Origin of the sequence: Pedobacter terrae, assembly GCF_036946585.1 — a bacterium.
In the GTDB taxonomy this organism is placed as follows: Bacteria; Bacteroidota; Bacteroidia; order Sphingobacteriales; family Sphingobacteriaceae; genus Pedobacter; species Pedobacter terrae_C.
This window is the reverse complement of the sequence record NZ_JAQIIV010000003.1, coordinates 1-57,671: the sequence shown is the minus strand read 5'-3', so window position 1 is coordinate 57,671 and position 57,671 is coordinate 1. Positions and strand designations below refer to the sequence as shown.

Genomic DNA, 57,671 nt, shown 5'->3' with positions numbered 1-57,671 from the left:
ATTTGATGATATCAAACTTAATGTCGAAAAATTTGTTCAGGATTCTGTTTATTTTGAAATTGAAGTAGTGGAGCGTCCACGTTTAAGCTCCATCGATTTAAAAGGTGTACGTAAATCTGAAAAAACGGCCATTCAGGAAAAATTAAATGATAAAACGGGTAAAATCGTAAACGATAACCTTTACAATACCACTTCAGCAATCGTTAAAAAGTATTTATTGGATAAAGGCTTTTTCTTTACCAAAATTGATTACAAAACGCGCAAAGATCCAAATGCAGAAAATAGTGTAGTTCTGGAAGCCTATATTGATAAAGGGCACCGTGTTAAAGTACAACACATCGATTTTACGGGAAACAAGGATTTCAAATCAGCAAAACTTAGAAAATTTCTTAAAAACCCTAAACAGTTTGCCTGGTGGCGTTTTTGGGGCTCTGGAAAATTCTCAAAAGAGAAGTATGAAGAGAACAAAATAAAAATGGTTTCTAAAATGCATGAGAAGGGTTATCGTGATGCAGAATTGTTGAAAGATACCATTTACCAATATAACGATAAGAAAGTTAACATCAGAATGGACCTTTACGAAGGCAAAAAATATTATTTTGGTAATATTACCTGGGCAGGTAATGCCATTTATCCGGATAGTATTTTGAACAAAGTATTAACCATTGAAAAAGGCGATGTTTTTAGTGAAGAAAGATTAAATAAAAAATTAAATGGTGGTGGCGAAAACGGCGGGGACATTAACAGTATGTATACTGATAACGGATACCTAACGTTTAATATCGATCCGGTACAGACCCGAATCTATGGAGACACGGTTGATGTAGAATTACGTATGTATGAAGGACCGCAGTATACCAACAACCGCATCACTTTAAAAGGTAATACGATAACAAATGATAAGGTTGTTTTACGTGAAATCCGCACTAAACCCGGACAGAAGTTTAATAAAAGTGATTTAATCCGTACCATTCGCGAAATTGGTCAATTAGGTAACTTCGATGAGTCTAAAACTGTGCCTACACCTCGCCCTAATCCGGCTGATGGTACGGTTGATATTGAATATGCGGTTGAAGAAAAACCTTCAGATCAGATCGAATTATCTGGTGGTTTTGGTGGTGGTCGGATCATCGGTACATTAGGTTTAACTTTTAATAACTTCTCGTTACGTAACTTATTTAATTTAAAAGCATATAAACCCTTACCAAAAGGCGATGGACAGAAATTAAGCTTACGCGGGCAAACCAACGGTAAGTATTACCAATCATATAGCTTCTCGTTCTCTCAACCTTGGTTTGGTGGCGAGAAACCGGTAAGCTTTGGGGTGAGTGCATTTACTTCATTACAATCGAATGGTTTAAGTAATGGAGATGCTTCCTTTCAAAAAATCCGTTTAAATGGGGTAACCGTGAGTTTGGGAAGAAGGTTAAACTGGCCGGATAATTACTTCCAGTTGTCGCATGCGGTAAGTTTGCAGCAGTATATTTTGAATAACTATTCAGGATATTTGTTTAATACAGGTACTTCTTATAACTTGAGTTTATCACAAGAGATCAGCCGCGATTCAAGGGATTCGCCAATCTTCCCTAAATCAGGATCTTTTTTACGTTTCACGGTTCAGGCTACACCACCATTTTCATTGTTAAATAAAACAAACTATGCTACGGCATCTGACAGAGAGAAATATCGTTTTACAGAATACCATAAATGGAAATTTGATTCGCAATGGTATCAAAGGGTTGTTGGTAATCTTGTAGTTAAGGCCCAGGCACAATTTGGTTTCTTAGGTCAGTATAATAAAGCTGTTGGCCAATCTGCATTCGAACGTTTTAAACTGGGTGGTGATGGTATGCAGGGATTCGATTTCTTGCAGGGCTCTGAACTAATTGCCATGCGTGGTTATGCAAACAATGCCGTTATACCGAATGGTTCTGATCCAAGAATTGCGCAACAATCTGGTAGCCCTATTTATACGAAATATGTATTAGAAGCCCGCTATCCGGTAATTGCTAGTCAGCAGGCAACAGCCTTCGTATTAGCCTTTGCTGAAGCAGGTAATACCTGGAATAGATTTGGTGATTTTAATCCTTTCAACGTAAGAAGATCAGTTGGTGTTGGTGCTAGAATTTTCTTACCTATATTTGGTTTATTGGGTATCGATTACGGACACGCATTTGACAGGATTCCTGGCGTTCAAGATGGCGGTAAACAAAACTTTACTTTCAGTATCGCACAACAATTAGGGGGATTTTAATTGATAATGAACAAAAAATTAACTAATTATGCAATAAATCATTGCAATAAGAGTTTAAAGAAAGCTTAGGTTATTAATTATATCGTTAACACACACGAATGAAACCATCAGATTTTGCCTACTTGGAAATAAGCAAGATAAAATCATGATCGCTTCATCGCCTTTAAAACAATTATAAAAGGATGAAAAAGTATCTTTTTATCGCATTCCTGCTTTGCACTTCTTTTGGTGCTTTCGCGCAAAAGTTTGCTTACGTAGACAGCGAGTACATATTGAAACATTTGCCTGAATATAAATCGGCACTTAATCAGCTAAATGTGGCTTCGAAACAATGGCAGCAGCAGGTGGATCAGAATTTTTCTGAAATTGACAGGATGTATAAGGCTTACCAGGCCGATCAGGTTTTACTAACTGATGATATGCGTAAACGTCGTGAAAACGAGATTATAGAAAAAGAAAAACAAGCTAAAGAATTTCAGCGATCTAAGTTTGGACCTGATGGAGATCTTTTTCAAAGCAGGGTGAAACTAATCAAACCTATCCAGGATAAAGTAGCCGAAGCCATTAAACAGATTGCAAAATCTAAATATTTAGACTTTATTTTCGACAAGAGCAGTGAAGCTACAATGATGATCTATGCCAGTAGCAGTTACGATGTGAGCAATGATGTAATTGTAAAATTAGGTTATAAACCAGGGACAGTAAATAATTAGTATATTCGCCCCTGATTTTTGAAGGAAAACAAACAGAAAAAAATAAAAAAGTAAAATAAAACGATGAGAAAGTTAATTAACGTATTCTTTGTAGCAGCGGGGTTATTGTTTACAGCGAATATGGCGAGTGCGCAACAAAAATTAGGTCACATTAATTCTGAAGAGGTTTTTGCAAATTTACCTGAAGCTAAAACAGCTCAAACTACCTTAGAAACTCTAGGTAAACAAAAGCAAGCCGATATTGATGCTATGATCAAAGAATATCAGACTAAAATGTCAGCTGCAGAGGCTAAACAAAAAACGTTGAGTGAAGCGAACAAAGAAACAGTGGGTAAAGAATTACAAGCTGCTGGTCAGGAATTACAGGACTTAGAAAAACGCATTACTGATGCACGTACTAAAGCATCACAAGATATAGGTACCAAACAAGGTGAATTGTTCCAGCCTATCCAGGCTAAAGTTGCATCTGCAATTTCTGCTATCGCTAAAGAAAAAGGCTTGGCTTACGTTTTCGATATCGCAAACGGTCAAGGTGGCAACAATTTAGTATTCTGGGATGGTGGTGATGATATTACCGCTGCAGTTAAAACTAAATTAGGCATTTCGGCTACTGCTGCAAAACCAGCTGCACCTAAAAAATAGTCTAGAGTCCGAAGTCGGGAGTCTTTAGTCTAAAAGACAAAGCGGAATTAAGTTTAACTTAGTTCCGCTTTTTGTTTACTATAGGTTTAACGATGTAGAGTTTGAAGGTTGAAATGTTGGAATGTTTTCGCATCCTGAAATATAACATTTCAACCTTCAAACATTTGAGCTATCTTTATAAGATCCAATTTTCCACGAACTTTATAACGTTTTAACATTTAATTTTCAATAATGCGGGCATCGCCAATAGGTATTTTCGATTCAGGTTACGGAGGTTTAACGGTATTCCGCTCCATTGCCGATCAGTTACCCAATTATAATTATGTTTATTTAGGTGATAATGCCCGTTCACCTTATGGTGATCATGCTTTCGATACCATTTACAAATATACTTTAGAATGTGTAGAATGGCTCTTCGCCAAAGGTTGCCGTTTGGTGATTTTGGCCTGCAATACGGCTTCAGCCAAGGCACTTAGAACCATTCAACAACGCGATTTACCTGCTAAGTATCCAGATAGGCGTGTACTTGGTGTAATCAGGCCTACAGCCGAAGTAATAGATCAGTATACAACTACCAAACAAGTAGGGGTGATGGGTACAAGGGGAACAGTCAATTCTAAATCCTACTTCCTGGAAATCAATAAATTCTTTCCTGATATACAAGTGTACCAGCAAAGTTGCCCAATGTGGGTACCATTAATTGAAAATAATGAGCATGTAGAGCCAGGAGCAGATTTTTTTATACAGGAATATTGCAATCAGTTACTCAACCAGTCAGCTGATATAGACTGCGTATTGCTTGCCTGTACGCATTACCCTTTGTTAATGCCTAAATTAAAAACCATATTTCCCGACTACATCAACATCCTGGCTCAAGGTGATATTGTGGCCAACAGTTTGGTCGATTATCTAAGAAGGCATCCTGAAATTGAACAAAAGCTAGGCAAACAAAGTGAACGATCTTTTTATACCAGCGGTGATCCGGCTGCGTTCGATGAGCATGCTTCTATCTTTTTCGGCGAAGCGCTGAAATCAGGCAAGATGTAAGGTAGTTTATTGTCATTTGTTTTTTGGTCATTAGTCGTTTGTTTGTATGAACAAATGACCGACCTATTTTACGATTGCCCGATCAACTTTTTTAAACATTTAATAATTTTCAGCTCTGAACCGCCAACCGTCGACTTAAAACTGCCAACTAACTACTGCGGTAACTGCTCTACTCTCACCAATACTGTTGGCGATGACAAAGCATCTAAAAATGCAACAACAGCATCTTTCTCGGCTTTGCTCAGCTTTAAACCTTTTAACAATTTATCGTTTTTAGGCAAAAGCGGATCGTTTACCTGTTCTGGTTTCACCCTTTGCACGGGCATGCCTATATTGTACATGTTCATCACACCGTCCATATTCGGAAATAGGCCATTGTGAAACCAAGGCGCGGTTTTCATTACATTTCTTAAACCAGGCGTTTTAAATTTGCCCACATCTTCTGGTTTTTTAGTTACATTATACAGGCCTAAATCCTCGTATTTACGGCCATAATAAGTTAAACCATCATTATGAAATTCGTTATCTGTAAAAAACGGACCATTATGGCAGTTGATGCAGCGGGCTTTGGTTCGGAAGAGGTGTAAGCCCACCAGTTGCTGATCGTTTAACGCCTTTTTATCTTTCCCTAAAAAACGGTCGAAAGGCGTTCGGCGGCTTATAATACTGCGTTGAAAAGTAGCTAAACTTTCAAAAATCCTTTTATTGGTGATTTCTTTTGACCCAAATGCAGCAGTAAAGTAGGGTTGATAGCCTTTGATTTTACGCAGTTTTTTAGGTAAGGTTTCCATATCCTGGTGCATCTCGTTATGTGCTGCAACCGGACTACCAGCTTGTTCTTCGAGACTGTTGGCCCGGCCATCCCAGAACAGTCGTTTGTAGAACCAAACATTTTCTAAGGATGGGGCATTGCGGACATTGGCCAAATGATCATGGCCGATTGAAACCTGGCGACCATCTGTCCAGTGTAGATCTGGCGCATGGCAGCTCGAACAAGAAATCTGGTTAGAGCCCGATAAACGTGGATCGAAAAATAAAATCTTACCCAGTTCCACCACCTTTTTAACCGAATCATTTTTTAAATCAACAGGAGAAGGTGGGAGTTCACCCAGTTCTTGGAACACAGCGCCCGCATCTACCGTAGGTTTTGGCCACTGGCTGGTAGGCTTTGAATAAACTTTGCGTAAACTATCAATACTCAATTCATCGTCATCGTTAAAATTGGCCGATTGAAAAGAAAACAAGATCAGCCCGCTAAGGAATAAGGCAAGGATGACGAAAATTTTATTCATGGTTAAAAATACAGGTTTAGGCTAATGTTAGACGAAAAGCGGTCTTTGCCGGGAGTTGTAACAGTCGACCTGTTTAAGCTTTTTTGGTCGAGCTTTTGTATATAAATGGCATTTATTTTAATATTAGACAGCATCATTTTAAATAGTGGAAGTCCATACTCAACTGTTATTCCGCCTCCTGCAGCAGATGAAGTATTAAACAAATAGTCGTGATAAATCACGTATCTGGTGAAATAAGCTTCATTGCCAGGTTCTACCGTAAGTTTATCACTGAGTGAAAACTGATAGTTTGCAAAAAAGCCAATGCCGAGATAACGGCTGTTTTCTTTGATCCATCTTTTACTTGAGCCAGCCATCAGTAGAACACGGTTAAAGTAAACATCATTTGCCCTGATTCCATCAATTCTTTCTTCCTCAAGATAATCTGCTTTTACAAAGTGGTTAAATATACGTTTAGTGGATTGAGTAGTTAAAAACACTTTTGCCCCGAGGTTGCTGGACAAATACTTATAGTTGTTGGCACCAAAATCGATATTATAATCAGCACCATCAACTGATTGATATTTCACCCGCGCACCAATAGCTCCATTGATAAGCCTTTTATTCCAAAGTAAGTTTATTTTGGAAGTTTTGAGGTTGTATTTTGAATAATCCATAAAGCCAGAACCATTAGCAAAAAAATAGCGCTGATTTTCTTCCATATAATTTCCGAATAAATAAAAGCTACCAAAGTTGCCGGCATCTATATCAAAATATAGATCTAAACCATTGCGTTGTTGGTTGTCATTATATCTTCTATCGTTTAAGATTGGTTTAGTTTCTCCATAGCCATTTACCAGGTGATTATAATACATTGGAAAGCTTGAGCTTTCATAGTACCGGGGATTTTTATAACCAACAGTGATCTTTTCCTGACCGTAACCGTGCCGATAACCAAGCCCAAATTTAAGAAAGGTTGACAATTTATAACCTAATGATGCGTTTAAATTAAACTGGTACTCACCTACAGAACCCCTAGGATCGTTTGTTGAGAAATGATCGCCTACCTTATAATCAGTTCCAATACTCAGATTTAATTTTTCATCAAGGAAATTCTTATTGGCCATAGCCTGAAAACTGTAAACACTTCTTTCATAATGAACATAAGCCGGAGAACCAAAATAATATGGCGAAGAAGTATTGTTTCTGGTTTGATGTGAAAAACGCGTACTATCCTCAAAGGTTTTAGCATAAGAGAAACTCCCAAATAATTTAATCGTGCCAAGTTTAACCGTACCTTCGGTTGATAACTTACCAGCATTAATTTTTGTCGCTCCTTGTGAAAGAATATAGGTCCCTTTATCAAAACTGTAGGCTAGACTGATTTTGCTAAACCTTTCTGGCATCATCGAGCTGAGGTAATAACTGCTCAATTTAGCGAACTTAAAAGTTTCCTGTCTTCCCGAATCTGCATAAAATTGGTTGGTAGCCAATGACTGCTGAAACTCTTTGTCAGTAACTATTTCTTGAGCCAGGGCAGACGATGGGAGTGTCAGCAAAAACAAATATTTCAGAATTTTTCTATTCATGGAAGGTGTAAAAAGCCGGTCGGATGAATCCAACCAGCGATTAATTTTTTATTTAAATCCTCTCGGATTGGCAATGTTGAAGTAATCGAAATCTTCAGTACTGTTATTAGTATCTTTTAGGATGATCCTTCCGTTCACCGTTTTTTCAGTTTTTCTGATTACAGATTGTGAAGTATAAGAACCAAGTGGCACGAAAGTGAATCCGGCATCAAGTGTGGCACCAAATTTTTTCGGTATGCGATCAGTTGCTTCATTTGGCTGTACTTCTACTGCATCTACAATCCATTTTGTTGGTATTTGATAGTATTTGCCCGCTGATGATGATGGCGTAGCTTTTGTAGGATAGTTGTACTGTGGCCAGTCTTTCGGTTTTTGTGTACCATTCACTTTTACTAATACGTATCCGTATCTTCCCGGATTATCCAATATCATATCTGTGCCAAAGTAAGATATCACTTCAAGATTTGGGACATTGGCATTATCAATGTCAGAAGCTAAGGGTTTACTTAAAAATGGCGCATAATAAGCTTCAAAATCGGCTGTGCTTAAATCGACAGTCAAACCTGGGTTTATTACTGTAATTGCTTTTCCATCCACTCCTGTAAACGGACTTTTATGGTTAACTGCGGTTTGGGCAACTACAATACTTTTGCCCGGTGCAACAGGATACTGCTTTCCGTTCCCTGGGATCATAAAAAATGCACGTGCGTATACAAAGTCATTATTGGCATCAATATCAGTTGGCATATTTTGTGATTTACTCCAATCTAATTGTCCGCGGTTCGACAAATGGTATAATCCAGATGTGCTCTTAGTGATTAATCCTGTGGTTTCGGCGAAGTATAAACTATCAGCATAAAGTGTTTTATCGCTATTGTTGTAAAACTCGATAAATTGATCTCTGTAAAGCGCCCCATTAACACGATCTGATCCTGCAAAATAAATCTGTTTGATCACCCAGTCGCCAATACTGCCTGCAATTAAGTTTAAATTGATGGTTTCAGAGAAACCAACAGTAATCTGTTTATTTTTTACCGAAGCATTGAATGTAACTGCTTTTTCCGTAACCGTTCCTGTGATAGTCGAATACTCGGCCGCGCTAAAGTTAGAAGTAGCATCGATGTCGTAAAATCCCGGTGCTAACTTAGAAATCAGAATAACACCTTTATCATTGGCAGTAAATTCCTGCACAGTTTTTGTCTCAATATTGGTAATTTTAAGTTTAGCAATATCAAGCGGTAGTGTATAACCACTGGTTGCCAGGTAATAATTAATTTTAATATTTAAATCAACAGGTTCAATTTCGGTTGAGTTGTTTTTTTTACATGCTGTAAAGGCACATAGGATTAGGAACAGGTAAAGGTGCTTTTTCATGACTTTAAAAATTAGAGTTTTAAGGATATTTCTGCGCCAAATGAGGGAGCTGAATTGGGATAATTATATACGCCGGATGAACTGATGTAATAAGGCTGATAATTGAAAACATTAAATACGTTGAAAGAAAATTTCAGCCTTTTCTTGATGTCCTTTGATAGGGATAAATGAAAATTAGGGATAATTTTAGGCACATTATCCTTATTAATTTCCGACAATGGCTTAAATAACTGTCCGTAATCTGGGTTTGAAGCGTCAAAATTGGTAATGGTTACATACCTGCCATTATTAGTGATGTAGGCAAATGGGATACCGGAATTTTGAGATTCGATTGATTTTTGAGCAATCGAGAAATCTGCAATAAAACTGATCACAAGACTGATCTTTGGAATATGTGTTGCAGAACTGATTCGGCCATTACTTAAATAAGAAATTCTTTTAAGTGGTTCATAAAATCCAATTTTTGCATAGTCATCGCGTGTGATATTTTGATCGGGTGTGTTACCCAATCTTGCGCTGTTGGTTTGGTAATTGGTTCTGAAAATCCCTCCACTGACGTTAAAAGAAGTGGCGATAGCTCTAATTTGTGGTGTATTTAAGATCAGTTCAAGGCCAAGGTTGTCAGAGCTTAGGTCATTGTCGAATCTATGGTACGTAAAGTAATAATTTTTAGTTCCATTTTCTGTAATTAATGGTTTCTGCCCTGGTTGTGGAACTACATTGTATGTAGGTAGTGTTACAATTTGCGGGGTTGCAATGGTGCCAATTCCATTTCTCGACAGTTTACTAAACAAGCTGAGTGAAATATTGAAATCTTTAATTTTAACCTGTGAGCTTAATTCAATGGTTTGGCTGTATGCTGATTTCAGATTTTCTGAATGATGATCATAGCGGTTTACGTATACCAGGTATGTGCTTTCTAATGCGCTGCTGTTATTATAAGAGTTAACCAGGGGGATTTCATAATATGTTGGCCCCGGAAAACGTTGCGCCAATGCCGGAGATTTAAATGAAAGTCCATAAGCTAAACCAAGCTTGACCGACTTATTGAAGGCGTAATTTAAATTAACCCTCGGCGAAAATGAAGGCAAGGCGTTTTGAATATCGTATCTCAAGCCCGCTCTTACATTCAATTCTCGTTTAAAAACTGGGATTTTAAACATATCTTCAGCGTACAAGCCAATATTGTTTTGTGGTACCGCCAGGTTAAAATCATAATATCGTTCAGAACGAGATGGTGTTAAGGAGGTTGTGGTAATTGCTGTGCCGAATCTTGGCCTGTAGGGATCGAGTACCTGTCCCATACCCTTATTGGCTCCATAATCGTAAGCCAAACCGAAATTTAAAAAATGAGTAACGCCCCCTGTTTTGAAATCGGCATTTAAATCCAGTTTTACAGAAGCATTAACAGGCCTGCCATCAATCAGGGTTTGGGCAGTATAAATTCCTCGTACGTAAGCACCTTCGAATATGCCTGTTGAAGTTGCATCGGAGATAATGACATAAGGTTCGTTTTTAAATTCTTCCTTGTATGTTACCTGATGTCCTTCTGAATAGCGTAAGTTAAGTGAAATGTTTTTCAGAAAATTATCATTTAGTCGATAGGAACTTCTGTTGCTTACGCTAAAAGTCCAGCTGTCAAACCTCATCATGGATTTTTTAATATCATCCGGGTCGCTTTTTACGCCATCCAGATTTTTACCATAATCAAGGCTCAAGGTATTTTTTAACCTGGCTTCCTTGCCAAAAGTGTTCGAATACATTAAATTGGTATTGATTCTTTTATAGGCTTTAAGCTTATCACGGTTATCAGCAAAAGAATTTACATAGTTTAGTCCAACATTTACTGCGCCTGCTTTTTGGGAAATTTTAAATCCCTGAGAATAACCGTAAGAAGTAGCGTCATTCCGGAGTTGCATACGAAGATAGCCTGGTGCTTTTCCTGCCTGCCTTTCTACAATAACAGCCCCGTCACTTAAATCTCCATATTTGGCAGGTGCCACACCCGAAATTACCTCGATACTTTCAATATTATCAACAGGAATCTGCCTTAAGTCGGTTCCTCCAAAAGCGTAATCACCTGAATAAGCAGTTCCTGTTGAACCATTTAGCCCATAACGTTCTGATGATAACAGTGAATTGCCAGCACCAAGCATACCTGGGTTATAACTCTGCATATTCATATTGTTGCTAATAGCATTTCCATCAACAATTATGGCTACACCAAAAGCATTGCTCATTTCAAATTCGCCCCTTTGGTTGGTGGTGGGTTCGAACGTAGACCGAAGGTTTATGGTTTGCACGCGCTGAAGAGATGGCGCTACAATTTTTCTATTCGGTATCTGGTTCAGTAAATCGCTTAGACTTAAAGCCGGGGTTTGTTCAATAATATCTCTGGAGATGATTAAAGAAGAGTTTGACTGCCCATCATAATTGCGTTTTGCGTTAATGTCAATGGTTTCTAAACCTAAATTCAATTCTTTTAAAACAATATTGCCCAAATTAACATCACCACCTGAAATTTTGATTTCTCTTTTTAAGCGCTGATAACTGATAAAAGAAAATTCCAATGTTAAGCTCGTATTGGATAAATTATTTAGGCTAAATTTAAAGGACCCATCCTCGGCAGAAGTTCCATATTGATTGGTTTGGACGATTTTGATATTTGCAGAGGAGATAGGCCTGTTGTTTATATCGACCACTTTTCCGGTTACCAAGTTTCCGATTTGCGCTTGCACAGCAAGACAGATAAAGCAGAGTAATAAGGATATGTATAGTTTTTTCAATTTAGACTAAATCTTAATAATACTGCAAAAGTGTGAAATATACACTTGCTATGCAAATTATTTAGAAAGATTCTAATTAATAATACGAGTTGTGCTAAATAATGAAACCCCAATGCATCTGTCAGTCTAAACTCATCAAAATAAAAGAAAGCATTTTTATTTAGGTTGTAATGAGTTAAAAAGATAACTTTGCGGCTTCAAATCCACACAATGAGTGATCAGATAAAACACGAATGCGGAATCGCTTTCATTCGCCTGTTAAAACCACTTTCTTACTACCAGCAAAAGTACGGTACAGCACTTTACGGCCTTAACAAATTATACCTTTTAATGGAAAAACAGCATAACCGCGGCCAGGATGGCGCAGGTATTGCAACCATTAAGCTGGATATGAAACCTGGCAGCAGGTACATTAGCCGATACCGGAGCATGGCTTCTAATGCAGTGGCCGATATCTTCGAATATGTGCAGAATAAATTTGTTGATATCCAGGAGAATACCCCTGAATTAATGCAGGATACAGAATGGCTCAAAAACAATGTCAGCTTTATTGGCGAAGTTTTATTGGGCCATTTGCGTTATGGTACCCATGGTAAAAACAGCATCGAAAATTGCCATCCGTTTTTAAGGCAGAATAACTGGATGACCCGTAACCTGGTCATTGCCGGTAATTTTAACATGACCAATGTTGATGAGTTATTGGAGCAATTGTACGAATTAGGACAACATCCCAAAGAAAAAGCGGATACGGTAACGGTATTAGAAAAAATTGGTCACTTTTTGGATGACGAAAACCAGGAGCTTTTTGATCAGTACAAAAAAGAAGGACACGATAACGTAGCCATAACCCATAAAATATCTGATAATTTGGATATTGCCAATATCCTTCGCCGCTCGGCCAAAACCTGGGATGGTGGTTATTCGATCTGTGGTATGGTAGGTAATGGCGATTCGTTTATTATGCGCGATCCAGCAGGCATCCGTCCGGCATATTATTATTATGATGATGAGATTGTGGTGGCGGCTTCAGAAAGACCAGCTTTACAAACCGCGTTTAATATCCCTTTCAAAGATGTGAAAGAGATCGATCCAGGTCATGCTTTAATTATCAAGAAAAACGGCGAGGTAAGCATGGAGCAGTTCCGCGAGCCAACTGAAAGGTTATCTTGCTCATTCGAGCGCATCTATTTCTCGAAAGGAAGCGACGTGGAAATCTACCGCGAACGTAAACAGCTGGGCCGTTTATTGAGTGATAAAATTCTTCAGGCCGTTAATTACGATTTAAAAAATACCGTATTCTCTTTCATTCCGAATACAGCAGAAGTGGCGTTTTTCGGAATGGTTGATGGTGTTCAGCAATATGTGCGCAGGCATCAGAAAGAAACGCTTTTGCATAAAAAGGAACAACTAAACGACGAGCAGCTGGACGAATTACTATCTATGGCGCCAAGGGTGGAGAAACTTGCCGTTAAAGATGTAAAACTACGTACCTTTATTACGCAGGATGCAGACCGTAGTGAAATGGTAGCACACGTTTATGATACTACTTATGGTATTATCAATAATCACCAGGATACTTTGGTCGCATTAGATGACTCGATTGTACGCGGTACTACCTTAAAGCAGAGCATCATTAAAATTGTAGACCGATTACATCCTAAGAAGATTATTATTGTTTCTTCTGCTCCTCAAATCCGTTATCCTGATTGTTACGGTATAGATATGAGCCGCATGGGGCAGTTTGTGGCTTTTGATGCAGCTATTCAATTGTTAACCGAGCGCGGCATGTGGCAGGTAATTGAGGATGTTTATACCAAATGTAAAGCTTCATTGTTGTTGCCTAAGGAGGAAATTGTAAACCATGTAAAAGATATCTATAAGCCTTTTACACCAGAAGAAATTTCCGCTAAAATTGCCCAGATTATTACACCAAAAGGTACGGTAGCTGAAGTTGAAGTAATTTACCAAAGTTTAGAGAACTTGCACGAAGCTTGTCCGAAAAATAAAGGTGATTGGTATTTCTCTGGAAATTATCCAACGCCAGGTGGTAATAAGGTAGTTAACAAAGCTTTTGTGAACTGGAAAGAAGGAAATAACCAGAGGGCTTATTAAAGGCTGTGTTCCTGAAAAGGATTTAAATAACGAATAGCTCATATCGATGATATGGGCTATTTTTGTTTTTTACCACTGAGTGCACCGATTTTGTGCAGAGAAGGGGGAGCGTTGAGCGATGCTATCAATAACAGAATCCAATTCGGGCGTCATTTCGACTGAAGCCAGCGGGCTTTTCGCGTGCTGCGAAATGGAGAAATCTGCCTCTTTAGAATTCTTGCTTCCGTTAAACTCTAGTCGAAATGGATATTCCATGAGATTTTTATAGCTAAGGCACAAAGCATATTTAGAACAATTGTGAGGTTGGATTCCGTTTATCTTACTGCATTTTCCTGCCGAGACCTAACATTCGCGTAAAGCCCGAAGGCAAATTTTTCATTTGCTGAGGACTTGCAGCATTGGCAGTACGAATGCTTAATAGGATTACTGGCATTGCTTTTCAGAAAAGAATATGATTAAACTAAGGCAGGATAGTATGCGGTATTGGGTTTTATGCGTAAAACTTCAGGTAAGTTTTAATAATGAGCCAGAAGGCAAAAAAGATAATCACTACGCCGGCAATTTTATTCAGCTTTTTAAGTGCATCTTCTTTTATTTTATAACGGAGCTTGCTGGAGTAAAAACTTTTAGCGCCATCAATACTAAGCTGGGTGGCCATTGCAATAAAAAAGCAGACCAGTTTTTCGTTAAGCATATTATTCAGCTTAACAGAGATAATCCCACTCACAATAATCCAGAACATGAGGGTAGAAGGGGTGAGGATGCACATTAAAAAGCCTTTGAGCACATAACTTCTTTTGCTCACTTTTTGAAGCGTGGTGCTATCATAATGCACAGTAATTTTAGAAACGAGGTAATAGATACCTACCGCAAGCAGAAATAGGCCGCCAATACTGCCCACGTATTTATCAAATTCTGCTTTATAACTAACAAACTGGCTTCCAAAAAGAACCAGGCCAATCAGAATAATATCACTTATTATTACGCCAACGGCTAAAGAGAAACCAGCTTTAAAACCTCTTTCTATGCTGGTTTTAATCATTGCAAAAAATACCGGCCCTGTTAAAAACGATGAAATAATCCCTGCTCCTATACCTAGTAATATGGCTTCAAACATGCATTGTATTGTTTATGATATGCGAATATGCAATTTTATACCTAAACATGTAACATTTATTTTTGTTGCATAGGTTGCATAAAAAATACTGGTTATTAGTTTTTTTTATTTAAGTTTAGCCCCACTAAAACTAGATTTATAATATGAATTCAGAACAAACGCAAACCAAGTGGGCGCAGTTTATTCCACTGGTCACTGTATTCTTCTTTTGGGGCTTTGTGGCCGCCAGTAATGACATTCTCATTCCAGTATTTAAAAAGGCATTTGATTTATCGCAGGCCGAAAGTCAATTGGTTTCACTGGCATTTTACATTGCATATACGGTTGGAGCATTAATTTATAACCTTATTTCAGTTATTATAGGTAAAGATATTGTAAATAAACTCGGTTATAAAAATTCATTAGCACTCGGTCTAGTTATTTCTGCAGCTGGAACATTACTTTTTTATCCGGCAGCCAATTTACATTCGTTCCCTTTAATGCTTTCAGGTTTGTTTATTGTAGCTTTGGGTTTCTCATTGCAACAAACTGTTGCCAATCCGCTGGCCATTGCATTAGGACCGATTAAAACAGGTTCTCAGCGTTTGACACTTGCAGGTGGTATCAACAACTTTGGCACAACCATCGGACCGCTTATTGTGAGTTTTGCCATTTTTGGTTCGGCAGCAAATGCAAACACCAACATCAGTGTAGAAAGCGTTAAAATTCCTTATTTAATTTTAGGGGTAGCTTTTATAGCGGTTGCAATTTTCTTAAAAATGTCATCACTGCCTGATCGACCTGCTTTGGTAGAAGCTTCGGCAGATGATACTAAATCGATTAAGGGATCGGCATTAAACTACCCGCAATTGGTTTTAGGTATGATTGCCATTTTCGTTTATGTAGGTGTTGAGGTTTCGACAGCGAGTAACTTACCGGCCTACATGGAAAAGGATTTAGGTTTTGAAATCAAAGATATTGCACCCTATATTTCATTATACTGGGCAAGTATGATGATCGGTCGTTGGACGGGAGCTGTTGAAGCTTTTACTGATAAGGTGAGTACACAAAAGGTATTGCGCTTTATTGCACCCTATTTAGCCTTTGGTATTTTCCTGGTGGTAAATGCAATTGCAAAACATGATCTTGCTCCTTTTTACATTTATGCAGCTATTATTTTAGTGCTAATTTTAGCAGATATGGCCAGTAAAGGTAACCCAGCGAGAATGTTATTGATTTTCTCCGCTATTGGTATTACCGCGTTGTTAATCGGTATGTTTACTACCGGCATGACAAGTGTATATGCTATTACCAGTGTTGGTTTGTTCTGCAGTACTTTATGGCCATGTATTTTTACTTTAGCTGTTAGCGGTTTAGGCAAACACACCAGTCAGGGCAGTAGCTTTTTAATTATGATGATTATGGGTGGAGGTATTATCAGCTGGTTGCAAGGTTTGGTATCTGAATTCACCGGCATCCAATACAGTTATATAGTAGGCATTATCTGTTTTGCTTATCTGGCATTTTATGCTTGGAGGGTAGCTTCTATATTGAGGTCACAGGGAATTAACTTCGACCAGAAAATTTCTGGCGGACATTAATTTTTATTCCAGTATTTTAGCAGCCACAAAGAATTCAATCTTTGTGGCTTTTTTATTTTAGCACATGACAGATAAACCAAGTTTCGATTCGATATTTATGAACCTGGCTACCGATTTAGCTGCTCGTTCACATTGTGTACGTGCGCATGTCGGTGCCGTTTTAACAAAAGACACCCGCATTATTTCGATCGGTTACAATGGCCCGCCTGCGGGTACACATAATTGCGATGAAGAATGGCCGGAGCATGGTTGTGCCCGGGATAGCAAGGGGAGTTGCTCTTTAGCACTGCATGCAGAAGAAAATGCCATTTTATATGCTTCAAAAAATGGATCAAAAATAGAAGGATGTACGCTATATACCACGCTGTCACCTTGTATTGCCTGTGCCCGCCTGATTTTATCATCAGGGATCAAACTGGTATATTATTCTAAATCTTATGCAGCGTACAAAGGTTTACCAAGTGATGAAGGGGTTGATTTTTTAAGAAAGTTTGGGGTAGAGGTAATTTTGATGGAATCTTAGCGGTTCATTGGTAGTCTTTATTTGATAGCACTTGTAAATCTTAAACTATTTGATCTTGACAACTTGACCAGTTTTGTTTATATTTTGGTAATAAAAGATTTAGTTATGAAACAATGTCTGTTGGAGAATTTAAAGCTCACTTTTCTGAAGTACTTGAAGATGTTAAGTTGGGTATTGGCATTGCTGTAACTTATGGTAGAAAGAAAGAAGTTATCGGTTATTTCGTTCCCGATTTGGAAGAAAGTAGTAAAGAGCGTAAAATAGGTATGCTTGATGGAAAAGCTGAAATAATATTTAAAGATGATTTCAAGATCACTGAAGAAGAATTCTCAGGTTTATGATCAACCTTTTAGATACTCATGTACTAGTTTGGTCACTAATGTATTCATCTAAGCTTTCAAATACCTGTATAGAAATTTAAAAGGATAAGAAAAATACAATTTTAGTGAGTGCCATAAGTTTTTGGAAATATCTTTAAAACATTCAATAAATAAGCTAGATATTTTCAGAATTATACCAGAGGCTTTGCCTAAACTCGCAATCGAGGCTGGTTATGAACTTTACCCCTTTTGTCTGATGATATGGTCAATTATCATCATTTAAAAGCAAACTGGCATAGAGATCCTTTTGATAAGATGTTAATATGGCAAGCTATTAAAAAAGATATAACTTTAATCAGTAAAGAAGAAGATATTAATAAATACCGATCAGCAGGATTAAAGGTTGTTGGTAATTATTGTTCATTTACTACCAGGTTATTAGTAATTGCAGACCACAAATTGAAAACCTACTTCGACTTCCGACTTCCGCCTTTTTTCCACTAAAAAATCTCCAATCTTCCGTCTCAAATCTCATATCTAATTGGTACCTTTGCGGATGCAAGAAAAAATCATTATCGTCGATTTTGGTTCGCAATTTACACAACTCATCGCCCGTAGGGTTCGCGAACTAAATATTTACTGTGAAATATATCCATACAACAATCTGCCGGAGGTTACGCCTGATGTAAAAGGTGTTATCTTTTCTGGCAGTCCGTATTCTGTTCGCCAGGAAGATGCTCCTCAAATTGATTTATCAAAATACCATTTAAAATATCCTTTGCTGGCCGTTTGTTATGGCGCGCAATACATTGCCCAACATTCAGGCGGTAGCGTTCAGCCTTCCTCAACGCGTGAGTACGGACGTGCTAACTTAAATTTTGTAAATCAGGAAAACAAATTGTTTAAAGGAATCAACATTGGTTCGCAGGTTTGGATGAGCCACGGCGATACCATTACCGATATTCCTGAAAATTTTGAGCTGATAGCGAGTACCGACAGCGTGAGGGTTGCCGCCTATCACATCAAAGATTCAGATACTTATGCCATCCAGTTTCACCCTGAAGTAACGCACAGTATTGATGGAAAAGTTCTCTTAGAAAATTTCCTGGTTGATATCTGCGGATGTAGCCAGGACTGGACTTCGGCTGCTTTTGTTGAAACAACTATAGCCGATATTAAAGCTACTGTGGGTAATGATAAAGTGGTTCTGGCGCTTTCAGGCGGCGTGGATAGCAGCGTTGCTGCGGTACTTTTACATAAAGCTATTGGTACCAATCTACACTGCATATTCGTGGATAACGGTTTATTGCGCAAGAATGAATATGAAAGTGTTTTGGAGCAGTATAAAGATTTTGGCTTAAATATTAAGGGCGTTGATGCGAAAGATAAATTTTTAGGTCAGTTAGCAGGCGTAGAAGATCCTGAAACGAAGCGTAAGATTATTGGTCGTGTATTTATCGAAGTTTTTGATGAAGAATCTCACCTTATTCAGGATGTGAAATGGCTGGCTCAAGGTACTATTTACCCGGATATCATCGAATCAGTATCAGTAAAAGGCCCGTCAGCTACCATTAAGTCGCACCATAATGTTGGTGGTTTGCCCGATTTTATGAAACTTAAAGTGGTGGAGCCGCTTAAAACTTTGTTCAAGGATGAAGTAAGAAGAGTAGGTACGACATTAGGTTTAGAATCCTTTATTTTAGGCCGTCACCCTTTTCCAGGTCCAGGCTTAGGCATCCGTATTATCGGAGAGGTTACTCCTGAAAAAGTGGCTATTTTACAGGATGCTGATAAAATTTATATCGATAATTTAAAAGAAGCAGGTTTATACGATAAAGTATGGCAGGCTGGAGCCATCTTTTTACCGGTAAGATCAGTAGGGGTGATGGGAGACGAGCGTACTTACGAAAACGTAATTGCCTTGAGAGCGGTAGAATCACTTGACGGCATGACTGCAGATTGGTGCCACCTGCCTTATCCGGTATTGGCTAAAATCTCAAACGAAATTATCAATAGAGTTAAGGGAATCAATAGGGTGGTATACGATATCAGTTCTAAACCACCTGCAACTATTGAGTGGGAATAGTTCAGTTGCGAGTTTTCAGTTTGAAATTTTCAGTTCAAACGTTATAAAAAATGTGATGCTAGCAAGGTGGAATAAACTTTGCTAGCATATTTTGTTAAAAAGGATAGGTATGAATTTGAAGAAAGTTTATGGGTTGCTGGTTTTGTTTACGTTAGTTTTAGGTGCTTGTTCGCCTAAAGTCAGGACACCTAAACCTGAAGCAAGTAAACCAATTGAAAAAGAAAAACCTGCAGATAAAAAACCTATCAAAAAGTTTTCGCAGGCAAGTGTTTCTTTGCTGGTTCCATTTAAGCTTGATCAACTGAATTTGAAAACAGCCACAAAGGCCGAGATCGAAAAATATGCGATGCCTATCGATTTTTACCAGGGCTTTAAACTGGGATTAGATTCTGCCGCGCTGCAGGGTTTAAACTTTAAACTAAATGTTTTCGACACAGAAGATGATAATGCTCATATATCACTTTTATACAAGAATGAACGTTTTAAACAAAGCAACATAATTATTGGTCCAGTTTTTCCAGAAGGATTAAAGTTTATTTCCAGTTATTCGAAAGAGAATAATGCAGTTATTGTATCTCCATTAGCGGCATCAGAGCCTGCTGAATTCAATAATCCTAATCTGGTGTCCGTTGTAAATAACATTGGACTGCACGGAAAAAAGATAGCCATTTATATGGCTAAAAATTACAATCCCGCTAATACAATAGTGGTATTCATCAATCCTAAAAAAACAGAAGACGAAGCTTTTGCCGCACCAATAAGAAATTATCTTCGAACCAACAGCAAATTTGTTGTAAAGGAATACGCATCGGCCTACGCTTTTGAAACAAAGATGATCAAAGGTAAACAATATGCGGTGGTGCTGACTTCTTCTGATCGCGCTTTTGTACTACCAACCATAGAAAAACTGTATAAATTAAAACACCTTAAAACGGGTGGATATAATATTTCGCTTTTTGGTCACCCCAACTGGGTAAAGCAGAATTATCCAGCTGATAAGTTGCAGGACCTGAATACCATTATCAGTTCTTCTTATAAAATAGACTATAAAAACAGCAATGTGATTACATTTATCAAAAAGTATCGCTATAAATATGGTTTTGAACCAGGGGAGTTTGCATTTAAAGGTTTTGATGTCGGCTATTATTTTGGCAGATTACTTGCCAGCTATGGTGAAAATTATAGGGATTATATTGTAAAGGATAAATACAAAGGGCTGCACAATAGCTTTTCATTTATCCTGGATGAAAAATCAGGCTATATTAACACCAGTTTAATGTTGTTGAAGTATAAAAACTTCGCACTAAGCCCGGTTGAGTAATCAATAATTTTTTTTCCATTTAATTATCGCATGAGAGCAGATCACCAGTTACGAGCCTTTGAACAGATTTTAAGTAATTACGATGGAAATTTACCGTTGCATCGTTTTCTGCCTGTTTATTTTAAACAGCATAAGCAGATGGGTTCGTCTGACAGGCGATGGGCGACAAGGTATATTTACAGTTTTTTTAGACTTGGTAAGGCTTTAGCATCATTATCAAATGAAGAAAGGTTGAGTGTTGCAGACTTTCTGTGTCACGATACTTTAAGCCTATTGGTAGAAAAAAATCTGCCAGACTTAAAAGATAGTGTTACTAAACCGCTCGAAGAAAAATTAGTGCTGATTAAAGCCAGATATCCAGATTTTGATCTGAAACAGATTTATTCTTTCCATGCAGCACTTTCGGATGATATTAATGAAGAGGCTTTCTTTACCTCCTTTTTTAAGCAACCTGACCTGTTTATTAGAGTGAAAGCTGAAGATTCGGCAGCAATTATCTCCAAACTGGAAGCGGAGAACTTAGCAGTTAAGGCAATTACAGACACTGCCCTGGCCTTGTCCAATGGAACCAAGCTAGAAGCTATTTTAAGGGAAGGGAGTTATCAGGTTCAGGATTTATCATCACAACATACAGGTTTGTATTTTAAGCCAAATAAATGGGACAAATGGTGGGATTGTTGTGCTGCTTCGGGAGGAAAGACCTTATTATTGCACAGTTTTGAACCGGTAATTGACCTTTTAGTCTCAGATTTACGGGAGAGCGTGCTATTGAATCTGGATGAACGTTTTCGCTTGGCAGGCATTAAAAAATACTACAAAAAAGAACTTGATCTTTTGCAGAACAATGATCAGGTTTTACACCATTACCAATTTGATGGGATTATTTTAGATGCGCCTTGTACCGGTTCCGGAACATGGGGAAGAACCCCTGAGATGCTCACTTTTTTCGAAGAACGTAAAATTGATCAGTTTGCCGCGATACAAAAGGGGATTGCTCAAAATGTAGTGAAATATCTTAAACCAGGAAAACCTTTGATTTACATTACCTGTTCAGCGTTTGCAGCAGAAAACGAGGCTGTGGTGCAGCATTTGATAGATACATTGCCATTGAAACTGGAAAAAATGGAATTGATAAAAGGCTACGAAAATAATGCCGATACCATGTTTGTAGCGAGGCTGATAAAACGATAAGATTAATCAGGATAAAGGATTTAAGAACAGTAAATATCTTCTCGGACGTCATCCTGTACCTATCAGACCCCACGCAGGCGGGAATCCTAATGCTTTAAGATTTCCAATCAAGTTAGAAATGACGAATCTATCTAAAAATAGAAATCGATTCAATACATACTAAGTATGCTCAAACCAGGATGCGAAATTCCTTTTAACGTACTTTATCCCTTCAATTAAAACGGCGATGGCGCCAATAATTAAGGTATATTCTTCAAAGCTGTTCATTGTGTAAGCTTTATATTTAGATGAATATACAAAATTATTGTTACAGGTTAGATTTAAGGAATGTCATTTTGATGAGTACTTTTCTGCGTTCGTCTTCTTACTGAACTTCCGCCCGGCCGGTTGGATGGTGTTCAGTATCCTTTTTGCCTATTGGACCCTGAAATAAATTTGGGGTGACGAATCTTTGAAACGATCTCTATAATCCCGTATTATTCCTGAACAATTTAATGGCAATAGCCAGTAATATCACCCCAAAGGCTTTACGTAAAATATTAAGGCCCGATTTACCAAAAAGTTTCTCCAGTCTGTTGGTGTTTTTCAATACAAAATAGACAAACAACATATTAAGGATAATGCCTACTAAAATATTCTGGGTATGGTATTCTGTTTTTAGCGAAAGTAACGTGGTCATTGTTCCGGCACCTGCAATTAAAGGGAAGGCCAATGGCACTATGGAAACTGTTTCGGGCGCTTCTTCCTTAAAAATGGTTAAGCCCAATACCATTTCCATGGCAATGAAAAAAATTACAAAAGAGCCAGCAATAGCAAAAGATTCTACATCCAAACCGATTACTTTTAAGAGCGATTCGCCAAGAAACAAAAAGAGGATCATTAAACCTGCCGCTACCAGCGAAGCCTTTTCTGATTCGATGTGACCAGCTTTTCTACGGAGCTCGATTACCACCGGGATGGCACCTAAAATATCGATAATGGCAAACAATACCATTGTTGTCGACAGGATCTGGCTTAAGTTGAACGTCATAAAATCAGATTTCATAGCGGCGCAATTTTAAGCAAAGGTAGCTGAATTTGTGTCAATTCCTCAATTGTAAAAATATTTATTAGAAATAGAACTGTGTTCTCAAAGTGAGCACATTATCCTTCCTGTCAGCGGTATAATCTCTAATCTGTGTCGATTCGTTTTTAATGATATCATAATAAATTACCGCTTTAAAGTGTGGGTTAAAATGATGCAAAAAGCCGAAACCAAATGTATCAAAACGAATATCGGCAGGTGAAAGCCCTTTATCAGCCGAAATATCCAAGCCTTTAACTTTTGCGTTAGGATCATACCAGTCGTATTTTAAAATGAGCTGGTTATCTGTACTGTTTAATGTTTGAACGAACGTAAAATAAGCACCAGTAAAAGTTCTGGTATAATAAGGCAGGGCTACCGATTTATTGTCGATAGGATAGGAGCCCGGTGTTGTTGAGGTAGTTGAAGTGCCGGTTTGTAAACCCGAAATTACTTCTGCTCTAAGTTCTGATTTCCAGCTTTTGGTTTTTGTGGCTAACTGAACATCTGCACCATAATATCTTCTTGGCGCCACTTTGCTAACCGTTGAAGTAGCTGAATCCCTAACCATTTTCCACTGATCATTGATTCTGTTCATTTTATAGCTAATTGGCAAACGATGGTTTAACCCACCTTGCAGTGTACTGATGCCACCCGCAATGGTGAATTGATTAAATGCATAAGTTTTATGGCTCAACCTGAAGATGAAATCTTTGCTATTGTCAAACTCACCCGGCCCAGCCAGGCCCTGCCCGTTATAAATGCCGAAATCAAACACCAAGTTTTTAAGGGCAGCATCTTTCCAACGCGGATTTAAGGTAAAAGTAACACCCAGATCACGCTCTGTTTTCATTAAAATCTGCGACATCCGTCCACGCTCTGGCGCTTCCCTAACAGAAGAAGACAGCTGTAATTCGTTTCCGAACGGACGACCTGAAAGGCCAAGTGTTACCGCTAATATTTTCCATTTGTTTTCGTAATAACGTCCCCAGAAATCGCGGATGGCCACACCTTGTTCAGTACCATCAAACTGGAGCACAAAATAGGTAGATGGACTGCCATCTTCAGTTAACATCATATAATCAGCCCGTAAGCGGCCCCGCCTCAATCTGAATCTATTATTGGTAAATTCGCCAAAATTCCCACCCTGGTATTCTGCCTGCGTTCCATTTGATTGCGCAACCTGAAATTGTGGCTGCAAATATCCACTAAATGATAACGAACCATATTTTTTTGAAATGATGAGTAAATGATTAACCGTGGTAGAATCCATTACATCATTAATCGTTCTTTGTGCATGCGCTAATGTGGAAATAAGAAATAAAGCAGTAGTTAAAGAGAAATAAATACTGTTAAGTTTGGCCGGATTGCGGTACATTTTGTTAATTTTTTGCAAAGGTAACTTTATTAACAATTATTTAACATAAAAAAGCCCCGACTTTTGATCGGGGCTTTATAAAATAATGTAGTTTTTGATTACAATTCTGGTTTCGGAGGATCAATAGGATCGACTGTTTTTCCTGTGTTACCTAAAACTGAATGTTTGCGGCTATAACCAAAGTAAATTACAAAGCCAATGGCCAACCAGCCAAATAACCTTAACCAGTTAGTCCAGTGCAGGCCTAAAATCATTAAAGTACAGGCAATGATACCTAAAATAGGTAATAAAGGCACAAATGGAGTTTTAAATTCTCTGTGCAAACCCGGGTCTGTTTTTCTTAGTACAATTACGGCTGCGCATACCAATATGAAGGCAAATAATGTACCAATAGAGGTCATATCTCCCACAACATCGCCTGGTACAAATGCAGCAAATAAAGCACAGATTACGAAGATAATCATGTTTGCCTTATAAGGGGTTTTATACTTAGGATGTAAATCGCTGAAAATTCTAGGCAATAAACCATCTTTACTCATTGAGTAGAATACACGGCTTTGTCCCAATAACATCACTAAAATTACCGAAGAAAAACCAGCTAAAATAGCTACTGTTACCAATTTTGCTAACCAGCCGTAACCTGGCATGTAATCGATAATAGCTGCTACAACAGATGCCTCACCACCTTTGGTTCTAAAGAATTCCACCGGAGCCATGCCGGTTAAAACGTGTGCAAAAAGGATATATAAAACAGTACATACTGCAAGAGAACCTAAAATTCCGATTGGCATCGCTGTTTTAGGATTTTTAGTTTCCTGGGCTGCTGTACTTACTGCATCAAAACCAATAAAGGCAAAGAAAACGGTGCCCGCAGCACCAACAATGCCCCAGAAACCGCCAAAATTATGAGTTAAACCTTCTTTATCAACATATTTTGTTGCTTCAGGAATGTATGGTGTATGGTTAACCGGATTGATGAATGACCAACCAAAAGCAATAATCAACAATACGATTGCCACCTTTGTAATTACAATAAGTCCATTAACAAATGCTGATTCTTGCGTACCTCTTATCAACAAGAGACTCAATAAGAAAATAATAAGTAATGCCGGAACGTTCATGATTCCATTTACACCGCCTTCACTTTGAAATGGTGAGTGGCACCATTCATAGGGTATGGGGCTGGTGTGTATAACTTCCGTGAGTAATTTGTTAAGATACTCGCTCCAGGCGATACCAACTGTAGCGGCACCCACTGCATATTCTAAAACAAGGTCCCAGCCGATGATCCAGGCCATAAACTCACCCATTGTAGCATAGGTATAAGTATAGGCACTACCGGAGATTGGAATAGAAGATGATAATTCAGCATAGCAAAGCCCCGCAAGTGCGCAACCGATGGCAGCTAAGATAAACCCGAAAGTTACTGATGGACCAGCACTTTGGGCTGCTGCATTTGCCGTACGGACAAAAAGGCCTGCGCCAATAATTGCCCCGATACCTAACGCAACTAGGGAACCCGCTGATAGGGTGCGTTTTAAGCTCTTTTCAGATTCAGATGAATCTGCTAAAAGTTGAGTAATTGATTTCTTAAGAAATAAACTCATAAAAGTTAGTTGTTGTTTTGATTTATTGGTGAATATAAGTTTTTCAGCCCCAAACGTAATTAAAAATTACGTAAATGTAAAAGGGATTCTGTTAAAATCCCTTTTATGGATATTTATATCTATGATTTTACAACTAATGGCCTAATGTGTCAGTTATGTTGGTTAAAGTATCGGTAATTGTGTTCCCTTTGGCATCTGTTTTTTGCTCAATCCGGATTTCTTTATGTACTTCTTTATGATGTTCGCCCGCAATTGCCTTTTGTGCGATGTAAGGAGCAATAACTAATGAAACAATAGACATTAATTTGATTAAAATATTCATCGAAGGCCCGGAAGTGTCTTTAAAAGGATCGCCAACTGTATCTCCCGTTACAGAAGCTTTATGTGGCTCTGATTTTTTGTAATGCATTTCACCATTAATCATTACACCCTGCTCAAAAGATTTTTTGGCATTGTCCCATGCGCCACCGGCATTACTTTGGAAAATGCCCATTAATACGCCGGTTACAGTAACACCGGCCAATAAACCACCTAAAACCTCCGGCCCGAAAGTAAAGCCCACAATTACCGGTGTAACTAAGGCGATAGCACCCGGCATCATCATCTCGCGGATGGAGGCTTTGGTAGAAATGGCTACACATTTTTCATATTCAGGTTTTGCTTTGTATTCCATAATGCCCGGTATTTCACGGAACTGGCGGCGCACTTCCTGCACCATATCCATTGCCGCTTTACCAACCGCCTGGATACATAAAGCAGAGAAGATAAAAGGAATCATTCCGCCAACAAACAAACCCGCTAGAACAGGTGCTTTATAGATATCTATGGCAGTAATACCTGCAATGCCAACAAAGGCAGCAAATAAGGCTAGCGAGGTAAGCGCAGCCGATGCAATGGCAAATCCTTTACCTGTTGCTGCGGTGGTATTACCCACGGCATCTAAGTTATCGGTACGCTCACGTACCTCTGGCGGCAATTGGCTCATTTCTGCTATGCCACCGGCATTATCCGCAATCGGCCCGAAAGCATCAATAGCCAATTGCATAGCTGTAGTGGCCATCATTCCGGCTGCAGCAATTGCAACCCCATATAAGCCTGCAAAATGATAGGAAGCCATAATTCCTCCAGCCAACACCAGAATAGGAATTACGGTGGATTTCATCCCAACAGATAAACCTGCAATAATATTGGTGGCATGTCCGGTAGACGACTGTTGGATAATCGAATTTACGGGCCCTTTGCCCATCGCCGTAAAATACTCGGTAACAATACTCATGATGGTACCTACTACCAAACCAACTATAATTGCATAAAAAACATTGATGCTTGAGAATTCGTATCCACGTAGGTTAAGGGTTTCAGGCAACATCCATTTAACAATAAAGAATGAAGCGACAGCGGTGATCAAAATCGACGACCAGTTACCAAGGTTCAAGGCATTTTGTACATTCGATTTTTCATCCTTAATGGTCACGAACCAGGTTCCGATAATCGAAAATATAATGCCTAATCCGCAGATGACCATAGGTAGCAGGATAGGAGACATTCCGCCAAAATTATCGGTTACAATAATTTCCTGGCCTAAAACCATGGTTGCTAAAATGGTGGCTACATATGAGCCAAATAAATCTGCACCCATACCTGCAACATCACCTACATTATCTCCTACGTTATCGGCAATGGTAGCGGGGTTGCGCACATCATCCTCAGGGATACCAGCCTCCACCTTGCCTACTAAATCGGCACCAACATCGGCAGCTTTGGTATAGATACCACCCCCAACACGTGCAAACAGGGCAATGGATTCGGCACCTAGAGAAAATCCTGTTAAAACCTCTATCGCTGTTTTCATTTCGGTACTGTTAACTGAAACCACATTAAAATGCTTCAGGAATACGATAAACAAGCCGCCTAAACCTAACACGGCCAGTCCGGCAACCCCCAAACCCATTACTGTGCCGCCAGTGAATGAGACTTTTAAGGCTTGTTTTAAACTTGTCCTCGCCGCTTGTGTGGTTCTTACATTAGCTTTAGTGGCCGATTTCATACCGATATAGCCTGCAGTAGCGGAAAATACTGCCCCAATAACAAAAGAAATGGAGATGATCCAGCTTGAGTGCATCGGGATACCATTAATTTCGGTAATCGTCCCCGAATAGGCCAGAAGTGCGGCTGTAAAAACAGCAAAAATACTCAATACCCTCCATTCCGCTTTTAAGAAAGCCATGGCACCATCGGCGATATGGCCTGCAAGTTCCTGCATATTCTTGTCGCCTGCATCCTGCTTGTTTACCCAGGTGCTTTTAATCATCATAACTATAATGCCGACAAGGCCTAGTGCCGGAATACAGTAAATTAAATTGTTTTGTAAAAAGTTCATAGTTAATAATTGGTTTTATATTTGGTTAGTGGTTATTTAATTGATTAAATGTTCAAAATCATTCAATGTTTATCAACTGCAAGCACTCGCGTCAGACGTCGAACTTAGCTAATCCATTAGTATACTTTGGACTTCGGACTCCATACTTAGGACTTATAAACAGCAAGTTAATAAAATATTCTGCTTGTGATTAAAATTTTCAATGCCATTACAATAAAATTTTCCTCAATTAAAATAATACACACGAAGCGCACCGATTCTCTTTTTTTTAAATAAATTAGCCACAAACTAAACCAAGCTGAAAAATGAAGACGGAAAAAGAAGGTGTATCCTCTAAAAGAAAATTAAGCCTTTTTGATGCCACGATGTTGGTAATGGGCTCGATGATCGGGAGCGGTATCTTTATTGTAAGTGCCGATATTATGAGGAATCTAGGCTCTGGTTATTGGTTAATTGTGGTTTGGATCATTACTGGAATTATGACAGTGGCAGCTGCAATTTCATATGGTGAACTTTCTTCTATGTTTCCTAAAGCAGGAGGGCAATACACTTACCTGAAAGAAATTTTTGGTAAAATGATGGGTTTCTTGTATGGTTGGGGCCTTTTTACCGTCATCCAGACGGGTACTATCGCTGCTGTTGCGGTGGCTTTTGGTAAATTTACGGCCTATCTCATCCCTGCTTTAAACGATGCTGCTCCAATTTTTCAAAGTGGTGGTTATAAAATTACCTGGATCCAGATCTTGGCTATTGGTATTATTCTACTGTTAACTTATATCAACACAAAAGGCGTTGAGGGCGGCAAGATACTTCAGAATATCTTTACGGGTTCGAAAATCGTTGCTTTAATCGGCCTGATTATCTTAGGTTTTCTTCTGGTAAAAAGCAGCTTCTGGACAGGAAATATGAGCTTTAGCTGGGATGCTTTTAATAACCTTAAAACAGATCCGACTGGCAATTTCCTAAAACCAGAGTGGGAATCTATTTCCGGAATGAGCATAATGGGCGGAATTGCAGCAGCCATGGTGGGTTCGGTATTTTCAAGTGTAGCCTGGGAAAACGTAACATTCGTTTCCGGAGAAATCGAAAACCCTAAAAAAAATGTGGTGCGTTCTATGGTTTTAGGTACATCGGCCGTAATGGTTCTTTATTTATTAGTGAATTTTGTTTACCTCAATACTTTAAACAGAGATAGTATTGCTTTTGCGCTTAATGATCGGGTTGCCGTTGCCGCTTCAGAGCAGATTTTTGGCAGCGGTATAGGTACAGTGATTATAGCACTATTAGTGATGATTTCTACTTTCGGTTGTGTAAACGGAATCGTATTGGCAGGGGCAAGGGTATTTCAAACTATGGCACAAGATGGTATGTTTTTTAAAGCAGCCCTTAAGAATAATAAAAACGGCGTTCCTGAAAGGTCGCTATGGATGCAGGGTATTTGGGCAGCCGTTTTATGTTTAAGTGGGCAGTATGGTAATCTTTTGGATATGATTTCTTTTGTTATCGTACTGTTTTATATGATCACTGTTTTCGGTGTCATTTACTTAAGGGTAAAACAACCTGCAATGGAAAGACCTTACAAAACCTGGTTATACCCAATTACACCAATTATTTACTTATTGATTGGTGCAGCATTTTGCATATTGCTTTTAATTTACAAACAACAATATACCTGGCCAGGACTTATCATTGTTTTGCTGGGGGTGCCTGTTTATTTTCTGATCAATAAAAAAGAGCAAGCGGGGTAGTGATGGCTTCCTGCTGATCTGGTAGCTATCTGATTTGTTTTACAAGTAGAAATCGTATTTTTAATTACCATGTAGCTATACGTGATCCTATAGAAGAATCGTTTCGACTGGAGCGTGCTGATTTTTCATCGGTAGCGAAATGCCCGCCTGTGCGGACAGGCCTGCCCGTACAGGCGGGGAGAAATCTATAGAGACAGGTTTAGCTTCGCTGAGCCTTCGGGTTCTCGGCTGCGTTGTACTCCGCTCGAAAGGACGACTCGGGAGGGCTGTTAATGACATTGATTTTTATAACATAAATTATCCCTCAGGATGACGAAGCTAAGTGATATTTGTTGCGAAAAACTTATAGATTTTTATATTAAATGATATTGATTGGTAACCAGCTTTTAGGTCTCAAATCTCAAATCTAGCATCTCATATCTTTCTTATATTGTAAAAATCAGGCTTCCTTATGAATCAGCCCCGAAAGTCCCGTTATCCGCTTTAATCTCCTGATAGAGAAATCGGGATCGTGTTAGCTGCTACCGGGTTTAATTCACTTAAACCTTTGCAGCACACCCGGCAAATCTAAACCCGAAACAAGGGCTACAGGTCTGTCGTCTAAGGCTCGCGTGTGACCGCCCGAACGAACGGGCAGGTATGAGTATGTGGCGGGACTAATTTGGCCATAGCATGCTGACTTGTTTTTCTAAAATTAGAATTGTTTTGAAAACTTAGTTAGTGAGAAAAAGTTTTCCCTAAACCCTAAACCCTAAACCCTAAACCCTAAACCCTAAACCCTAAACCCTAAACCCTAAACCCTAAACCCTAAACCCTAAACTGTATCATTTCATATACTCATATCCACAAAAATGTATGTTTGAGCAGGGTGTTAGCAAAAAAATCAACAATCCTATTAACCTAGATAGTTAGTTCAAATCCATTTTAAAGCGATCTTAACGTTTACTTTCTCTTATCAGTTTTTCGCTTAGTAGTAGTAAATGAGCTTACTGGCTTGCAATTGGCCTGATATTTGGTTTGATAACGTTGCGGCATAGACTGCGCTAATCAAATTTTTAACCTTTAAATTTTAATACTATGGCTTTCAAAGCTAGCTTAAATTTTTCAGGCAAAAGGTACCAGGTACTTCAGCATGCCTATATATTACAATTTAATATAGATTCCCTCCTATGCGGCACTTCTAAATGCCCAAAGGAAAGGAATGTATAACTTTAATCAATTAGGCGTAAGGATTACGAGAATTTTGTAACCACGTCTTCAATATTTACCTTACTTCTTCAACATAAATTAGTTAAATGAAAATGACGCGCTTATCTGTTCGCTTTTATGTATTTCTTGTTTTTACAGCTGTTATAGTTTGGTGTTTTTCGAGCTGTAGCGGAGGTGATCAAAAGCCAGATCAACAAAAAGGCTATCAGTTGGCAAAGAAAGCTAACACTACCGATAATTTTCTTTCTTACACAGCTGCTTTAACCAAATTGCCTTTAAGCAAATTTGACAATCTGGGTATCGTTCCAACTAACAAAGCATTTGCTGATAAATTACCCATCAGCATGTACAAAGGTGAAGCGGTTGGGCATGATAGCATCATCGTCCATCCCTATAAAATCGGTGAAGTGGCTCACATCAAAGCAGCAATCAGATTACTGGTAGCGCAGTCGATTACAGATTCGTTAACTATAGGAGATTTTACCAGGTACTTTGGGGATATAAAAAAAGAAAAACCATTGATCGGCAATACCGAAACGCCGCTACCGGTCGAAATTACTGTTGATGCCAATACAGCCCTAAAATTAACGTTTAATAGTAATAAAAAGTTAGCGCTTGCCCATGTAACCATGGTTGAGGTTTTAAAATATAGATAACAGCAATGAATACGCTCGTAAAAATTAAGGAATATGATGCGCATGGTGGACCATCAGACGTTAAAATGGGAGATGATGGCCATGCACAAACCTCCACAACTACGGGTAGGTTTGTGATCAAAAGTATAGAAAAACATGTGAGTTATGGAAAATATGCCGAATGGTCAGGGATTGCATGGGGTACCGAAGTTAAAATAAATGGAGACGTTGTGATGGTGAAACATATGGGTACCTGGCAAAAATTAACTGATGTAAACGCAGCATGGGGTAAATATAAAAACGATCAGAAAGGCGTCAAAAATTACATTCTTAAATACCAGCGTGATCTTTACCCCAAATCACCTATCCCGACAAAATGGTTTTTTAATGATTTTGGGCATGTTTCGGTCAAATATTTTAAAGACCTGAACAATGACCGTAAAATGAATGGTAAAGAATATATTATGGGCGATTTTATCCATACTACGCCGCCTGATGAAGCGGCAACCGCTGCGGGTTTGCCCTTTCTATTGTCAGAATCACATGGTTGCATCCATGTTCGTCCTAAGGACATTGATACGATGATCGGGAATGGTTATTTAAAAAAAGCCACAAGCGCTACTAGAACATTAACAGAACATTATGGAAAATAAACTTATTGTAGAAATTAGTATAGAAGATGCAGCAATTGCCCATTTTGCTTCTTTTAATCTGCTACAGGCTTTTAACCAGCATCATTATTTTGAACTTCATTTTAACCACGATCAATTGGGTGCCCCTGGCTTGATCAGTCTGGATGATAGCCGCGATTTTGTTGGCAAAACGTTAACTGCTTCGTTTGGTTATTCGCCAGAAAACCTCCAACATTTTGCTGGACTGGTTACCAAAGTTGAACTGTCGCAAAGTCATGGTTACCATGGCGTACTTATCGTAAGTGGCTATAGCCCTACCATATTAATAGACCGCGGACCGGACTTAGGTTCGTATTTGGATAAAGACCTCGATACCATCGTTAAGCTGGCCACAAATGATACACCCGCTAACGACCTAACCATTGTAAGCAATGCATCAAGAAAAGCAGCTATTGATTACCTGATACAATACCGAGAAAGCGATTTTGAATTCTTGAACCGTTTATCGGGCGAGTATCATGAGTGGTTTTACTATGATGGAAAGCAGCTTAACTTTGGGAAACCCGATAAGCAAAAAGAAGTATCCCTGTTTTACGGTCGGGATGTATTTAATCTTCAATATGCGATGGAAGTTTCGCCCATTAAATATAAACGCTTTGCTTATAACCCTAAACAGGATGAAATGCTACACAGCGAAAGTACAGGCAAAGCAGACGGAAATCCAGATCTGGCACATGCCATCAAGGCATCTAATACCATGTACAGCAAAACTTTCAATCAGCCATCATTAATCAGGGTTGATAACAGCAACGATATCAAAAGCCATGTAGAAAATGAAGAGAAAGCACATATTAGCGAATTGCTAAAAATCAATGCCAGTGGAGATAATGCTCAACTCAGTATCGGTAGCATTGCCGAAATCACCATGAGTATCAGAAAAGAGCTTGCTTTTACCACTGAAAGTCTGGGCAAATTTTTGATTACACATGTGAACCACCAGATAGATGGAACTGGTAAATACAGCAATACTTTCGAAGGTGTGGTGGCTACTACCGAGCGTATCATGGTTAAGAATTACCAAAAGCCACAATCGGATATGCAACTGGCTGATGTGATCGATAATGATGATCCACAAGGGCAGGGCAGGGTAAAAGTTAAATTTAAATGGGAATGCCAAACAAACGATCCTACTGAGTGGTTGAGGGTAGTAAGTCCCAATGCCGGTAGTGGTGATACGGGTAAAAACAGGGGTTTTCATGTTATCCCCGAAAAAGGCGACCAGGTAGTTATTGCTTTCGAAGAAGGAAATGTAGCCAGGCCAGTAGTAATGGGGAGTGTTTACCATGGTAAAAGTGGGGATAGCAGCGGCTTTAAAAACAGTAATACCAAGGGACTTACATCAAGAAAAGGAAGTAGTTTAAGTTTTGATGACCTTAATCACGCATTAAACCTAGGTACTAATGCGGCAAATTTTGTAAAAATTGAAAACGGTCCGGGATCAATTACGGCGCAATCTGCTGAAACAATCTTAATCAAAACCGGACAAAGTAGCATTACTTTAAAGAAAGACGGTACCATTGATATTATTGGCAAAGTGATTAATATTCAAGGTACTCAAGTCATTAATGCAAATGCGGGTGAAAAACCGGGCGATGCGGTAAATATTGGTAAAAATGCCACCACAGCTGTCACTATTGATACGAAAAAAATAGATTCGAAAGCAAGCAATGGTATTACGGTAAATTCACAAACTACTATTTCACAAACTTCAACGGGCGTACAAACCATTACAGGTAGCCAAGTAGATATAAATTAATGATGAGCAGATTTAAATTTTTTGATGACGAAATAAAAAAAGAGGAAACCTCACATAATAAATTGATATACAGGGGTGAACCGAATAATTTAAATTATGTAATAATACAACAGCAAAAAACAGTTGCAAATGACCAAACGATTTCGGATACTGAAACAAAAATGCTCTGGCAGCTTGAAAATATTCTGGTAGATAATGAAGGATATCAACTTTATTTGAATCAAATAGAGCATGATGTGTTAAAAACAAATAGTCAATTGCAGCATTTAGCGGCTTTTGCCAAATTATTTAATTCTCCAACCTCAAGATTGCATCTTAGATTTAACAAAACTGGTAAATTAGTTTCTGTATTAAACCAAGCTGAAATACTTAGCATCTGGCAAAATATGAAAGAAAATGAATTATCATCGCTTGTTAATGCCAACAGTAATGAAAGTAAACTGATTATAAAAGCCGGGGATAATGATTTTGCTAATAGTGTTTCGCTTATTGGCGATGGAATATTATATCAATTACTATTTCCCGCATTTTATGATGTAGGAAATGAAAGCCGGGTAGATAAAGTGCAAAGAGATTTTAGATCAAATATATTTAATGAGAAAAGAATCACTCTTTCTGGAGAAAGAATAGTTGAGGAAGCTGGGGTAGATCAAATAATGATTAAAGAAACTTTTATAAATGAAAAAAAGGGAAATTATACTCAGGAAATTCTAGAAATATATAATTCACAATATAAGCCAATATTAATTGCTGATTTGGATTATGAGTATAGGGTAAACATAAACTATAAAGTGTTTAAAAATTCTGGTGTATTAAAAAATGTTGAATGCGAGGTAGAAGAGCGGTTAAACAATAACTTTTATTTTAGATCGCATTATTCCTTTAAATTAAAAAAAGAAAATTATGACTAAGATATATGTACCTGATCAATCTTATCTGGTTTGCTCTGACGGAATGTCTAAACAACAATTAAAAGTAGGAAGTCAGTCCACTATCAAAATTGTAGGAGGTCGTTTAGCAGGAACAATAGATGATCGAATGGGAGGAAATTTTAATTGTGCGAAGATGGTTATTGCCGGTGCGATAATAGGAGCAATTATTGCGGGGATTATTGCTGCTGCAACAGTGGCAACTGGCGGTGTAGCAGGAGCGCTTATTATAGGTGCTATCGCAGCAGGAGGAGCCGCTGGTGGCGCTGCCTTAGGACTAGGAGCGGGTTTTATGCCATGCATTTGTGCATTATTGACATCAGGAAGTGATTGGGCTCCTGTTCATCCAAAGGTTTTGATTGAAAAGAAAAAAGCACTTATAGAAAGTTCTAAAGTGAGCTGTTTTTTTGGTGGTCAAGTAATGATATTCTATTCGGAAAAAGCTGCCGATGAGGCCATAGATTTAAAGAGAAAAAAAACTTTGGCAGACGTAGGGCTTGTAATGGCTTCTGCTTTTGTTGCTGGAGGAGCTTTTCAAGGAATAGCCGGTGCATTTAGTACAGGATCAACCATTTTGGCCACTTTTGGGAAGGTTGCATTAGGAGAATATGTTGCATTAACATTATTAGGGGGAGCAGGTGCATACGGTGCAGATTTTGTTCTAAGCAAAACAAAAGATCAAGCATATGAATATGCAGGTGTTAAAGATCAAGTTGACGGTTATGAAACTGATATTACTGTTATCAATGAGCAAATTAATAAGCATGAGTCGTACACAAGTGAAACTGTACTGGATCAGGGAACAAAGGGTGTAGATGCTACCGGTAAGGGGCACGAAGTGAGTAAACAAAACATATCGGAATCTAATACTTATGTGTCCCAAGATTATGCAAGGTTAAATGATATAGAAGAATATGGGCAAACTAGGACTTACTCAAGTGTAGATCCTAATGCTATTCAGGGAAATAACCCACAACATGAAACCAGTTATAACCAAAATTCACAATTTGCAGATGGATCCGGAAGTTATTCTGAAGGTCAGATACAACATGTTACAACGAATAATCAATGGTCGCGAGTTTCAAGAAACGATGCGATGAAAGGTATAGGACAAGGTGCATCAAATACATTTAAAGATTATAAAGGTTTTTTACTCGGGCTTATACCAGATTTGTATAAATATATCACCAATCCATTTGTTAAAGATGAAATACAAGATTATATTAAAGCAATGATTAATGATGAGGCCAAAGCAAAAGCGGTAATAAATGTAATCGAAACTGACGTATGAGTTGGTATAAAATTTATAGATTCCCATTGCTTGCAGTTACCACTTGGTTAGTTTTTATCCTATTGCTTTTGATGAATTTTAAACAGTCAACTGTAATTTCCGTTGCAAGGAAAGATATTCATATTCAAAAGAGAAAAAGCGGGACTTATGGCAAATTTAGTTTTACGTTAAATGTATCAAACCATCAGAATAATTACTCCAGATCATTTAAAAATTATTGTATTTCAAATCTGTTCCTCGACTTTAAAAATATTGAAAAAGTTGATTCAGTATATCTATCAATATCAGCTAACCAACTGGCGGATAAAAGTCGAAACAAAAAACTTTATTATGTTGCTAAACATAAACTAAACTTTTTAGAAGAAATGATTCAAATTGTTTCTTATTCGGTTAATAACCAAATCTTGTATTTAGTTGTTCCGCTTATATTAACCTTTATTTTATGTGCAGATGAGTATAAGAAGGGCTATCGCTATATCAACAACTTGCATAAAAAATTATCAAATATAGCTTTTACATTAATCGGTATCTTTATTTTGCTAATCGCTATTTATTAATCGCTATGGAAAAAAAACAACCACTAAGAGGAAAGAAGCTGGTTATATTCAGTGTATTGTTCGCATTATTCATGGTATTTCTAGGATATAAAATGTTATTCGATACTAGTGATCAGGCGAATATTGCGTCCATCGATAGAAAAATAGAAAAGGATAAGGCACTCAGTCAATTTGATAAAGGACTTGAATTTTACGATCAAAAAAAATATGTGGAGGCGAGTAGATATTTCCAGGAATCGCTAAATAATGGTTTTCTTGTAGCTCATGCTTTATTGGGCGAATGTAAATTACATCTTAACGATTTAAAATCCGCAGAATATCATTTGATACAAGCTCTAGCTGTAAAAAATGGTGAAAGCGAACTGACGGGCTATTATTCTGGCGTAGAATTTAATTTAGGCGTTGTCTATCATCTGAAGAAAGATAATAAAAATGCAATAGCACATTTGCAAGTGGCCAAACAATTAGGAAATAGGGATGCTGCCATTTACTTGTCCAAAATGCGATTAAATTAATTAACATTTCTTAAACAATTAAAACATAAATCCCTGTAAAGCTGTTGTACCGCTAACCGCTAACCGCTAACCGCTAACCGCTAACCGCTAACCGCTAACCGCTAACCGCTAACCGCTAACCGCTAACCGCTAACCGCTAACCGCTAACCGCTAACCGCAAATTGTAGGCTCAATCTCACATCTGCTGTCTAATATCTCAAATCCAATCCCGCGTCTCAAACAAAAAACGTATTTTTGTCAACAATGGGAACACTAGTAGATTCAGGGATAAAGGGTTATAAAAATTACGGAACATACCTGCGCGACAAGTATAAAGGGCAGCGCGTATTTAAGGTAATTGTAGATGGTGGTTTTACCTGTCCCAATCGAGATGGGAGCAAAGGGTTTGGCGGCTGCACCTATTGTAACGTCGATTCCTTTACACCAGAGCCATCGCGTCAAAATCCCAATATCAAAGATCAGCTTGTCGAAGGGATGTTCAGGGCTAAAACTTCTTATAAAGCCGATAAATACATTGTTTATTTTCAGCCCAATACCAATACCTATGCGCCTGTACATTATTTAAAGATGATGTATGATGAGGCCTTATCCGTTAATACCGAAGATATTGTAGGTTTTGCGGTGGGCACCCGTCCTGATTGTATTGATGCCGAAAAAGTGGCACTGTTGGAAAGTTATACTGATCGTTTTGATGTAGATTTAGAAATGGGTATGGAATCTATCTATGATGAAACGCTTGACCAGATTAACAGGGGCTGCAGTCATGGCGAATTTGTGGCTGCGGTAGAACTTCTAAAAGACAGTAAACTCGATTTATGTGTACATACCATTTTTGGTTTCCCTTGGGAGACAAGAGAGCAGATGTACGGATATATTCAGGAAATTAACCGTTTTCCCACAGATTAAGTTTGTAAAGTTTCACCATCTTCATGTTGTAGAAGGATCTATCATGGGTGCTAAATACAAAAGGGAGCCCTTTAAATTGTTTTCGCTGGAAGAATATACTGATTTACTTTGTGAGTTAATCCCTTTATTGCGCCCGGATATCGTTATTCAGCGACTTTTTGGTATTTCAGATTGGGATTTATTAATAGCACCTAACTGGGGGCTAAATAAATCAGCAATTCAAACCTATATGGATAAAGAAATTGAAAAAAGAGGGATCGTTCAGGGATCTGCCTATATTTTGTAAAAACTTATTTTTTGTGTATTTTTCATTAAAAACCCGTGAGATTTCATGGGTTTTTCTGTTTTTAGGTGATTTTAAAGCATTTTATAGCTAAATTTTAGTTAAAATAATATTAATCTGGGTTAATATGTGATTTAATTTTTATTAAAAACGTATATCAAAAACGTGGCTATTTTTCGTTATTTTTATTTTCACGCTTAATTTTTGCTTTGTTTTGCAAAAATTTATATTTTTTATTAAAAAAATTCAATTAAATGGTGAAAAAATTACAATATGTACTATTTTTATAAAAATAAATCAAGCATATTTTAATTATTTAAATAGTACAAACAAATTAAGCTAAAAATTATGAGTAAATTCTCCTTTAAACAGTATGCGCCTTTTGCGATCTTGATGATCGTCGCAATTTTCGCTCTATTTATTCCACTTCTTCCTAATTTTGATGAAGGAAAATATAGTGGACCAGACATTGCATTTATATTAATCGCAGCCGCACTTGTATTTTTAATGACTCCGGGCCTTGCATTCTTTTATGGTGGAATGGTTCACCGTAAAAATGTACTGTCTACCATGATTAAAAGTGTGGTGGCAGCGGGTGTAATTACCGTTTTATGGACCGTAGTGGGTTTTAGTTTAGCCTTCGGCGATACCATTGGCGGTTTTATCGGAAATCCATCAACGTTTTTGTTCTTTAAAGGTGTAAATTCTGGAGCTCCGCATCTTCAGGGAGGAGCAGACTTAACCATTCCCCTTTCTTTATTTGCTGTATTTCAGTTAATGTTTGCCATCATTACACCAGGTTTGGTAGTTGGTGCTGTAGCAGAGCGTATCCGCTTTACCTCTTATATTTTATTTATTGTTTTATTCGCCATCTTTGTTTATTCGCCATTAGCACACTGGACATGGCATCCACAAGGTTTCTTGTTAAAAATGGGTGTATTGGATTTTGCAGGTGGTACGGTAGTGCACATCTCTGCCGGTATGGCTGCTTTAGCAGGCGCATTGGTGCTTAAACGCAGAAAATCTCACTTAGAACATAAAGAAGTGCCGCCAGCTAACATTCCTTACGTATTAATTGGTACCGGTTTACTATGGTTTGGTTGGTTCGGTTTTAATGCCGGTTCTGCACTAAGCGCAGGTAGTTTAGCTGTTTCTGCATTTTTAACCACAAATACCGCTGCAGGTGCTGCAGGTTTATCATGGATGTTCTTCGACGTTGCAAGAGGCAAAAAACCATCTGTATTGGGCTTCTGTATCGGGGCTGTTGTCGGTTTGGTAGCCATTACGCCGGGTGCTGGCTTTGTAAGTATTTCATCAAGTGTATTTATTGGTGCCATTGCCGCAGTGATCTCCAATTTAGTGGTTTCATGGAAACAAAAAACCAGTTTGGATGATACATTAGATGTTTTTCCTTGTCACGGCGTTGGCGGTATTGTAGGTATGTTGTTAACTGGTGTTTTTGCAACCAAAACTGTTAATGCTGCCGGTGCCGATGGCTTGTTTTACGGTAATCCCGATTTTTTCGTAACTCAATTAAAAGGCGCAGTCATAGTGATCGCATTCAGTTTCGTCGTATCGTTTGTAATCTTTAAACTGGTGAATCTGATTAATCCGATCAGGGTTTCTGAAGAAGAAGAAGAACTTGGTTTAGATGCTTCTCAGCATGATGAGAAATACTCTCAAGGTACTCTACTGGTAGAAGAACGCGCCATTTATATCGAAAGAAACAGTCCAATAACAGAACCAATCTCTTAAAGATTTTATATATCTAAACTCAAATCAAGCTCAAACATGAAGAAATTTTTAACCGCTATTTTCGCAATGGCCAGCACTACGTGTGCCCTGGCTCAAGAGACCGAATCATCTCCACTTGAAATTTCAGGATCGGTAGATACCTATTTTAAGTATGATTTTGCGAAAAATCCTTTAAATGCCAAAACCTCTTTTGTGACCGATCACAACTCCGTTTCACTTGGAATGATCGATATTGCGCTAAAGAAAAAAACAGGCAAGGCCTCATTTGTGGGGGAGCTTTCTTTTGGCCCCAGAGGACAATCTCAATCTATACCTGATGCTGCGGCCGGCGGTTCATCATTTAATATCCAAAACTTGTATGTCAACTACGATTTTACTGATGAATTTAGTATGACGGCTGGTTATATGGGTACATTTATTGGATATGAGGTGATTTCACCGGTAGGAAACTTCAACTACTCAACCTCTTACTTATTTACAAATGGTCCATTCCAGAATGCTGGTATTAAAGCTACTTATAAATTCAGCGATAAAGTGAGCTTAATGGCTGGCGTATTTAATGATTGGAACGTTTATAGTGCAACACGTGGTGTATCTGCAGTGGGCGGTCAGTTAATGGTTGCGCCGGTAGAAGGCTGGACGGCTTATATCAATGCCTTATCTGGTGCTGGTTTTGGTGGTTATGGAACAATTGTAGATTTAACCACTGCTTATCAGATTACAGAAAAATTTAAATTGGCTTTAAATGCAGCCAATTATGACATTAAAGATAACGCTGTACCAGGAAGCTACGCTGGGGCAGCATTATATCCTCAATATGCAGTATCAGATGCTGTAACTTTAGGTTTAAGGGGAGAATATTTTAAGCTAAAAGAAGCAGGGGTGGTTCCTGAAACAGCATTTACTGCTGTTACGCTTACTGCAAATATAAAATCCGGCGGTTTAACTTTTATCCCTGAGGTTAGGTTAGACCATAATAAAGACAAGCCTTTCTTTAATAAAAGCGGAGGCGCTGCACCAAATGGTGGTCAGTTTTCGCTTGCAGCAGTTTATGCTTTTTAAAAAAATAAATTTGAAAAATAGGAAGCCGTCCTGGTGCAAAATCAGGACGGCTTTTTTTATCTTTAAAATTTAGTTTTATCTATTCGTTTATTTTATGAAATATATCATTCTGGGTATTTTTACCATATTTACAGTTAATTTATCGGCACAGCAAAAACAGTTTTCTAAAGATGATAATGGTAAATTTATCTATTATCAGGTGGTAGATTCTCAATCAGTTAGTAAAGATAGCTTACTCCAGCGTGCCAGGTCATTTGTTACTGGCGTTTATAAAAAGTCTATGAAATTAGAAGGTAGCACTGATTCTTCTATCTTAGCCATGGGAACTTTGGAGATCGATAAGACCATTTTGGTTGCTAGTCACCCTAGCGGGGAGGTCAGTTACAATTTTGTTTTTGAAGTACGCCAGGGTAAATATCGGTTTTGGTTAACTGATATGCTGTTCATTCCTTACCAGAGGGATCGGTATGGTAATTTTGTACCGACTACAACAATTGGTACGCCTTTAGAACGTACACCAGGTAAGCTTGGTGTTGGTGCCTGGAAAGACATTTTAAACAGCACCTACAATAAAGTCGAAAAATTAGGAGCTGAGTTTAAAAAATACCTAGCTACCAATAGGATAGAGAAGACCAAAAAGAAAGCCGAAACCATCTCAACGAAAAAGTGGTAGATAAGACTAAAGCTTACCAAATAATTCCTCCACCTTTTGGTAACGGAATTTAAAAATTTCGTTGATTCTATTTTTCACGATCATGGAATTGGCAACGATTCCGATTGGCCCCCAGCCAATGCTATAATGTAAAATATCACGCATCAGTATTCCGCCTTCTATTTTTTCAAAATGGTGTTGATGGTGCCAAAAAGCAAATGGACCAAAACGCTGTTCATCTATAAAATATTCTTTGTCCTTAACATGTGTAATTTCGGTTACCCAACTCAATTTAATGCCAAACAAAGGAGAAACCTTATAGGTAATGACTAAGCCTGGATACATTTTGGTATTGGTCATGTTTGGTGAGGTTACATCAAAGGCCATGTTCTTTGGGGTAATTTCGGCCAGGTTCATTGGCGAAGAAAAAAAATCCCATGCTGAATTTAAATCAATAGGTAGTTTCTGGGTGAATTCTAATCGGTACGTTTTCACTTTTTTATTTTAAAAGCACAACAACGAAGTTGCAGTTTTGTTGGGTTTAACCGCACAGTTTTTAAATAGAAGCACAAAGCCGGGTATTACTGATTTTCGTGCCTTAGCATAACGATATAGTTAAGTTACCCACAGCGATACGTTGTTATAATCCTTAAAAGGATAATAACCTGAACTTGATAATTATTTAATTAAAATAATATCTCATAAACGTCTAATCCCTAACCAATTCATCATGCTGAACTTCCGCCCGGCCGGTCGGGCGGGTGTTTCAGCATCTTTTTAGCAGGAAGACCCTGAAATGAATCCTATAGCTATCGGATCAGGGTGACGTCTAATTAATTAAAAATGGAGGTATAAGCTACCGAGAGGCAATATTAATAATCGAATTCAGGTTAATGCTAAACTTCGGACCTCCGCCCCCTCATTTCGGGTTAAACCATCATCCCTCCTCCATCACACATTTTTCCTTTTAATGCACCATTTTATCAGCACAGGTAGAACTGGCAAATGCTTCTGGTTTAGCTTTAAAAATAAAACCCATGCTTAAAATGTAACCCATGGCATCATTCAGCGCTTTATTTGATTTAAATGATGGATTGGTATTAATATCGGCATGCACTTCCAGCGCTACATCGTAAATATCAAGTAAATCGCAAATGGAATAGGCCGTTTCAATCGATTTCTGTACTTCCATCAACATTCTTTCTTTGATACTGACCTGCTGTGTGCTCTTCTCCTGGTGGATGTACATAAAACCACCATGATGTTCCCTTAAAAGTACAATTACTGTTGCAAAATCGGTTACTGCACCTTTAACCTGCGAATCGGTACCGATGCAGACTTTAAGTTTATAGCCTTTTTCACTCTCTCTGATAATCGCATTTTCTATTTCTTCTAGGATTGAAGACTGAATAATTTCACCACTAAATTTTTTCCACGTCATAAACTGTTTTTTTGAGGTTAACGAATGGTAATCAGGTTTTTATAAAAATAAGCGCTAAAAATTAAATAAGTGTTAAGCAACGGTTGTTTATTTGCTAACAAAAAGTTAGTTATCAACAAGTTAGTTAAAATAATTTAGATGAAATCTAATTAGCTGAAACAAATCATTATCCGGTCCGTTAATATTTTATACATTCATTAAAATTTGTTAATTATGAGAGCAGAGTTAATCCAGGAGCTCCAGTTATTACAAAATAGCAGAGCGAATAAATTTGTAGATGAACTAACTGACAAAATCTTATCCTCAGTTGATGCAGTTAACGAAAAGGTATTATCTTCGATGTCTAAACGAGGCAGGATGCTAATGTTGCTGGATAAGGGGCTCAATTTTTCTACGCTCCGCAAACTTCGAAGAAAATTTTTCAGACCCTGACCAAGGGTCTCGTTTTTGCCCTAAAGAGAAATGATTACCTTTATGGCGGAATGATAGAAAATGCCTTAAAAAGATTAAATATTTCTGCACTTAACGAAATGCAGGAGTCTTCTGTGAAAGCAGCCAAGACTGGTAAAGATGTAATATTAATAGCGCCAACGGGTTCGGGAAAAACGTTGGCCTTTTTATTGCCACTGCTTTCCAGCTTAAAGACTGGAGTGAATGGCGTGCAAGCTTTGTTTCTAGTCCCGTCCAGAGAACTTGCCCTGCAAATTGAGCAGGTTTTTAAGCAAATGGGCACTTCTTTTAAGGTAAATTGCTGTTACGGTGGTCATGCGGTAAGGATAGAAAAAAATAACCTTGCGCATCCACCAGCCATCCTGATCGGAACACCCGGAAGAATAGCCTACCATTTGGAGCATCAAAATTTTGACGAATCTTTTATCGAAACCTTAGTTTTAGATGAATTTGATAAAGCGTTGGAGTTTGGCTTTGAAAACGATATGTCGTACATCATTGGCAAACTGCTATCATTAAAACAGCGCATACTTACATCTGCTACCAAAATGGAAGAAATTCCGGGTTTTGTAAAATTAAATGCACCTATTGAAGTTGATTTTTCAAAAAATGTCAAAGCAAAACCTGATTTAAAACTCAAAAAAATAACGGTACCTGCAGCCGACAAGTTGGATTATCTTTTCAGATTATTGAGCAAAATAGGCAACAAAAATACATTGGTTTTTTGTAATCACAGGGAAACGGTAGATCGGATCAGTGATTTGCTTTTCGAAAACGGTTTAGGCCATGATGTTTTTCATGGTGGAATGGAGCAGTTCGATCGTGAAAAGGCATTACTTAAATTTAGAAATGGTAGCCATCGGATTTTAATTACAACAGATCTGGCTGCCAGAGGTCTTGATATACCGGAAGTGGAGCATATTGTACATTATCAATTGCCTTATACCGAAGATGCCTATATTCATAGAAATGGCCGTACGGCACGCATGCATGCCAAAGGAACTGCATACGCTATTTTAACCACCGAAGAAAACTATAAATATCTACCTGATGATGTAGATGAGGAGGTTTTAGATGACCATTATGTGCTGCCTGAAGCAAGCGATTGGGTAACTTTGTACCTCGCACACGGTAAGAAAGATAAAATTAATAAAATTGACATTGTGGGTCTGTTTCTACAAAAGGGCAGTCTAGCGAAAGAAGATTTAGGCCTGATAGAGGTAAAAGATACTACCAGTTATGTTGCCGTAAAAAGAAGCAAGGTAACCCAATTGTTAAAAAAACTAAACGGTGAGAAAATTAAAGGAAAGAAGCTTAAATTAGAAGTGGCAAGCTAAGGAGATAAACCTGAAGTTGTGGCGTTTTACAGCATTTTAACTTTCAAACATTGCAACTTCAAACATTCACCAATTCAATCCTTTTTATAATTCAAAATTAAAAATGAGCAACAACGATATATTAAAAAAACTAAGGGTAGCCTTATCACTTAAAACAGAGGATATTATTACCATCTGTGACCTTGTTGGATTTAAAGTTACCAAGGCGGAGCTGGGTGATATTTTCAGAAATGAAGACCATGAGAATTTTAAGCCCTGCGGCGATCAGATTCTGCGTAATTTTTTAAACGGTCTTGTCATTTATAAAAGAGGTCCGAGGGATGAAAAAAAGCAATAATCTATGCTTTTTATTGTTTTTTATACTGATCTTATTTTCCTTTAACGCTCTCGCACAGTCTCAGTTTAAAATAAGTGGTCATGTAATCGATTCTCTGAAGAAGCCTGTTGAAGGCGTTAGCATCAGATTGATTACTCACCAGGATACGCTTCGCACCAATTCTGATGCGAAGGGAAACTTTGCATTCGCAAAAGTACACCTCAATAAGTTTTATCTTTCTATTACTGCATTGGGTTACAAGCCATTTACATCTATCTACGAAATCGAATCTTCAAAAAAAAATGCTGTTTTAGACCCTATTATGCTCCAGGTGGAAACTATCCGTTTGGAGGATGTACAGATTAAAGTAAAAGTAGATCCCATTAAAATCAAGAAAGATACCATTGAATATAATGCAGGAGCCTATACAGTAAGGGAAAATGATAAGGTGGAAGACTTGCTTAGGCAGTTGCAAGGCATTGAGATTGACGCGAAAGGTGCCGTTACCGCAATGGGTAAAAAAATGACCAAACTTCGGGTAAATGGCGAAGATTTTTTCACAAATAATGTAGAAGATTACATCAGGCAATTGCCCGCAGATATTATCGCCAAGCTACAGGTTATCGACGATTATGGTGACGAAGCCAATTTTACCGGTATTAAAGTGGGTACACCGCAAAAAATGTTAAATCTGGTTACCAAGCCAGGTCTGGATAAGGGTGTTTTTGGTGGCGTAGATATAAATTCTGCTACGAGTAATGCACATGATTTAGTTGCTAAAGGAAACATCTGGAGAAACACTAAGCAAATAGGTTTTGGTGGACGTTATGGTATGACCAATAATGAATTTTCCAAATTAAATAATAGCATGTTAAATGGCAATATCAGAGATAAAATTTCGAAAGGATTTAGCCTTCATGGCAGTTACGACTTCAGTAATGGAAACAACAGATCTATTCAAAGTAATTATCTTGAAACATTTAATCCGCAAGGAACCATTTATGATTTAAGGGAGAGCATCAACCATTCCAATTCTTTAACGAATACCATAAACCTAGGTTTAAATGGTTCCTCAGCTAAAAATTATTTCAACGTTTCTCTATCCGGGGAATTAACCGATACCCGGAATGATGCTTCATCTACGTCAAATAAAACAGGGATAATCAAACAGGACCTAAGTTCTAACTCAGGATCAAAAAATAACAACCCCAATCTTAACGGAAGCATCAATTGGTCGCGACGCTTATCCAACAATAAACGCTCACTTTCTATGGGATTTAACTTTGGTTCCAATAGAGGAAATACCAATAGCAGCATTAACGATATGATTCGTTATTATAATGAAACGACCAATTTATTGCTAAAAGATTCAATTTTGAACCGTTTGGTTGAGCATAAGGCTTCAAGTGCGAATTTTGGCGGCAATATTCAGTTTTCTAATTCCCTAAAAAAAGCGAATGATAGTACTGGCTATAATTTTATCAATATATCTTATCGCTTTATGGTAAGCAGAAGCCGTAATCAGCAGACTACCACGGTGAACAATGCATTTGGAAATAGCTTTGTAGTTGATTCACTAGGTCAGGATTATGTCTCGAATTTTATTAATCAGAACGTTAGCATTGGTTATAATGCAAACAAAAGCCGGCTTAGTTATAATTTGGGGGTTAATTTTTCGCCAAGTATTATAATTGGTCAGTATCGTGATACGGGACAAAAACTTAAAAACTATCAGTTAAATTTTTCTCCTCTGGCGAATTTAAGCTACCAGATCAAAGACAATGAAAATTTAAGTTTTGACTATATTGGCTATACCAGTTCTCCCGATTTTAATAAACTACAACCTATCAGAAACAATAACGATGTACAGAACTTAATTATTGGTAATCCTGATCTTAAAGCAACCTCAAGCCACACGGCCGATTTTAGTTATAATAAATTTGGGCTTAAATCAGGTTTGAGCATAATGGCTAATTTATTGGGTACTTTTGCCATTAACAGTGTGGTGAGCAATACGGTTTTTTTAAGGGATACGCTGAACAGTTTGAAACAACAGACCACCTATGAGAATGTAAACGGTATTTATAATATTGGTGTAGGTTACTCTATAAACAAAAGGATATTAGATAACAAAATTTCCTTATCTATCGACGGAAACGTTGCCTATAGCCATAATGTTTTTTATACTGATAACGTGCTAAACCGCAGCAAAGGAATAAATATTTCTAATGCTTTGAAATTTAACCTCAACCAGAAAAAATATTCTTTAAATACCAGTACATCTTATAGTTTCAGTTCCAATACATATTCGGTAATGAACCAGAACATTAAAAATGTACAGGTTGTAGCCCTGAGCGGAAATGCAAGCTGGATTCCCAGTAAACGCTTCAGGGTAAATGCGTCAGTATCTAAAAGTTTAAATTTTGGCTATAGCTTATATGCCGGGAATCCATTATTGGTAAATTTAGGACTGAATAGTTCTTTCCTGAAAGATAACAGACTGTTATTCTCTGTTCAGGCAAACGATTTGTTTAATCAAGGCGCGCTATTCAGAACCAGTATTACCAACAACTCCATTTCAGAAAACAGAACAAGGTTTATCAGTCGTTTTATACAGGCAACATTAAGTTACAACTTAAGGCATTTTGGAAGTAAAAATAGTAACATTAATGCTGAATAATAAATAGTTAAATACAGATTATTTAGTTTTAAAGTTTGATCACATTATCCATTTTAACTCATGAATAAAATCCTTTTTTTTATTTTATTGCTTTTTGGCCATTTTGTATTTGCGCAAGACCAGCAAACAGACTCATTAAATACCAAAGCTGAAAAAGAAAACTTTACCGACGATTGGGCTGCATTGACAAAGTATCAGAAAGAAAATAAACTTTTACCGCTACCCACTAAAAAAGGAAAGAGAGTCGTGTTTTTGGGAAGTTCTATTTTTGAGTTCTGGAAACAGAAAGATCCTGAATATTTTAGACGGAATGATTATGTGGATAGGGGAATAAGCGGACAGATTTCACCACAGTTGCTGATCCGTTTTCGGCAGGATGTAATTAACCTTAGGCCAAAAGTGGTGATTATTTTGGCAGGTAGCAACGACATTGCTGGCAATACAGGTCATGTTACTATAGATAAGATTATGGATAACATTAAGTCCATGGCAGAACTGGCGACATTACACCGTATCAAGGTTGTACTCTGCAAATATCTCCCTGTTTACGAATATCCATGGAACAAAAGCATTAAAGCGGCCGATAGTATTGTAAGCCTGAACGAAAAAATCGAAGCTTATGCCAAAAAGCGGAATTATACTGTTTTGGATTATTGGACTCCTCTGGTAGACGAAAGAAAAGGGCAACGTGCTGAACTAACGGTTGATGGAGTTCATCCTAACCTGGCAGGTTATAAAATAATGGAAGTGATAACGGACGCTGCTGTAAAAAAGGCTTTGAAAAACAGGCGTTAGAAAGTTCATTGGCCATTTGGTTGTATGATGCAGACATTTGAGCGCTCTATATTACTAAATTCTTTTATGTTATTCTGAATACAGTGAGGAATCTTCCTTGGGCTGATAATAGCGTTTGCGAGTAATCAACTAAAACTAATACCTCTTTTATATTGACTTTTCCAAATAGATTTATATTTATTTTTATTTTCAGTAATATTTGAAAATTTAATAAATTTGATCTACTTTTACATAGTAAAAGAAAATTGAAGTATAAATTTTTAAAAATGCCCCAACGGGGCCTATTTTTTTAAGTTATATTTTCAGTTTTTCCTGAAAGTTAAATAATTAAAGCTGGTAGTTATGGATTACAATATTCTCGGCTATGGTATTTTTATAACGGTAATCGCATTCGTTATTGTGGTGGTTGGCAAAACCTGTTATCGGAACGGCAATATCTTTGTAGCCGAACTTATTCCTGATCATTTAGACCTCTGCCAGCAAATTAATAAATCATTACTGGTGTCTTATTACCTGGTAAATATCGGCTACGCTGCCATGACATTGGTAGGGTGGGAGACGATCATTTCCCCACAACAATTAATAGAGATAATGGCTGTAAAAGTAGCCACTATTGTATGCATCCTCTCTGTTCTTCATTACTTAAACATCTATTTGCTTACCAATACCATACATAAATTAATCAAATAACAATCTAAACTTTTTAATTATGGAAGCGACAAAAATTTTAATCGGCTATGCAGTTTATTTGCCAGTTGCACTTTTTCTGACATTTTATGTTTCAAAAACATTGTTCAAAAATAGCAAGGTATATATGTTGGATATTTTTAAAGGAAGGGAAGAGATTGCCAACGCAACTAACAAACTTTTTGAGACGGGTTTTTATCTGTTGAATATTGGTTTCGCGCTGCTCATTATGAAGATTACGATAAGCGCTAATGATTACCGTAATTTAATTGAGGCCTTGAGTTCTAAAATTGGCGGTTTTGCCATTTACCTTGGCATTATGCTCTTTATCAACCTTTATTTTTTCTTTAGAGGCAAACGCAAAGCAAAAGAAAGCCAAACGCCAAATCCTTTTCAACCTGCATAAATATAGGAGAAATCGTCATTCCAACTAGATCCTATAGCTATTGGATGGAAATCACGAAGTACTCATGAATTAAAACTCGCTTGAACAATCATAATGCAATAGGCTTAAAGATTAGCTTCGCTGAGTACATCTTGGTTCTCGCATGCACGGGAATGACGATAATTTAGAAAGTAATTTCGCAATAACACATTTCAAACAAAAAGTCCCGATAAAAATCGGGACTTTTTTATTAATCTAATTTTTTATATCTGATGCGTTTCGGAGTTACATCGCCCAAACGCTTTTTACGGTTTTCTTCGTAATCGGAATAGTTTCCTTCAAAGAAATAAACTTCAGAGTTACCCTCGAAAGCCAGGATGTGGGTACAGATCCGATCCAGGAACCATCTGTCGTGACTGATCACTACAGCACAACCACCAAAATTTTCTAAAGCTTCTTCCAGCGCACGTAAAGTATTTACATCAATATCGTTGGTTGGCTCATCCAGTAGCAATACATTGGCTCCTTTTTTTAAGGTAATGGCTAAATGCACGCGGTTACGTTCACCACCAGATAGAATGCCAACTTTTTTCTGCTGATCGCCGCCATTGAAGTTGAACTTTGAAACATAGGCACGACCATTAACTGCTTTGGTACCCAATTGTATATTGTCCAAGCCATCTGTAATGTTTTCGTAAACGGTTTTTTCCGCATCTAAGTCGTTATGCATCTGATCTACATAACCCAGTTCAACCGTTTCACCTACACGGAAAGTGCCGGCATCTGCTTCTTCCTGCCCGGTAATTAAACGGAATAAAGTAGTCTTACCTGCTCCATTCGGACCAATAATACCCACAATACCTGCCGGAGGAAGAGAAAAATTCAAATTATCGAATAATACTTTATCTCCGTAAGCTTTGCTAACATTTGTGGCTTCAATAACCACATTACCTAAACGCGGACCTGGAGGGATAAAGAGCTCCAGTTTTTCTTCTCTTTCCCTACCATCTTCCGATGCTAATTTATCGTAATTGGCAATCCGTGCTTTCGATTTTGCATGACGTGCTTTAGGTGCCATACGCACCCATTCAAGCTCCCGCTCTAAAGTTTTCTGGCGTTTGCTTTCGGTTTTTTCTTCTTGCGCCAAACGTTTCGCTTTCTGATCTAACCAGCTGCTATAATTCCCTTTCCATGGAATGCCTTCTCCACGGTCTAACTCTAAAATCCATCCCGCAACGTTATCTAGGAAATACCTGTCGTGTGTTACGGCAATAACGGTTCCTTCGTAATTTTGCAAGAATTGCTCTAACCAATCAATACTTTCGGCATCTAAGTGGTTGGTAGGCTCATCCAATAACAACACATCAGGATGTTGCAGCAACAAACGGCACATGGCTACACGGCGGCGTTCACCACCTGATAATACACTAATTTTAGTATCCGGATCAGGGCAACGTAAAGCATCCATGGCCCTTTCCAGTTTTGAATCAATTTCCCAGGCACCCAAAGAATCGATTTTATCCTGTAGTTCACCCTGTCTGGCCATTAACTTATCCATTTTGTCTGGATCAGAGTAGTTTTCTTCCAAACCGAAGGCCTCATTCACTTCTTCATATTCTTTTAATATGGCCGTAACTTCGGCAACACCCTCTTCAACTACCTCGCGAACGGTTTTTTCTGGGTCCAAGATCGGCTCTTGCGCCAGATAACCAACAGAATAGCCAGGTGAGAAAACAACTTCTCCCTGGTAAGATTTATCTAAACCGGCAATAATTTTTAAAAGAGATGACTTACCTGAGCCATTTAAGCCGATCACTCCGATTTTGGCACCGTAAAAGAAGGAGAGGTAAATATTTTTTAAAACCTGTTTTTGTGGCGGGTAAATTTTATTTACCCCAGCCATTGAAAATATTATTTTCTCGTCAGACATGTTGATTTCTTGTATTTAGCTTATTTAAAGGCACTATTGTTTTCGAAAATGGAATTTTCAGTATTAAAAGCTATTTCTTCATAATTATCCAATAGCGAAAGTGGCAGTGCGAAGACCGGTTACAAAGATAAAAACAACAGGCCCATTACAAAATGGTTTGCAAAGTATATCACAACTTTTAATGTTAGGAGTGCAGTATACTTTATTTGGTAATATTCAACCGAAGATTTTCTGTGTCAAAATAAAATCTCATTGTAGAAGAATTGACAAAACGGTCCCGAAAGCTAATGTTTATCCCCTAATACTTGCGCATTATGTAGTGATATTTTTGCCGAGATCGTGACATGATTATAAATCATTCAAACGGGAAATATCTGTTTTCAGCAATACATTGTAAATGAATTTTACATATGCCTCATACTACATTTATCGGCGGTAATGTTTAACCAAAAAAAGCAAAACACTTTAGGTATGATCTAATAATATAGGTTATTTAGCATTCAATGGGGTATTCTTATCAATTTGGCCCCTAAAAATTACCATATTGCCCCTCACTCGTATAGCGATTTTAATGGTTAATTTGTTGCAACCAAATATACTATTGAACATATGAAGAAAACCAAACTATCAAGAACATTCAACTAAACCTCTGCTTACAATTATCTGTGCCAAGATGATTGTTGCCAAATTACCATTAGGCTTTTTTTTAACTAGGAAAAGCTGACGGCTGAGTTTTGCAAAGTAAGAATATCTGCCATCGTAAGGTTTTACCATATGATGGGTGGTAGGCTCATGAATAAACCAATAAACAAACAATTTCAAACTAAAATCAAAAAATGAGAAAAATCTACAAAAAGAAAGCCCAGATTTCGGGCTGCCTGTTTTTCCGTGGAGGCGTATTCCGAACGCTGCTCAGTGTGCTGTTATTTTTGAGTTTAGGCTTTTCGGCCTCTGCTCAGAGTGAAGTAACGGTAAAAGGGGTAGTAAAGGATACAATGGGCGGATTACCGGGCGTAAATGTTAAAGTTTCGGGATCAAGTCGCGGAATCTCCACTGACGATCTGGGAAGATATACCATCCAGGTTCCGCGTTCGGGGAAACTACTGTTTTCTCTGGTAGGTTATAAAGCGCAAACTAAAGCCGTTATCGATTATGAGAAATCAGGCGATGGAAATTATGTCATCAATGTGGTCTTAAAACCTGACGCCAATTCTTTACAGGATGTTGCGGTAGTTGGTTTTGGTACACAGAAAAAACAAAGCGTAATCAGTTCAATTACCTCTATTAACCCAAAAGAGTTAAAAGGACCAACCAGTAACCTGACAACCATGCTGGCAGGTAGGGTAGCCGGTATGATTGCTTATCAACGTAGCGGTGAGCCAGGTGCAGATAATGCCTCTTTCTTTATCCGCGGATTAGGTAGTTTTGGTGCGGGCAAGCAGGATCCTTTAATTTTAATTGACGGTGTCGAATCCACTCAAAATGACATGGCCCGTTTACAGCCAGACGATATAGCATCATTCAACGTTTTAAAAGATGCAACAGCTTCAGCAGTTTATGGTGCAAGAGGTGCAAATGGTGTGCTTTTGATTCTAACAAAGGCAGGACAGGCCGGAGAAACCAAATATTTTTTCCGTGCTGAAACTTCATTATCGGGTAACACCAGAAATTTCAAATTTGCAGATAATGTTACCTATATGAAGCAGGCCAATGAAGCGGCATTAACCAGAAGCAGACTGGCGATATTGCCTTACTTACAAACTAAAATTGATGCTACGGCGGCTGGTGATAATCCGCTTTTATATCCAAATAATAACTGGATAAAAGAGTTAATTAAGGATTACACATTTAACCAGCGTTACAATATGAACGTAACGGGTGGTGGTAGTAAGGCCAGTTATTATATTTCTGGTACTTATAATGTTGATAACGGGGTATTAAAAGTGGCAGATCTGAATAATTTTAATAGTAACATCAAACTCAGAAATTATTCAATAAGATCTACGGTTAATATCAATCTTACCAATACCACAGAAGCTATTGTGAGGGTGTACGGTCAGTTTGATGATTACAGGGGGCCGGTTGGCGGTTTCGATAGTAACGGAAATAAAATCAATGGTGGTCAGAAGATTTTTAATCAGGCACTTTGGTCTAATCCGGTAATGTTTCCTGCGGTTTACCCGGCGAGTTATCAGCCCTACGCTAAACATCCATTATTTGGTAATGCCATTTCACCTAGTGGATCACTATACATCAATCCTTATGCTGAAATGGTTAAAGGATATCAGGATAACAATTCTTCAACCTTGCAAACACAAATTGAACTCAAGCAGGACTTAAAAGATGTATTACCAGGTTTAAGTGCACGTTTGATGTCTTATGTAATCCGATATTCCTATTTTGATATTGCACGTAACTATAATCCTTTTTATTATTCAGCCATTCCTAACCCGGCAGGGGGGGATTTTATGCTCAACTTGTTAAATAGTGGTGCGCCCCCAACTTATGGCCTTACAGGAACTGAATATCTGAACTATTCAGAAGGAACTAAAAGTTTAAACTCTACTTTTTATACAGAAGTAGCTGTAAACTACAATCATACTTTCAAAGAGAAACATGCGGTATCCGGAATGTTGATTACCAATATGCGGAATTATCTGGCTGCTAATGCCGGAAGTCTTCAGTTGTCATTACCATCCCGTAATCAGGGCGTGTCAGGACGTGCAACTTATGGATATGATAATCGCTATCTGGCAGAATTCAACTTTGGCTATAATGGATCGGAGCGTTTTGCTGCAAACAATCGTTTTGGTTTCTTCCCTTCATTTGGTTTGGGTTATCTGATCTCAAACGAGAAATTCTTCAAACCGTTAAGCAAAGTCTTAAGCAATGTAAAGTTAAGAGCGACATATGGTATCACTGGTAATGATCAGATTGGAAGGGCTCAGGATCGTTTCTTCTACCTTTCTGAGGTGAATATGAATAACGGAACTTATGGTGGAACATTTGGCGAGAATAATTTTTATTACAAGGATGGTATCTCGATTTCGCGTTATGCAAATCCATTAATCACATGGGAAAAATCTAAACAACTCAATCTTGGTTTAGATTTGACCCTGTTTGATGCGTTAAGTATTAATATTGATGTATATAAACAAAACCGTTCTAACATTTTAACCGATAGGGTATACGTTCCGAGTACAATGGGACTTCAGGCAGCAGTTAAGGCGAATACCAATGAGATGGAAAGTAGAGGCGTTGACTTTTCGGCAAATTATAATAAATCTTTTGGAAACAGCATGTATTTGCAGTTAAGAGGAAACCTTACTTATGCTACGAATAAAATCCTAATCAACGATGAACCTGCCTACAATGCAAATGAGGCATACCGCACCCGCGTGGGAGTGCCGAGTACACAAGCTTTTGGATATATTGCAGAAAGGCTATTCGTTGACGATGCTGAAGCTAAAAATTCACCTGTGCAATTTGCCGGTAAACCCGGACTTGATTATGGTGGTGGTGATATTAAATACAGAGATGTAAATGGTGATGGTATCATATCAGAGGCTGACGCTGTACCTATCGGGCTACCGCAAGCACCAGAAATTATTTATGGTTTTGGAGGAACATTTGGCTTTAAAGGTTTTGATATATCCGCCTTTTTCCAGGGTTCTGCCCGTTCATCGTTTTTTATCAATCCGCAAAATATTTCGCCTTTTGTATTTAACGGTGGTTCACAAAATGGTCTTCTCGACGTGGTTGCCCAAAGTCATTGGAGTGAAGAAAATCGTGATATATATGCCTTCTGGCCTCGGTTAAGCGATAAATTTATTGCCAATAATAATCAGACATCAACATGGTGGATGCGTAATGGGTCCTTTTTAAGGTTAAAAACGGTAGAGCTTGGTTATAATCTTCCAACCAGAATTCAAAACAAACTCGGAATCAGGGCTACCCGGTTTTATTTAAACGCTAGTAACCTTGCTGCATTTAGCTCATTTAAGTTATGGGATGTGGAAATGGGAGGAAACGGCTTAGGTTACCCTGTACAAACGGTATACAATTTAGGTGTGAGTTTAAGTTTTTAAAGATTGTTAAAGAAAATACAATGAAAAATACCGAAATATTATTTCAAAATAAAAAGAAACCTGGTTTAATGGGGTTGGCCTCCATTCTAATGCTGAGTTTAGTTTTATTGGGTTCATGTAAAAAATATCTGGATATTGTTCCGGATAATGTGGCCACGATAGACAATGCATTTACCTTGAGAAGTGAGGCAGAAAAGTATTTATTTACTTGTTATTCCTTCTTGCCTAAAGATGGTGACCCGTTGAACAATATGGGGTTTATGGCCGGAGATGAAATCTGGTCAAATATCGAAGAACGTGAGTTTATTTCTTATGGATGGCGTATTGCCAGAGGTAGTCAGAATGCTGACAATCCGTTAATGGATGCATGGAACGGACGTTTTCAGGGCGGAGGATTTGGTGATAACTTTGGTTTATACAAAGCAATCAGAACCTGTAATATTTTTCTTGATAATGTACAGGATCAGACCAAAGTTCCGGATCTGAAATTAGATGAAAGACAGCGTTGGATTGCGGAAGTAAAATTTTTAAAAGCATATTACAACTTTCTGCTGCTTCGCATGTATGGTCCGATTCCAATCGTAGACAAAAACCTGGATCTTGATGCATCTGTTGATGAAGTAAGAATTAAAAGGATGCCTTTTGATGATTGTGTAAATTACGTGAATAATTTATTGGATGAATCTATTGCCAACTTACCCACGATTATTACAGATAGGACCAATGAATTGGGGCGTATTACCAAACCGATCGCACTTGCAATTAAGGCTAAATTACTACTAACCGCCGCAAGCCCTTTATTCAATGGAAATACTGATTATGCAGGATTCAGGGATAAAGATGGAGTTGCACTTTTTAATACCACGTATGACGCCAATAAATGGATAAAAGCTAAAGATGCGGCAAAAGCGGCTGTGGATGCAGCCGAAAGTGCAGGATTTAAATTATATCAATTTCCGGGATCTCAGTTTAAACTGTCAGACTCTACATTAAGACAGCTAACGATAAGGGGTGCATTAACGGAAAGAGTTGCTCAAAACTCGGAGCATGTTTGGGCTAACCCGAATAGTCTTTCATTATTTATGCAACAGGTAGCGATGCCACGTTTAATGAAAGGTTCAGATCCAATCCCGGTAGGATTAGCCAGACAACAGTTAGCACCTCCTATTAAAATTGCAGAAATGTTCTACACGCGGAACGGTGTGCCCATTAACGAAG

Annotated in this window: 42 protein-coding genes and 1 pseudogene (1 of these 43 running past the window's edge); 31 read left to right on the top strand and 12 right to left on the bottom strand. The window is 38.0% G+C overall.

The annotated features are described in order from the left end of the window. From bamA to murI, 4 genes are all read left to right on the top strand, one after another. Positions 1-2,254 carry the 3' portion of an outer membrane protein assembly factor BamA gene (gene bamA / locus PGN18_RS05280; protein WP_335318341.1) on the top strand. It extends 290 nt beyond the left edge of the window, so 2,254 of the gene's 2,544 nt are visible here — the last part of the coding sequence; its start codon lies beyond the left edge, outside the window; it ends in the stop codon at positions 2,252-2,254. Between the two features lie 182 nt (positions 2,255-2,436). Further along, positions 2,437-2,967, top strand: a complete 531-nt coding sequence (locus PGN18_RS05275; protein WP_335318340.1) for an OmpH family outer membrane protein — start codon at positions 2,437-2,439, stop codon at positions 2,965-2,967. A 63-nt stretch (positions 2,968-3,030) separates the two neighbouring features. Beyond that, the gene (locus PGN18_RS05270; protein ID WP_335318339.1) at positions 3,031-3,609 is read left to right on the top strand and encodes an OmpH family outer membrane protein; all 579 of its coding nucleotides are present in this window, start codon (positions 3,031-3,033) and stop codon (positions 3,607-3,609) included. 231 nt (positions 3,610-3,840) lie between these two features. After that, positions 3,841-4,656 carry a glutamate racemase gene (murI, locus tag PGN18_RS05265; protein WP_335318338.1) on the top strand — a complete coding sequence of 272 codons (816 nt, stop codon included), beginning with the start codon at positions 3,841-3,843 and terminating at the stop codon, positions 4,654-4,656. 152 nt (positions 4,657-4,808) lie between these two features. On the opposite strand, the gene PGN18_RS05260 is transcribed toward murI, so the two are convergent. The 4 genes from PGN18_RS05260 to PGN18_RS05245 are packed head-to-tail and all read right to left on the bottom strand — an operon-like array spanning position 4,809 to position 11,676. After that, positions 4,809-5,948, bottom strand: a complete 1,140-nt coding sequence (locus tag PGN18_RS05260) for a cytochrome-c peroxidase (protein ID WP_335318337.1) — start codon at positions 5,946-5,948, stop codon at positions 4,809-4,811. Between the two features lie 2 nt (positions 5,949-5,950). Continuing rightward, complete coding sequence (locus PGN18_RS05255) at positions 5,951-7,516, bottom strand: DUF6850 family outer membrane beta-barrel protein (protein WP_335318336.1); 1,566 nt, start codon at positions 7,514-7,516, stop codon at positions 5,951-5,953. Positions 7,517-7,564: 48 nt separating this feature from the next. Further along, positions 7,565-8,890 (bottom strand): DUF4876 domain-containing protein, encoded by a 1,326-nt coding sequence (locus tag PGN18_RS05250; protein WP_335318335.1) that lies wholly within the window; start codon positions 8,888-8,890, stop codon positions 7,565-7,567. Between the two features lie 11 nt (positions 8,891-8,901). Beyond that, on the bottom strand, positions 8,902-11,676 hold the full coding sequence (locus tag PGN18_RS05245) for a TonB-dependent receptor domain-containing protein (protein WP_335318334.1): 2,775 nt from the start codon (positions 11,674-11,676) through the stop codon (positions 8,902-8,904). A 210-nt stretch (positions 11,677-11,886) separates the two neighbouring features. Here PGN18_RS05245 and PGN18_RS05240 point away from each other — a divergent pair, with 210 nt between their 5' ends. After that, on the top strand, positions 11,887-13,788 hold the full coding sequence (locus tag PGN18_RS05240; RefSeq protein WP_335318333.1) for an amidophosphoribosyltransferase: 1,902 nt from the start codon (positions 11,887-11,889) through the stop codon (positions 13,786-13,788). A 490-nt stretch (positions 13,789-14,278) separates the two neighbouring features. On the opposite strand, the gene PGN18_RS05235 is transcribed toward PGN18_RS05240, so the two are convergent. Further along, positions 14,279-14,905: a LysE family translocator gene (locus PGN18_RS05235; RefSeq protein WP_335318332.1), complete on the bottom strand. Its 627-nt coding sequence runs from the start codon at positions 14,903-14,905 to the stop codon at positions 14,279-14,281. A 143-nt stretch (positions 14,906-15,048) separates the two neighbouring features. Here PGN18_RS05235 and PGN18_RS05230 point away from each other — a divergent pair, with 143 nt between their 5' ends. The 6 genes from PGN18_RS05230 to PGN18_RS05205 all read left to right on the top strand — a co-directional run bounded on the left by PGN18_RS05230 (position 15,049) and on the right by PGN18_RS05205 (position 21,926). After that, positions 15,049-16,485, top strand: a complete 1,437-nt coding sequence (locus tag PGN18_RS05230) for an MFS transporter (RefSeq protein WP_335318331.1) — start codon at positions 15,049-15,051, stop codon at positions 16,483-16,485. Positions 16,486-16,549: 64 nt separating this feature from the next. Then, complete coding sequence (locus PGN18_RS05225) at positions 16,550-17,008, top strand: deoxycytidylate deaminase (RefSeq protein ID WP_293786010.1); 459 nt, start codon at positions 16,550-16,552, stop codon at positions 17,006-17,008. Between the two features lie 113 nt (positions 17,009-17,121). Continuing rightward, a complete protein-coding gene (locus tag PGN18_RS05220) occupies positions 17,122-17,349 on the top strand; it encodes a type II toxin-antitoxin system Phd/YefM family antitoxin (protein ID WP_335318328.1) in 228 nt (75 codons plus the stop codon). Positions 17,350-17,884: 535 nt separating this feature from the next. Further along, positions 17,885-19,414 carry a glutamine-hydrolyzing GMP synthase gene (gene guaA / locus PGN18_RS05215; protein WP_335318327.1) on the top strand — a complete coding sequence of 510 codons (1,530 nt, stop codon included), beginning with the start codon at positions 17,885-17,887 and terminating at the stop codon, positions 19,412-19,414. A 109-nt stretch (positions 19,415-19,523) separates the two neighbouring features. Further along, positions 19,524-20,735, top strand: a complete 1,212-nt coding sequence (locus PGN18_RS05210; protein ID WP_335318326.1) for an ABC transporter substrate-binding protein — start codon at positions 19,524-19,526, stop codon at positions 20,733-20,735. Positions 20,736-20,765: 30 nt separating this feature from the next. Next, a complete protein-coding gene (locus PGN18_RS05205) occupies positions 20,766-21,926 on the top strand; it encodes an RsmB/NOP family class I SAM-dependent RNA methyltransferase (RefSeq protein WP_335318325.1) in 1,161 nt (386 codons plus the stop codon). Positions 21,927-22,389: 463 nt separating this feature from the next. On the opposite strand, the gene PGN18_RS05200 is transcribed toward PGN18_RS05205, so the two are convergent. The 4 genes from PGN18_RS05200 to PGN18_RS05185 form a co-directional block, all read right to left on the bottom strand. Further along, positions 22,390-22,956, bottom strand: coding sequence for a MarC family protein (locus PGN18_RS05200; RefSeq protein WP_335318741.1), 567 nt, complete (start codon positions 22,954-22,956; stop codon positions 22,390-22,392). Positions 22,957-23,035: 79 nt separating this feature from the next. Further along, positions 23,036-24,385 (bottom strand): porin, encoded by a 1,350-nt coding sequence (locus PGN18_RS05195; RefSeq protein ID WP_335318324.1) that lies wholly within the window; start codon positions 24,383-24,385, stop codon positions 23,036-23,038. Between the two features lie 80 nt (positions 24,386-24,465). Continuing rightward, a complete protein-coding gene (locus tag PGN18_RS05190; RefSeq protein ID WP_335318322.1) occupies positions 24,466-25,974 on the bottom strand; it encodes an amino acid permease in 1,509 nt (502 codons plus the stop codon). A gap of 133 nt (positions 25,975-26,107) precedes the next feature. Next, on the bottom strand, positions 26,108-28,354 hold the full coding sequence (locus tag PGN18_RS05185) for a sodium-translocating pyrophosphatase (RefSeq protein WP_335318320.1): 2,247 nt from the start codon (positions 28,352-28,354) through the stop codon (positions 26,108-26,110). Positions 28,355-28,659: 305 nt separating this feature from the next. On the opposite strand from PGN18_RS05185, the gene PGN18_RS05180 reads away from it, so the two are divergent. The 12 genes and pseudogenes from PGN18_RS05180 (at position 28,660) to PGN18_RS05125 (ending at position 42,365) form a co-directional block, all read left to right on the top strand. Beyond that, on the top strand, positions 28,660-30,102 hold the full coding sequence (locus PGN18_RS05180) for an APC family permease (protein ID WP_335318319.1): 1,443 nt from the start codon (positions 28,660-28,662) through the stop codon (positions 30,100-30,102). Between the two features lie 1,295 nt (positions 30,103-31,397). Further along, entirely contained in the window at positions 31,398-31,967 is a 570-nt protein-coding gene (locus PGN18_RS05175) for a hypothetical protein (RefSeq protein WP_335318318.1), read from the top strand. Between the two features lie 5 nt (positions 31,968-31,972). Then, positions 31,973-32,599, top strand: coding sequence for a hypothetical protein (locus PGN18_RS05170; protein WP_335318316.1), 627 nt, complete (start codon positions 31,973-31,975; stop codon positions 32,597-32,599). Next, entirely contained in the window at positions 32,589-34,394 is a 1,806-nt protein-coding gene (locus PGN18_RS05165) for a type VI secretion system Vgr family protein (protein ID WP_335318314.1), read from the top strand. Before PGN18_RS05170 ends, PGN18_RS05165 begins: the two co-directional genes overlap by 11 nt. Further along, positions 34,394-35,305 carry a hypothetical protein gene (locus PGN18_RS05160; RefSeq protein WP_335318312.1) on the top strand — a complete coding sequence of 304 codons (912 nt, stop codon included), beginning with the start codon at positions 34,394-34,396 and terminating at the stop codon, positions 35,303-35,305. Before PGN18_RS05165 ends, PGN18_RS05160 begins: the two co-directional genes overlap by 1 nt. Beyond that, the gene (locus tag PGN18_RS05155) at positions 35,298-36,614 is read left to right on the top strand and encodes a PAAR-like protein (protein ID WP_335318311.1); all 1,317 of its coding nucleotides are present in this window, start codon (positions 35,298-35,300) and stop codon (positions 36,612-36,614) included. Before PGN18_RS05160 ends, PGN18_RS05155 begins: the two co-directional genes overlap by 8 nt. Further along, positions 36,611-37,171, top strand: a complete 561-nt coding sequence (locus PGN18_RS05150) for a hypothetical protein (protein WP_335318310.1) — start codon at positions 36,611-36,613, stop codon at positions 37,169-37,171. Before PGN18_RS05155 ends, PGN18_RS05150 begins: the two co-directional genes overlap by 4 nt. Positions 37,172-37,176: 5 nt before the next feature. Beyond that, positions 37,177-37,686 (top strand): hypothetical protein, encoded by a 510-nt coding sequence (locus tag PGN18_RS05145; RefSeq protein WP_335318308.1) that lies wholly within the window; start codon positions 37,177-37,179, stop codon positions 37,684-37,686. A gap of 243 nt (positions 37,687-37,929) precedes the next feature. After that, positions 37,930-38,878: pseudogene (locus PGN18_RS05140) on the top strand (TIGR01212 family radical SAM protein). Between the two features lie 345 nt (positions 38,879-39,223). Further along, positions 39,224-40,630, top strand: a complete 1,407-nt coding sequence (locus PGN18_RS05135) for an ammonium transporter (RefSeq protein ID WP_335318305.1) — start codon at positions 39,224-39,226, stop codon at positions 40,628-40,630. 36 nt (positions 40,631-40,666) lie between these two features. Then, complete coding sequence (locus PGN18_RS05130; RefSeq protein WP_335318303.1) at positions 40,667-41,692, top strand: porin; 1,026 nt, start codon at positions 40,667-40,669, stop codon at positions 41,690-41,692. Between the two features lie 94 nt (positions 41,693-41,786). Then, complete coding sequence (locus PGN18_RS05125) at positions 41,787-42,365, top strand: DUF4468 domain-containing protein (protein ID WP_335318301.1); 579 nt, start codon at positions 41,787-41,789, stop codon at positions 42,363-42,365. A gap of 6 nt (positions 42,366-42,371) precedes the next feature. On the opposite strand, the gene PGN18_RS05120 is transcribed toward PGN18_RS05125, so the two are convergent. Together PGN18_RS05120 and PGN18_RS05115 are read right to left on the bottom strand one after the other, a co-directional pair. After that, positions 42,372-42,839: an SRPBCC family protein gene (locus PGN18_RS05120; RefSeq protein ID WP_335318299.1), complete on the bottom strand. Its 468-nt coding sequence runs from the start codon at positions 42,837-42,839 to the stop codon at positions 42,372-42,374. 472 nt (positions 42,840-43,311) lie between these two features. Then, positions 43,312-43,785: a ribonuclease H-like YkuK family protein gene (locus PGN18_RS05115; protein ID WP_205056488.1), complete on the bottom strand. Its 474-nt coding sequence runs from the start codon at positions 43,783-43,785 to the stop codon at positions 43,312-43,314. Positions 43,786-44,267: 482 nt separating this feature from the next. On the opposite strand from PGN18_RS05115, the gene PGN18_RS05110 reads away from it, so the two are divergent. The 6 genes from PGN18_RS05110 to PGN18_RS05085 all read left to right on the top strand — a co-directional run bounded on the left by PGN18_RS05110 (position 44,268) and on the right by PGN18_RS05085 (position 50,456). Then, positions 44,268-45,572, top strand: a complete 1,305-nt coding sequence (locus PGN18_RS05110) for a DEAD/DEAH box helicase (RefSeq protein WP_335318297.1) — start codon at positions 44,268-44,270, stop codon at positions 45,570-45,572. Between the two features lie 103 nt (positions 45,573-45,675). Continuing rightward, entirely contained in the window at positions 45,676-45,909 is a 234-nt protein-coding gene (locus PGN18_RS05105; protein WP_029274124.1) for a DUF1456 family protein, read from the top strand. Then, complete coding sequence (locus PGN18_RS05100) at positions 45,893-48,568, top strand: TonB-dependent receptor (protein WP_335318292.1); 2,676 nt, start codon at positions 45,893-45,895, stop codon at positions 48,566-48,568. Before PGN18_RS05105 ends, PGN18_RS05100 begins: the two co-directional genes overlap by 17 nt. 60 nt (positions 48,569-48,628) lie before the next feature. Continuing rightward, positions 48,629-49,363 carry a GDSL-type esterase/lipase family protein gene (locus tag PGN18_RS05095; protein WP_335318291.1) on the top strand — a complete coding sequence of 245 codons (735 nt, stop codon included), beginning with the start codon at positions 48,629-48,631 and terminating at the stop codon, positions 49,361-49,363. A gap of 342 nt (positions 49,364-49,705) precedes the next feature. Beyond that, entirely contained in the window at positions 49,706-50,053 is a 348-nt protein-coding gene (locus PGN18_RS05090; RefSeq protein WP_335318290.1) for a hypothetical protein, read from the top strand. A 19-nt stretch (positions 50,054-50,072) separates the two neighbouring features. Beyond that, complete coding sequence (locus tag PGN18_RS05085) at positions 50,073-50,456, top strand: hypothetical protein (RefSeq protein WP_335318289.1); 384 nt, start codon at positions 50,073-50,075, stop codon at positions 50,454-50,456. Positions 50,457-50,685: 229 nt separating this feature from the next. Here the strand turns inward: PGN18_RS05085 and ettA are convergent, their stop codons facing one another. Continuing rightward, a complete protein-coding gene (gene ettA / locus PGN18_RS05080) occupies positions 50,686-52,365 on the bottom strand; it encodes an energy-dependent translational throttle protein EttA (RefSeq protein WP_293744376.1) in 1,680 nt (559 codons plus the stop codon). Positions 52,366-53,201: 836 nt separating this feature from the next. On the opposite strand from ettA, the gene PGN18_RS05075 reads away from it, so the two are divergent. After that, entirely contained in the window at positions 53,202-56,453 is a 3,252-nt protein-coding gene (locus PGN18_RS05075; protein WP_335318287.1) for a SusC/RagA family TonB-linked outer membrane protein, read from the top strand. Positions 56,454-56,473: 20 nt separating this feature from the next. Next, on the top strand, positions 56,474-57,671 hold a 1,198-nt coding region (locus PGN18_RS05070), incomplete at its 3' end, for a RagB/SusD family nutrient uptake outer membrane protein (protein WP_335318286.1).

Excerpts from the sequence above, each read along its gene's own strand:
- PGN18_RS05255 (WP_335318336.1), bottom strand. The coding sequence starts at position 7,516 with ATGAATAGAAAAATTCTGAAATATTTGTTTTTGCTGACACTCCCATCG.
- PGN18_RS05240 (WP_335318333.1), top strand. The coding sequence starts at position 11,887 with ATGAGTGATCAGATAAAACACGAATGCGGAATCGCTTTCATTCGCCTG.
- PGN18_RS05155 (WP_335318311.1), top strand. The coding sequence starts at position 35,298 with ATGACTAAGATATATGTACCTGATCAATCTTATCTGGTTTGCTCTGAC.
- ettA (WP_293744376.1), bottom strand. The coding sequence starts at position 52,365 with ATGTCTGACGAGAAAATAATATTTTCAATGGCTGGGGTAAATAAAATT.
- PGN18_RS05125 (WP_335318301.1), top strand. The coding sequence starts at position 41,787 with ATGAAATATATCATTCTGGGTATTTTTACCATATTTACAGTTAATTTA.
- PGN18_RS05075 (WP_335318287.1), top strand. The coding sequence starts at position 53,202 with ATGAGAAAAATCTACAAAAAGAAAGCCCAGATTTCGGGCTGCCTGTTT.
- PGN18_RS05200 (WP_335318741.1), bottom strand. The coding sequence starts at position 22,956 with ATGACGTTCAACTTAAGCCAGATCCTGTCGACAACAATGGTATTGTTT.
- PGN18_RS05260 (WP_335318337.1), bottom strand. The coding sequence starts at position 5,948 with ATGAATAAAATTTTCGTCATCCTTGCCTTATTCCTTAGCGGGCTGATC.
- PGN18_RS05220 (WP_335318328.1), top strand. The coding sequence starts at position 17,122 with ATGTCTGTTGGAGAATTTAAAGCTCACTTTTCTGAAGTACTTGAAGAT.
- PGN18_RS05180 (WP_335318319.1), top strand. The coding sequence starts at position 28,660 with ATGAAGACGGAAAAAGAAGGTGTATCCTCTAAAAGAAAATTAAGCCTT.
- PGN18_RS05165 (WP_335318314.1), top strand. The coding sequence starts at position 32,589 with ATGGAAAATAAACTTATTGTAGAAATTAGTATAGAAGATGCAGCAATT.
- PGN18_RS05175 (WP_335318318.1), top strand. The coding sequence starts at position 31,398 with ATGAAAATGACGCGCTTATCTGTTCGCTTTTATGTATTTCTTGTTTTT.
- PGN18_RS05275 (WP_335318340.1), top strand. The coding sequence starts at position 2,437 with ATGAAAAAGTATCTTTTTATCGCATTCCTGCTTTGCACTTCTTTTGGT.
- PGN18_RS05095 (WP_335318291.1), top strand. The coding sequence starts at position 48,629 with ATGAATAAAATCCTTTTTTTTATTTTATTGCTTTTTGGCCATTTTGTA.
- PGN18_RS05250 (WP_335318335.1), bottom strand. The coding sequence starts at position 8,890 with ATGAAAAAGCACCTTTACCTGTTCCTAATCCTATGTGCCTTTACAGCA.
- PGN18_RS05090 (WP_335318290.1), top strand. The coding sequence starts at position 49,706 with ATGGATTACAATATTCTCGGCTATGGTATTTTTATAACGGTAATCGCA.
- PGN18_RS05205 (WP_335318325.1), top strand. The coding sequence starts at position 20,766 with ATGAGAGCAGATCACCAGTTACGAGCCTTTGAACAGATTTTAAGTAAT.
- PGN18_RS05115 (WP_205056488.1), bottom strand. The coding sequence starts at position 43,785 with ATGACGTGGAAAAAATTTAGTGGTGAAATTATTCAGTCTTCAATCCTA.
- PGN18_RS05110 (WP_335318297.1), top strand. The coding sequence starts at position 44,268 with ATGATAGAAAATGCCTTAAAAAGATTAAATATTTCTGCACTTAACGAA.
- murI (WP_335318338.1), top strand. The coding sequence starts at position 3,841 with ATGCGGGCATCGCCAATAGGTATTTTCGATTCAGGTTACGGAGGTTTA.
- PGN18_RS05185 (WP_335318320.1), bottom strand. The coding sequence starts at position 28,354 with ATGAACTTTTTACAAAACAATTTAATTTACTGTATTCCGGCACTAGGC.
- PGN18_RS05190 (WP_335318322.1), bottom strand. The coding sequence starts at position 25,974 with ATGAGTTTATTTCTTAAGAAATCAATTACTCAACTTTTAGCAGATTCA.
- PGN18_RS05145 (WP_335318308.1), top strand. The coding sequence starts at position 37,177 with ATGGAAAAAAAACAACCACTAAGAGGAAAGAAGCTGGTTATATTCAGT.
- PGN18_RS05130 (WP_335318303.1), top strand. The coding sequence starts at position 40,667 with ATGAAGAAATTTTTAACCGCTATTTTCGCAATGGCCAGCACTACGTGT.
- PGN18_RS05150 (WP_335318310.1), top strand. The coding sequence starts at position 36,611 with ATGAGTTGGTATAAAATTTATAGATTCCCATTGCTTGCAGTTACCACT.
- PGN18_RS05085 (WP_335318289.1), top strand. The coding sequence starts at position 50,073 with ATGGAAGCGACAAAAATTTTAATCGGCTATGCAGTTTATTTGCCAGTT.
- PGN18_RS05105 (WP_029274124.1), top strand. The coding sequence starts at position 45,676 with ATGAGCAACAACGATATATTAAAAAAACTAAGGGTAGCCTTATCACTT.
- PGN18_RS05160 (WP_335318312.1), top strand. The coding sequence starts at position 34,394 with ATGATGAGCAGATTTAAATTTTTTGATGACGAAATAAAAAAAGAGGAA.
- PGN18_RS05100 (WP_335318292.1), top strand. The coding sequence starts at position 45,893 with ATGAAAAAAAGCAATAATCTATGCTTTTTATTGTTTTTTATACTGATC.
- PGN18_RS05225 (WP_293786010.1), top strand. The coding sequence starts at position 16,550 with ATGACAGATAAACCAAGTTTCGATTCGATATTTATGAACCTGGCTACC.
- PGN18_RS05270 (WP_335318339.1), top strand. The coding sequence starts at position 3,031 with ATGAGAAAGTTAATTAACGTATTCTTTGTAGCAGCGGGGTTATTGTTT.
- PGN18_RS05230 (WP_335318331.1), top strand. The coding sequence starts at position 15,049 with ATGAATTCAGAACAAACGCAAACCAAGTGGGCGCAGTTTATTCCACTG.
- guaA (WP_335318327.1), top strand. The coding sequence starts at position 17,885 with ATGCAAGAAAAAATCATTATCGTCGATTTTGGTTCGCAATTTACACAA.
- PGN18_RS05170 (WP_335318316.1), top strand. The coding sequence starts at position 31,973 with ATGAATACGCTCGTAAAAATTAAGGAATATGATGCGCATGGTGGACCA.
- PGN18_RS05235 (WP_335318332.1), bottom strand. The coding sequence starts at position 14,905 with ATGTTTGAAGCCATATTACTAGGTATAGGAGCAGGGATTATTTCATCG.
- PGN18_RS05210 (WP_335318326.1), top strand. The coding sequence starts at position 19,524 with ATGAATTTGAAGAAAGTTTATGGGTTGCTGGTTTTGTTTACGTTAGTT.
- PGN18_RS05135 (WP_335318305.1), top strand. The coding sequence starts at position 39,224 with ATGAGTAAATTCTCCTTTAAACAGTATGCGCCTTTTGCGATCTTGATG.